The following is a 57,230-nucleotide window of genomic DNA, read 5'->3' as shown; positions in this document are numbered from 1 at the left end:
GACTTCCCGGGTGAAAGCCATTCACAATTATGAAGGGGAGATTGATCGGGCCTGGCCGGGGGATGCCATTACGCTGACCCTGGAAGACGAGGTGGATATTTCCCGGGGTGATCTGCTGGTACACGCCAACAGCAAGCCTGCCTTGGGCAACCGCTTTGCCGCCCACATTGTCTGGATGAATGAGCAAGCGCTGAAACCCGGCCGTGAATACGGCATTAAGATCGGCACGCGTGTGACCAACTGCTATGTCAACGAAGTGCTTGAAGAAATTGATGTAAATACCCTGGAGCGCTATCCGGAGACCGAAGGTGGCCTTGAGTTGAATGCCATTGGCCTGTGTGATGTGGAGCTTTCCGAGCCGGTCGTGGTTGAGGATTATCAGCATCATCCAGGAACTGGTAGCTTTATCCTGATTGATAAGCTGACCAATGTGACTGTGGCGGCGGGTATGGTGGAGCGGGCGCTGGGTGGCGCTGGAGCCGTGACTGAACGGGAATACACCGAAGCGGAGCGCAACCTGAATCGGTTTATTCGGGAGAATTATCCGGAGTGGGGTTGTAAGCCGGTTTGACCTGGCTGTCGGATTACGAGGCTTCGCCTCTAATCAGACCTGCAATCTGAATAGTAGCCACGGACACTCACGGACGCTCACGGACAAAAAATGACTGATTTTTGTATTGCGTCCGTGTGGGTCCGTGAGTGTCCGTGGCAAAAAATAAAGGATAAAAGTTTTGGCAAATAACATTGTCTGGCACGATCACAAAATCACCCGTGCGGAGCGTTCGGTTAATAAAAACCAAAAACCTTGCCTGCTTTGGTTCACTGGCCTGAGCGGTTCGGGCAAGTCCACCATTGCCAACGCGCTTGATGTCGCGCTGCATAAGCGTGGCTATCACACGTTTCTGCTGGATGGTGATAACGTTCGCCACGGTTTGTGCAAGGATCTGGGCTTTTCCGACGATGACCGGGAAGAAAACATTCGCCGCGTGGGTGAGGTTTGCAAGCTCTTTGCAGACGCTGGCCTGATCGTAATGAGTGCGTTCATTTCTCCGTTCACCAGTGACCGGCGCCTGGTTCGGAAGTTGTTCCCGGCGGGCGAGTTCATTGAAGTGTTCATGGATGCGCCGCTGGCTACCTGTGAAGAGCGTGACCCGAAGGGGCTTTATCAGAAGGCCCGTTCGGGCGAGATAAAGCACTTCACTGGGATCGACTCGCCTTACGAGGTGCCGGCACACCCTGAGATTCGGCTGGATACTTCCCGGCACTCGGTGGAGGAATGTGTTGATTCTCTCATTGCCTACCTGCTTGAGCGGGAACTGATCACCCACAAGGACTAACTCCGTGGAATGGCAAGGCATTGTGACCCTGGCAACACTGTTTTCGGTGTTGTCGGCGCTTGCACTTACCCGTATTTCTGCCGACCTGGTTCTGATGACGGCTTTAGCGTTCCTGTTGATTTCGGGGATCCTGGGGCCGGCTGAGGCTTTGGCGGGGTTTGGCAACCCGGGTGTGATAACCATTGCAACCCTGTATGTGGTGGCGGCAGGACTGAAGGAAACCGGGGCGGTGCAGTGGATTGCCCGCCGGTTACTGGGGCACCCGAAAACCGAGAAAGGCGCCCAGCTTCGAATGATCGCGCCCACGGGTGTTCTCAGCGCTTTTATGAATAACACCGCCGTGGTGGCCATGTTCATTCCTGCCATCCAGGATTGGGCTCAGCGCCTGGGTGTTCCCGCGTCCAAACTGCTGTTGCCTCTCAGTTATGCCGCTATTCTCGGGGGCACCTGCACCTTGATTGGCACCAGTACCAACCTGGTGGTGGACGGGATGCTTCAGACCCGGCTTGGTATCAATCTGGGATTGTTCGAGTTGGCCTGGGTGGGAGTACCACTGCTGATTGTGGGTGGTACGTTTCTTGTTCTGTTTGCCTCCCGGATATTGCCGGATCGCGGTGGTGTCACCGAAGAACTTGACCAGGTACGTGAATACGGGGTTGAGGTAGAGGTAATGGGCCCCGGGCCACTGGTGGGCAAGACCATCGCCCAAGCTGGCCTGAGGGCTTTGAGTTACGGATATCTCACCGAGATTGACCGCGGTGGCCGGCTGATTACTGCCGTAGAGCCGGACCGGACCCTCCAGGCCGGTGACCGGCTGTATTTTGTGGGAGCGCCCGAATGTGCCAGTGAGTTGCGCCGTATTCAGGGCCTGAAGCCGGCCAACGGCAGCGTGCATAAGCTCGAAGTGGAAAACCATCAGCGTTGTCTGGTTGAGGTGGTCCTCGGGCCGGAATTCCCGGCACTGAACAAGACGATTCGCGATAGTCGCTTCCGTACCCGGTTCAACGCTGTGATTTTGTCCTTGTCCCGCGAAGGCAAGCGGGTGCCGGGTAAGCTGGGGGATATTACCTTCCGTATGGGCGATACCCTGTTGCTGGAGGCCAGCCATCAGTTTGTGGAGCAGTACCGGTTTCGGCGGGACTTCCTGCTCGTCAGTGCGCTGAATGATTCCACACCGCCGGATTTCCGCAAGGCGCCGCGGGCGATGGGGATACTGGCGCTGATGGTGTTGGTGAGTGCCTCGGGGCTTTTGCAGATCATGGAAGCAGCATTCCTCGCAGCCGGAGCGATGATTGTCTCCGGCTGTATTACCGCCAGCCGGGCCCGGCGTAGTGTCGATTTGCCGGTGTTGGTAGTGATTGCCGCCTCTTTTGCATTGGGCAATGCGATGACAGAAACCGGCGCTGCTGTCTGGGTGGCAAACGGGTTGCTGGGGTTTGGCGGCCTGACACCTTGGGTGGCGTTGGCGTTGATTTATTTGCTCACCGCGGCGTTTACTGAGGTGATTACCAATAATGCCGCGGCGGTCTTGATGTTTCCCATCGCTCTGGCGGTTTCTGAGCAGTTGGGAGTGAGCTTTCTGCCGTTTGCGGTTGCCGTGATGTTTGCGGCGTCGGCTTCTTTTGTGACCCCGCTCGGTTATCAGACCAATCTTATGGTGTACGGCCCAGGGCGCTACCAGTTTTTAGACTATGTGCGAATAGGCTTGCCTCTGAGCGTTTTGGTTGGCGTAACTGCAATAATGTTAATCCCGATGGTATGGTCGTTCTGATAGGGAATAGCTTACTATTCCTATGTGCCAACACTGGTGAAGGACAGCCATGTTCGAAAAATTCCTGAATTTGCCCCGTTTTCACAAGCGCGTGATTTCCGTCGCAGCTGACTCTGTGGCCCTTTTCTTAGCACTCTATGCTGCGTTTTCTTTAAGACTGGACCAGCAACTCTGGGTGCCGACCCGTGAGCATATCGTTGTTTCCGGGCTGACGGTCATTTTTACGATTGCGGTTTTCATCAGGTTAGGTTTGTATCGTGCGGTGATTCGCTACCTGAGCGACCGGGCCTTTATAACGGTTTTTTCCGGGATCAGTGTTTCTGCTGTCACGCTGATACTGCTTGGCTATTGGCTTGAAGTGTTGGTGCCGCGCTCGGTTCCAGTAATATACGCTGCTCTGGCATTTATTTTTGTGAGCGGCACCCGAATGACAGTGCGGATGCTGGTGCACCGCCCCAGGTATTGTAACAAGCAGTTCGTGGCCATTGTCGGTGCTGGTGAAACCGGTTTGCAGCTGGCAAATGCGTTGGATCAGGGCACAGAGTATCACCCGTCGGTGTTCATTACGTTACTTAAAGGGAATCACCGGGCGCTGATTAATGGCATCCCTGTCTACGACATCAGTTACATCGAACGCGCCGTAAAAGAACATCGGATCAAAAGGCTTTTACTGGCACTGGACGCTGACTCCGGGATTGATCGCAAACGCCTCCTGAAAAAGCTGGAGCCTTTGGCAATTCCTGTCCAGACAGTTCCTACCATGTCCGAGTTAGTAGCCGGCCAAGCCCGAATCAATGATATCCGGGATCTCGAGATTGAAGACCTGCTGGGCCGTAATCCGGTCCAGCCAGATAACGCCCAGGTGGCCGCCAGTCTGTATGGCAAAGCTGTGATGGTCACTGGTGCCGGGGGATCCATCGGCTCGGAATTGTGTCGGCAGATCATTCTGCATCGCCCCTCCCGGTTGGTGTTGTTTGATCAGTCCGAGTTTTCCCTCTATGCCATTGAGCGGGAGCTCCAGGCTATCAACCATATTGAGGGGCTGAGGGTTGAGATTCTTCCATTGCTGGGAAGTGTTACCCATCGCAGGCGGTGCGAGGCTGCCATGCGCAGTTTTGCCATTGAAACGGTTTACCACGCTGCGGCTTATAAGCATGTACCGCTGGTAGAGCACAACCTGATCGAAGGTGTTCAGAATAATGTGTTCGGCACCTTCCATGTTGCGGAAGCGGCTATCGCGGCTGGCGTGAAGCGCTTCGTGCTGATTTCTACAGACAAAGCCGTACGCCCGACCAATGTGATGGGTGCAAGCAAACGCATGGCGGAGCTGGTGCTACAGGGCCTGGCCCAGAGACAGTCCGGGACCATTTTTTCGATGGTTAGGTTTGGTAATGTGCTGGGTTCCTCCGGCTCCGTAGTGCCGTTGTTCCGGGACCAGATCCGCGATGGCGGCCCGGTAACGGTGACCCACCCGGATATTATCCGTTACTTCATGACGATTCCTGAGGCCAGCCAGCTGGTGCTTCAGGCGGGCAGCATGGGCCAGGGCGGTGAAGTGTTTGTACTGGATATGGGGGAGCCGGTGAAGATTGCCGACTTGGCTCGCAAGATGATTCACCTGATGGGGTTGATGGAGAAAACCGACGAGCGGCCTGATGGAGATATCGAGATAGTCTTCTCCGGGCTACGGCCGGGTGAGAAGCTGTTTGAAGAGCTGTTGATAGGTGATGACCCTCAGGGCACGGCCCACCCGCGCATCATGATGGCCCGGGAGGTTTCCATGGCCTGGGATGAGGTGGAGCAGACCCTGAATCGATTGATGCGGGCCAGCCATGAGTTTGATTGTCTGGAAATACTGGAGATTTTGAAAACCGCACCTGCGGGGTTTGCTCCGAATAGTGGCGTCGCAGATCTGGTTTGGTGCAACGGCAATCAGGAGCGGTTAAGTGAGGCCTGGAAGGCGGGCAAGGTGCGAAGGTTGCCTTTGGGCTGATGTGTAATTTCAGGTTGTGAATTAATTCTGAATTGGTAGCGGGGGCCTGATGGCCTCCGTTTTTGTTATTCAACAGGGAATGTTGGCGATGATTGATATTTTGCACCATGGGGCTACTATTGGGGTTACTGGGTCTTGCCATGAGTTGACTCTTACTCCGGGGATGAAAAAGGGGTCTGACCCCGTGGGGTCAGACCCCTCCTTCACTTGTAAATTTGGGGTCAGATGAAAAGTTCATCTGACCCCATCCTCGTCAGTCACCGGTCACAGGAAATCTATCGGCGGCATCTGATTGTAACGCGCTTCCAGGTATGGCTTGAGCGTGGCGACACTGGTTATGGAGCGGGTAATCTGTCGCTCGTTGTCGATTATTTTGCGCAGCTTTGCGCAATATTGTTGCAGGTTTCGGGCTCTGGACTTCGGCTTTTTGTCGTAGAAGTGATCGTAGAGCAAGCCCCGGAGCGGGTCGGCGTATATTAGTGTTTCCTGCTGTTCCCGCAATTCCTGGGTGTGGGCTTTGAGGAGTGCAAGCAGGTCGTTATCAGTGTCTTCGGACAGCGACTCCAGCGGGGACTGCCCCATGTGCTCCTCGTAAAGGCTAAACAGCGTGAAGAGGTCGTTCTGCTCGCGCGCTTTAAGAAGCTGGCTCATCTGTTCATGCCGCTGCGCTTTCCGGCTTTCGTCCTGTTCACGATCCGGATGGAGCACTCTCGCAAGCTGGCGGAACAGGTTATTGATGGAAGACTTTTTCAGCAGTTGCCGCAGGCCGTTGGTGTCCGATTGTCTGGCCTGTTCGGCTTCCTCTTCTTCACGAATAAAATCTTCGAACAGCTGCTCCCAGTAGCCGGAATCGTCTGTCTCGGCATCCGGGCCGGCGCTTCTGTCGGGTTCTGCTTGCGGTTCCTGTTCAAAATCCGCAAATAAGTCCTCGAACATATCCTCCGTGGCTGTATCCTGGCGTGCCCGCTGGTGATGGCATTGGCCCGGTTTTGGCTTGTTCGTGGGTTGTTCGGGGGTAGGGGGCGGTTCCCCGGGTCCGAGCGATTGCTGAAGGCCTTCGAAAAAACTGCTGAGATCCAGCAGTTGAGCCTGGTCACAAAACGGGCTGTTGGTCACTTGTAGAATGTTCTGGTGTATCCATTCGAGCAGTTCGACTTTTTGCCACTGAGCGAGGGATTTGCGCGAGAGAAATCCGGCAAGATGTTTCGTTTGTTGAAGGATGGCATCCATCATTTCCGCTTCATCATGGCGGAGGGCGTCCATGCACTGTTGCATGAACGCTTCCAGCTCCTGTTCCAGCCGCTCGTTTTTCCGCTTGAGGTTGACGATGCGTTGCCATTCGCGCTGGAGTGGCTGTGCAGCTGTTTTCGCGGCTTTGGAGTTTTTGCGGGATTTCTGGGGTTTGATTCGGGACATGAAAGCGAACTGGTACGCTGAAAATCGGGTGAAGGTTAGGCCATGGATGCTACAGAAAATGACGTTTACTGTCACCACTGCCCACACTAGAATATCTCCATTTCAAGATCCACGGGAAGCTCTGCAAACAGGGAGGTTGTTGTCATGATTGAGGTTTTTCACCACGGCGCCACGTCTGGCGTAACCGGCTCCTGCCACGAATTGACTCTGACTCCGGGGATGAAAAAGGGGTCTGACCCCGTGGGGTCAGACCCCAACTTCACCGGCACCGATCCCGAACCCATGGGGTCAGACCCCAACTTCACCGGCTCAGGCTCCGCAGGCATCCTCATAGACTGCGGTCTGTTCCAGGGCGAGGACGAAGGGCGGGGTGCTTCTGCTTCGGATCTCGCCATTGATTTCCCCATCGACCATATCCGGGCGCTGGTGGTCACCCATGTACACATTGATCATGTGGGTCGCATTCCCTATCTGCTGGCAGCGGGTTTTGACGGGCCGATTATCTGCTCGGAGCCGTCGGCCATTATGTTGCCGGAGATTCTGGAAGATGCACTGAAGATCGGATTTACCCGGGACAGGCAGCTGATTGAGCGGGTTCTGGGGCTGATCCGTTCCCGGCTGGTGCCGGTTTCCTATCGCCAGTGGCATTCGGTATTTTCCGAGGATAATTGTTCACTGTCGGTACGGTTGCAGAGGGCAGGGCATATTCTGGGCTCGGCCTATGTGGAGTGCGATGCCCGTGTGGGGGATTCAGAAGAGCGCATTGTGTTCAGTGGCGATCTTGGCGCGCCCCATGCGCCGTTGCTTCCCGCGCCGGAGTCTCCGGAGCGGGCGGATCGGCTGGTGATTGAGAGCACCTATGGTGATAAGGACCATGAGGACAGGGCCACGCGGCGGCTTCGGCTCAAGGTAATTCTGGAGCGGGCGTTGGCGGATGGTGGTACCGTGCTGGTGCCGGCGTTCAGTATCGGGCGGACTCAGGAATTACTCTACGAAATTGAGAGTTTGATTCATGAGTTTGGGGACAGTGCTGTCGGTGCGGGCATGAAATTGGGGTCTGACCCCACGGGGTCAGACCCCTCCTTCACCTGGGACTCGCTGGAAATCATTATCGATTCGCCGCTCGCCGCAGAGTTCACGCGAATCTATCGAGACCTGAAGCCATTCTGGGACGCCGAAGCCACCGAACTGGTTCGCAAGGGCCGGCATCCGCTGTCCTTCGAACAGCTCACAGTAATCAATTCCCACGAAGACCACCTGAACGCAGTGGATTACCTGGCCCGGTCCCATCGCCCGTGTGTGGTTCTGGCGGGTTCAGGCATGTGTGCCGGTGGCCGTGTGGTGAATTACCTGAAGGCCATGCTTGGTGATAAACGCAATGATGTGTTGTTTGTGGGTTACCAGGCCGCCGGCACACCCGGGCGGGATATTCTGACCTTTGGTCCTCGGGGTGGCTGGGTTGAGCTGGATGGCGAGCGTTATGACATCCGGGCCCGCATTCATCAGGTTGGAGGCTATTCGGCCCATGCGGGGCAGAGTGACCTAGTCTGGTTTGTTCAGGGTATTCCTCAGGCTCCGAGGGAGATTCGGGTGGTGCATGGAGATCAGGAGGCAAAGGCGGCACTTCTGGCGAAGCTTGAAGAGTTGTTTCCTGAATCTAAGGTTCTGATTCCCGAGTAGCGAGATATTTATGCCAGTTATTTTCAGGTACCAAGGTTTCAGGTTCTTTTTTTATTCGAACGAAGGCAATCCACTGGAGCCTGCTCATGTTCACGTCCGATCTGCGGGCAAAGAAGCGAAGTTCTGGCTGTCTCCAGCTGTATCGCTAGCTCGCAATGATGGTTTTGATGCCCGTACGATTCGGGTATTGTTGGAAGTAACAGAACAAAACCGACAATGGTTTGAGGATGCATGGCATGACTACTTCGCCTGAAAAAGTCTGGTTTGATGAAGACAATCTTTGGGTCAATCTTTCGGACGGCCGCACAATTGGTGCTCCGTTGGCCTGGTTCCCACGTCTGCTGCACGCGGAACAAAAAGCCAGGGATGACTTTGAACTGAGTGTTCATGGTATTCACTGGGATTCGTTGGATGAGGATATCAGTATCCAGGGGTTGCTGGCTGGCCAAGGCGACCAAACCCACCCAAAACGTGATCACGCGGCCTGACATGGAAAAGATAAAGATTTTTGCCACTAAATCCACGAAAGAACACGAACAAAGACTGACTGATTAAAAGTCAGGGCTTCCTTGTCTTTCCCTTTCGTGTTCTTTCGTGGATTTAGTGGCAAAAATGTTCTTAAAAATAAGGATATAAGATGCTCAAGGAAAAAGAGCTTTGCTACCGTATTACCGGCTGTGTGTATGAGGTATACCGGCATCTGGGAGCAGGTTTTCTGGAGTCGGTCTACCAGAAGGCGTTGATTCAGGAGCTGCAGTTTGCCGGGTTGGCGGTGCAGTGTGAAGTGCCGGTGGTTATCCACTACAAAGGCGAGCCCATTGCCGAACACCGGGTCGATCTTTTGGTCGAGAACGCCGTCATCATCGAACTTAAAGCCCAGAAGCAAATGCCGATATCGGCGGAGCCGCAGTTAATCAACTACCTCAAAGCCACAGGGAAAGAGCTTGGTCTGTTGGTTAATTTTTCGTTTCCAAAGGCTGTGGTAAAGCGGGTGGTGTTATGACCAGGCCGGGTTTTTCATGGGAGGGCAGCCCCCTCCTTCACCAGGGATCTCTGGAAATTGTCGTCGATTCTTCTCTGGCGGCGGAATTCCCCCGGATATACCGGGATCTGAAGCCCTACTGGGACGCCATTGCCAGATATATATCGTGACCGGCACCTGCTAGAATTGTTTTTTCTGAAAAGCTGGCAGTTTTAATCGTTTTTTGGGCAGGATAATCATTTTGAGCACGATGGCGGGTGATGAAATTGGCTATGCCTGGTTGGCAGCACGTTACGACGTGCAGGCAATCCAGCCGCTGCCGCTGGAGAGCCGTATCGGGCGTAGGCGCCAAACCTACGACCAGGCCGGCCGCCGCCTGGAATACTACACAGAGGCGATGCGCCCGCAAGGCACGCTGGGCGCGCACCTGACCTTCGCTTTAAAACACGAAGGGGTGGCGCTGGAGTTTCTGGCAAGGTTGTTTGGGGCATTGCCCGCAGAGGCGCTTGCTGACTGGATACGCTCTGAACCTACCGGCCAGTATGCCCGGCGTGCTGGTTTTCTCTACGAATGGCTAACCGGCAATACCCTGGCAGTGGAGGGTGTCGGTGGCAACTATCGTGATGCCCTGGATCCCGAACTGTACGTTACGGCGGCCACTGAGGTGCGCCGTAACCGCCGCTGGCGGATTAATGACAACCTGCCGGGGACCCCTGAATTCTGCCCGCTTGTTCGTCGCACGACTTCATTGTTGGAGGCCCGCCAATACGGGATCGCCGACCAGCTTTCAGCGATGGAAGGTGAGTTCGGGCCGGATATCTTACGCCGTAGCGCGGTGTGGCTGACCATTAAAGAGAGCCGAGCCAGTTTCGCGATCGAGCACGAAGGGCAGCATCGGGATCGCATACGCCGTTTTGCCACCGCCATGGAGCAGTATTGTGGCCGGCTGGACTCTCCCCTTGATGAGCGCGCCCTGAGTGAATTTCAGTCGGCTATCTTGGGTACCACTACGATCCGGACGGGCCTGCGGCAATCTCCGGTTTTTGTTGGGAGCAGCTCAATCGATTACGGAGCGGTTGTGCATTACGTCTGCCCGCACTGGGATTGGTTGCCAGGCATGCTGGAAGGGTTACAGTGTTTTCTGGCGCGAACCGATCCGGGGGAGGCGTTAGTTCGCGCTGCCGTAGCAAGCTTCGGGTTTGTTTTTATTCATCCGCTGGCGGATGGCAATGGGCGAATCTCCCGTTTTCTGGTGAATGATACCCTCCGCCGCGACGGCGTGGTGCCGGAGCCCTTTATTTTGCCTGTGTCAGCGGCGATAACGTCCTCGGCGGTGAGGCGGGCCGAGTATGATCGGATTCTTGAGCGCTACTCCCGGCCATTGATGTCGGCTTACCGTGATGCGGTCGATTTCACCCACGAACGCGTGGCGTATGCAGATGGTATTGAATCAGACTTTGTTTTTAATGCCTATGACGAGGCGGCACCTGTCTGGCGCTATCCCGACTTGACCGAACAAGCAGAATATCTGTTCGCGATCGTTCGCCACACCCTGGAACACGAGATGCACCATCAGGCTGCCTTTCAGAGGGCCTGGTACCGTACACGCGAGGCGATCAAGGATTGGGTTGAAGGCCCTGATGAACACATCGATCGGATGATCCGGGCGATACGCCAGCATGGCCGGGTCAGTGGCAAATTGATGAAGGAATTTCCGGTGCTGGCCCAGGCCGGCATTGCATCTGAATTAGAGCAGGCTGTAGCCGAAGGTTTTGCTGATCTGCAGGATGGGCAGTAAGGTTATTTGCCAGGCGGCCAGGGAGAGGCTAGAAGCAGATGGCAAGTTACCGGCTCAGTAAAAGAGCTGATGAGGATTTTGAATCGATTTATTTGTTTGGGTTGCTGAGTTTTGGTCTGATTCAGGCAGGCGCTTATGCCTCCACGGGCTTTTCAATCAATGAACTTCAAGGACGAGGTCGAATGTATTTCAGAATAATCGGGCGGGTACGAAACCCCGAAACGTTTGCCCGAGGTACGGGCATTCGCGAGCTCCAGAGGCTCCAGAGGCTCCAGAGGGCTTATGGTCCCGGACGGTGGAGAAAGCGAAAAGGCGATGCCACAATAGAGTTGCCTGATTGAGCTGTTTTGGAGGCCGAAATTCATTGGTATGAAGCTTCTGGAATCGGCAAAAAGGAAATAAAGATCAAGCGAATTCTCGGGTAAACCTATGACTCATCATTTTGCAGTTTGTACCAACAACGAGGGCTTCGAAGCTTCCCTGGAACCGAGGAAGCTGTATCAGGTGGTTGAAGATGAGGCGGCCGCATCACACGGAATGATGCGCATAATTGATGAGTCTGGTGAAGACTATCTCTATCCAGCTCAGCTGTTCACTCGCCTTGAGCTTCCAGAAACCCTGGAAAAACAACTTTCAGACGTTGCCTGAACGTTTTTTGTTTGACGCGGCTCAGTGGAGGTAGGTTTTAGCATTGCACTCAGTCGCGAGACTTTCTTTTTACAGCTAGTTCACTGACAAGGATGTTGTCATGATTAAAATCAGCCACCACGGCGCTACTTCTGGCGTAACTGGCTCCTGCCATGAGTTGAGACTTAACTCATGGATGAAAAAGGGGTCTGACCCCGTGGGGTCAGACCCCAACTTCATTGACCCCGTGGGGTCAGCCCCCTTTTTCACTTGGATAATGTTGAGTAACCTGAAGTGCAGGTTTTGATTGCAAGCTAGGTTTATCCATGGAAGGAGATGGTTTTTTGTACTCAGAGCGTTTTGGTCGAGAAGTCAGAATTACGCGACATGCAATGCAGAGGATGCGTGCGCGGTCTATAACGGATCTTGAGCTGGCGTTAGTCATTGAGGAAGGGCAAACTCGTTATAAAGATGAGCAAAGATTATGGATTGCTCATTGATTTGAGGAACGCTCTGACAATTTGTTGTGTGTGCCGGTAGCTCTTGAAGACAAGCTGATAGTGAAAACGGCAATGCACCATTTTTCATGGGAGGGCTGAGAGCAATGCGGACAACCTATGATGAAGTAGATGATATTCTCACAATCCATCTCAGCGACAAAAAGATCGCGAAAGAAGTTTCGCAAGATTGGAATACCCACATAAGTTATGCGGACGATGGCTCAATCGTTGAAGTTATTGTGCTTGATGCGGAGAAAAACGGTGCTTGGCCATTGGTGAAGAACTGTGCGGCGTGATCCAAGATTTGCCTCTATCGTGGGCGAACGCTTTATTAAATGATGCTTCTGAAAGGGTATCGGACATTCCGGGAAAGGATTTTAAATGAAGAAAATTGCAGTCATTGGTCTTGGGTATGTGGGGCTGCCCCTGGCGGCCGCTTTTGGCGAAAAACGGGAAATCGTCGGTTTTGATATCAACAGTAAGCGCATTGCTGACCTTAAAGACGGTGTTGATTTTACCCGTGAGGTTTCCCGGGAAGAATTAGCCGTCTCATCCGGGTTGTCATTTACGGATAACCTTGAAGGCATTCGCGATTGCCAGATTTATATTGTGACGGTGCCAACACCGATTGATGAATTCAAAACGCCCGATTTAACGCCCTTGGTTAAAGCCAGTGAAACCGTGGGCCAGGTTTTGAAAAAGGGCGATATCGTGATTTATGAATCCACGGTATACCCGGGTGCAACCGAGGAAGTCTGCGTGCCGGTTCTGGAGAAAGTCTCCGGCCTGGTGTTCAACCAGGACTTTTACGCGGGTTACAGCCCCGAGCGTATTAATCCGGGTGATAAAGAACACCGGGTAGCCAGCATTATGAAAGTCACCTCCGGTTCTACTCCGGAGATTGCCAGTGAAGTGGATGCGCTTTATGCCGGCATTATTACCGCCGGCACCCATAAGGCCAGTTCCATCAAGGTGGCTGAGGCGGCAAAGGTTATCGAGAATACCCAGCGTGATCTGAATATCGCGCTGATGAATGAGCTTTCGATGATCTTCGCGCGGCTGAAGATTGATACCCATGAAGTGCTGGCAGCTGCCGCTACCAAGTGGAATTTCCTGCCCTTCAAACCCGGCCTGGTTGGCGGGCACTGTATTGGTGTGGACCCGTATTATCTCACCCATAAAGCCCAGGCCATCGGGTATCACCCGGAAATTATCCTCGCCGGGCGCCGGGTAAACGACAACATGGGCCCGTATGCAGCGGCCGAGCTTGTTAAAGCCATGATAAAAACCGGGCACACCGTTGCTTCTTCAAAGGTACTGGTGATGGGCCTGGCCTTTAAGGAGAATTGCCCGGATTTGCGAAACACCCGGGTTGTGGATGTTATCCGCGAGCTGGAGGATTTCGGTTGTGCCGTGGATGTGACGGATTGCTGGGCAGATAATGAGGAAGCCGTGCACGAATATGGTATTTCTCTGGTGGATGCCCCGAAAGCCGGTGCCTATGATGCGGTGTTTCTGGCCGTACCCCATCGCGAATACGCTGAAAAATCGTCGAAGGAGCTGCGGGCGTATTTGAAGGACGATGGGGTTTTGTTTGATCTGAAGGGTGTTTTGCCGTTGGGTGAAGCGGATTTGCGGTTGTAACACACTCTCCTACTTCCCCACCCACTCCCCGATTGCCCGCTGCACCAACGCTTCGGGCAAAAACTCCTGCTCCAGCCTGCCCCGTTCTGCTTCCAGGAGCGCGTTGTAGAGTTCGGCTTCGCCGGTTGTCAGGCCGGTGGGAGCAACGGATTCGGCGGGTTGGGGTTCTTCTACGGCGTTCTCTTTCGCGAACTGTTCGAAGACCGCCTGGTTCATTAGCAGTGGCGTAAGGTGGGGCTGGTGGTTTCTGGCGCGCGCGAGCATGGTCAGGCCCCAGGTATCCAGGTCGCCCCAGTAGGCGAGGTTTTTTTCGGCGAGCCAGCTGGCCTTTAGCCAGGACAGGTTCAGGCCGGAGCCGAGGACCGCAATGGTGCCGGGAGTGTGTGGCAACTGATGCAGGCAGCGTTCGTTCTCCACCAGCAACAGGTGTTGCCCCGGTAGCGGCGTCTTTTGCAGTTCGCTGGCCCGGACCCGGAACTGTGAAAAAGGCGTAAGGCCACCCTCCAGATCCGCGACCAGCAGCCAGTGATGGCCTTCATCCTCCGCACCCAGAAACGCTTCCAGGCCTGTTTCGCTGACCTGGCCATCGAACAGGATGTCCAGCATCCGCACGACCAGCTGGCGGTTGCGTTCGAAGAACTTGCTGTCGATACCCGCCAGGGGCAGCGCCCGCAGGGGCTTGCCGGCCGCACAGCCGGGGCTGAGTTGCCGGGCCAGTTTTCCGCACCGGATAACGTCGGTTTCAGGTTTATCCAGCACCAGGCTGCGCCTTCGGATAATCAATGAGTGAAAGCGCTCATCCAGCGCTGCGGCCAGGCGGCTGAGCCGTTGATATTCACGCCTTACTTCGCTGTTGCCGGTTGCCTGTATCCATTCGCTGGGCGATGCAAGCACCCAGGCAACGGGTATTTCCACGTTGTCGTTGGCGCTGCGGAACCGTACCTGTTGCCATTGTGTTTTTCCGACGGTGATTTCCCGCCAGCGCTGCAGATGCTGGCGAACGCTGCCGGGATTATCCCGGACAGTGCCGCCGGTGGGCTTGCTGATAGGGATTCGTAGCGGCCAGGTGTCGGCATTGAGCAGGCGCTGTTCCCGCAGGTCAGCGTTTTGCCATTGCCGGGCGAGGCGGCTGGCCAGTTCAGCCGGGGATTTCATGGGCTTTCCGGGCCATGCGTTCGGCGTGGGTTTCCAGTTCTTCCCAGCTCAGGGAGGTGAGGGTGGCCTGGAGTTCTTTACGGTGTACCAGGATCGCAGAACGAGTATGGGCTCGCAGCAATCGCATCTCCTTGTTGGGCGTAACGAACAGGGGGTGCAGGCCGAATTCGTTCAGGGCTGAGATAATCCGGCCTGCCACTGCATGAGAGCTTTTCGAGAAAGCTTCGTCCAGCACAATGGTGCCGAACAGAGGCAGGGTGGCACCGTCCGGGCACAGGGCGTAGCTGAGCGACGCGGTAAGGATGTAACTGGCGATGATTTCTTTCTCGCCGCCGCTGCCACCCTGGGAGCCGGTGCGGGTTTCGATTACCGTGCTGCTATCCCGGTCCAGTACCGATACTTCGAACTGCAACCGGTAGCGGGGGTCCAGTAACGCCCGGGCACCCACGGTGCGTTTGTTGTCGGCGGCATCCCTCAGCAGTCCCACCATGTTTTGCAGGGCGCGGAAATGGCTTTCGCCCTGGTCATCCTTCAGGGCGTCGGCGCGGAGCTGGCGCTGGGCCCGCTCCAGGGTGCGCAGGGACTCGTGGGTAACCCGGCGGGGTTCCAGCCGCAGGTATCGGCCAGGCTGGAAGTCCACCCGCCTCAGGGTGGCGTTCAGGTCCGCAATGCGTTCCTCAATGATGGCCACCTGGTTCTGGATATGGGCCAGCAGTTGGGTCACGCCCTGGTCCGAGGACTGGTTCAGGTAGTTCAGGAATCGCTCCAGCTTCTGGGGCAGGGCTTCTTCTTCCAGCACCCGCAGCCGCTCCAGGTATTCCGGGATGTCGCGAATATCGCTGCCGGTTTCCGCCAGGGCGCCGGTGTCGATGGAACGGGCTTTTTCCATCAGCTGGGTCAGGCTCAGTTCATAGCCCTGCACCCGTTTGTTCAGAAGGCGGATATCCTGTTCCAGCTGTTCCCGCTGGGCTCGTTCCAACTGGTCGAGATGGTCGTACTGGTCGGCTTTCGGCGGGGTGAAATGTTTATCCGCCAGGGCCTGCTGCTCAGCCGGCAGGCCGTCGCCGATCCTGTCCAGCAGGTCTTTGCATCGGTCGGTGGCCTGGCTTCGCTTGTCTTCCAGAAGGGCATGGCGGGTTCGTTCGTCAGACAACTCCTGCTGGGTCTGTTCCAGTTGCCTGTTGACCGTTTCATACTCTTGCCGTGCCTTTTCCAGGTCCGAATCCGGAGCGGTGAGGGATTGGAGGCGGGCCTGCAGGTCGTCCTGCGCGGCCTGGGCAGTGGGCAGGTCGATGGCATCAAAATCGATCTCTGAGAGCAGGGTGTATAGCTTGATCTGATCCCGGGTGTCGTTCAGGGCAGCTCGTGCCGTTTCAAGCTGCTGCTCAACCTGCCCGGCGGTCAGCCGGATTTCCGTCAGTTCGTCGCCCAGGGCTGCCAGCCTGTCCCGGTTGTTGAAACCGGTCATCCAGCCTTTGTCCAGCCGCTGGTTATCCCGCTTCTCGAAATAGCCCTTCTTGCCGGACATGAGGCCCTGCTTGGTCATGCCGTGGGGCGTCTGGCGCAGTGTTTCCGGCGAGTCGACGCAATGGCGGTCGATACCGGCCAGCAGCTGCTTCAGGGCTTCCCTGTGAGGGTGGTCCTTGAAGTTGAGTTTGCGGGTGAAACCATCTTCCAGGAACCGCGCCGGGGTCTGGGGTGCCTGGGCCTCCAATAACCGCACATGCAGCCGGTTCTCTCGGCTGTTGATTCGGTTCAGGGCCGTCTGCATGGCCGCGGGTGGCACCAGTAGCCGCAACCGGTGCCCGCCGATGGCGCGCTCGATGGCACCACGCCAGGTGCCTTCTTCCGGTTTGACCTCCACCAGTTCCGCCACAAAAGGCAGGCTGTCTTCCTCAAGGTTCAGTGCTTCGGCCAGCTCGCTGCGGAATTCCTGATACCGGCCATCGATGTTGGAGCCCGGCCTGGCCCGGATGCGGTCGATCTCCCCGGTGAGTTCGGTCAGGGTTTCGGCAAGCTTGCCTTGGTGGATCCGGAGGTCCAGGACTGTCTCGTCCTGTTCCTCCTCCAGCGCCGACAGTTCCCGGAGCTTTGTCGCGCCTTGTTGTTGGTTGGCGGCGAGGGCGCCCGCGGAGAGTGAGTCATCCAAACCGAGCTTGCGAGTCAGGGATTGATAATCGCTGGAGTCGCGGGCCCGCTCGTCCAGCCACCGCTGTTGCAGGCTGATCTGTTCCCGCAGCTGCTCGATGCTGGCACCACCTGCCTTCAGGTAGATGTCCTTGAGTGTGGTGGCTTTGCTGTTGAGGGCAGCCGCGGTGGTTTCCAGGGAATGGATGGTGCTCTGGCTTTCCCCGAGCTGTGTATCCAGGTTCAGGATACGGTTGCGCCACAGCTGGTAGCCCGCCTGGGCAAACCACACCGGCAAGTTATCCTTCAGGGTTTGCTGCTGGTCCAGCTCGGTGCGGGTGGCCTGGTGCTTCTCGTGGGTTTCGGCAATGGGCAATAGCGACTGGTGCTGTTTGCGGGCGGTCTCCAGTTCGCCGTGAATGGCTGCGAGGTCATCGAATTCGCTGGCCACTTCGGAGGCCCGGTCAAAGGCGGAGTGGTCTTCCAGCACCAGCTCCCGGAAAATGTCGTCGATGCTGTTGAGCTGCTTGAGGCCGGCGGCGCGGTTGAGCAGGGTGAAGGCATTTTCGCCCACCTCGAAGAACCGCCGTACCTGGGCGAGGTAGGCTTTCTTGCTGTCGTTGGCCTGCAGGCCGGGGTTGTCCCGGGCGTGCTGCTTGAGTTCCCGGGCGCCGCCCTCGTGGTGTATGGCCAGCCAGTCCTCCAGGCCCTGGTCGTCCCTTTCCGAGACCAGCCACAGGCGCTTGAGGTCACTGGTGGCGGAGCTGCTGCCATCCACCCAGAATAAGGCACCAAGGCGCAAGGCCTTGTTGCTATTGGAAAAGCGGGCGCAGACCGCGGTTACGGTCTTGCCCGGGCGAGCGATATGGCTGTTGTCCCCACTGTTGTTGCCTGCACCGGAGACGCCACGAATATAGGAGATCAGGTCCCGGTCGCTTTCATGACCGCCGGTGGAGGCGAGGTTGTAGCGGGGCTGGTGGGTGAGCAGGGTCATCAGGGCATCCACCAGGGTGGTCTTGCCACTGCCAGTGGGACCGATTATGGCGGTACCCCTGGGGTCGATTTCCGCGCAGTGCCGGCCACCGAACGGGCCCCAGTTATACAGGTCCAGGTGGGTCAGTATATACGCGGTGGGCGGGGTAACCTCGGTGGCAAACAGGTCGTTCCGGGGCAGGCTCATGACTCGCCTCCGTCCGTGTCAGCGGCCTGCCCGGCCAGCTTGCGGAAGTGGTGCAACAGGTTCTGCAGGTTTTCCGGGTTGGCCAGGTGAGTGATGATGGGGCGGATGACGACCTGATCGTTGGCATCAATGTCTGAGACGATACCGTGGTTTTTCAGATTCTCCATCAGGCTGCGCAGGCGTTTCTGGTCCCGGGTGTCGCTGCCGGTGTCACCCAGGTAGAGTTGCAGCTGCGGTATCAGTTCTTCCAGCTCCACGACAGCGTCGCCGGCACCCAGCCCGGCTTCCTGTTCATGGGCGATAAAGTGCTGCCGCAGGATGGCAATCAGCAGGGACTGTTCCATGTTCAGTCGCTGTCGGCGCACCAGGGGGTGGGACCATTCGTCGTCGTTTTCCTCGCCGTCCCGGAACAGTTGTTCGGATACCACCAGGAAGGCGAGGCCGCGGATGTCGTCCACCTTGAGGCGCAGATCCAGTGGCTCCAGAATCCGGTTGATGGCGGCAGTCTGACCGGTGGCTACCTGGTAAAGGCCGGGTTTGCGATCCGCCTCCAGCAGGCCGTATTTGAGCAGTTCCTGGGCGGTGGTTTTCAGGTTGGTGGCGGTGTACTGGTCAGTTTCCGCAGTCGGTGCCGGGGTGTCCTCGGCATGGGCCGGTGAGGGGGTACCCTGTTTCTGCGTGTCGCCTGTTTCCGGAGTGTCTGTCCGGCTGGTCAGGCGGTCAAAGTAGTCGGACATGCTGTGTTATAGCTCCCAGTCGATAGAGTGTGCGTCGTCCCTGGTGAGTGCCAGTTTCGGTACCTGGAAACGCAGTTTCTGGCCGTTGCTGTCGGTGATATCCACAGCTTCGCGGTCTTCGGAAATAGTCACCTCCGCCTCCCGGGCCATGGCCAGCCAAAGCGCGACCGTTTCCAGGTCGTGGGTAGGCGGCAGGTGGCTGGCCAGATCGGCAATGCTCATGGGCCGATCAGTCACCTTGAGCAGTTCTGCGGTTTGCTGGAACAGGGCCTCCCTGTCGAGCCCGTCGAAGGCACGCCAGAATTCCTCGTCCACCTCTTCGAGATTGACGTTCTGCTCCGCCAGTTCCAGGCCCCGGGCCTGTTCCTCGATGGCGGACTTGAATCTCAGCCGCTCCATCAGGGGCAGGCCGGAGGTTGCAACGGCCACCGGGGGCAGCGGTGTGTCACTCTTGCGGACCCGATGGCTGGACCAGTCAATCTGCAGTGCCGTATTGAGGATGCCGTTCAGTAGCTCACCCACCCGATGGTTTTCTGCCGCCAGCCCGGTCTTGAGGAAGCCCTTGACGTCCCGCTCACTGCGGGCCCGGGCCTTGATGACGGTGGCGGACTCTTGAATCAGACGAATAACCAGCCAGCGTAAATCGTCCTGTTGCTGACGGGAGAGGGCATGGCGGGTGGCCGGGTGGCGCAGAATGGTACGCAGCCGCTGTTTCATGTTGTCCAGCTCCGTGGACCGCCCCAGTTGTTCATGGAAGCCGTGGAAGACCTTGCCCTCGGAGGTTTCCAGCAGAGTGTCGTGGCCGTCGAGCAAGCGGTCGACAATCTCGCCACGGTGATGTTGTTCGCTGACGATAGACTGGCGCAGGCGTCGGTCGGCGTCGCGATAAGAGTCTTCCACGCGACGGAAGTCCGCCCGCAGGCTGATGGCCAGGTTGTAGACCTCACGAATGCCTTCGGCGGCCTCACCACCTTGCAGTACCTGGAAACGGCCGGCTTCCACTTCGGCCAGTTCGTGCTCCAGATCTTTGATCTTGCGACGAATGTGATCCGCGCGGCTGCGGGCATCGGGGTTCAGGCGGGTTTCCAGGTTTTCGATTTCCCGCTGAACGGTGGCCAGGCGGGATGCGGTGGAGGTCATGATGCGGTTATCAAGCCCCTCTGCAAAGGCCAGGGCCTTTTGCAGAGCGTCGGTGGCAATCAGCCGGCCGTTTCTTTCGATGATCAGGCCCCGGCGGATCCAGGACCGAAGCTCCCGCCGGGCATCGCCAGCCGGGTCGTCGGTGGACAGCTCCAGGTCGTCGCTGTTGGCATGCTGGAGCAGGATGTCCGTCAGCATCTGCTGGGCATCCTCAAAAAGGATTTCCTCCCGGTTCTGCTCCAGCAATGCATGCAGACAGCTCAGAACCAGTGGTCCCCGGGTAGCGGAAAGCAGTTTCCAGGCCGGGTGCTGGTGGCGTGCCACCAGGTAGGACTGGGTGCGCAGATGGGTGCTTTCATCCATGGTGGTACTTGGTGATGTCTGGGCCGATTGACTTCGCGTTGGTAGTGGCTGGTTCAGTTCTGCCTTCTACCATGGATACTCTATCCTGTAGCGGCCCGACAGGCCAGCCAGAAGCATCGGAAGGTTTCCCGGTTGATTTATAGTACGGCTTCCTGTTCTGCCACGATGAGCCGAGGCACTCTGTCTCGTACTAATGCCTGATTGCCAATGAGCCGTTCAATACTCGCGGGGGTACTGGCCTGTTTGAAAGGCAAGGGTGTTTTATTTGATTCGCAGAGTGTTTTTTCTTTGTATGAGGCTGTAAGCACACTATTTGTACAGGAAGCTTTTCAGAAGCTGCTGAAATTGATCTGGCTCATTGTTAAGGCTTTGTAAATAAATAATTTTGCCAGGATGCATTGTTTTGTTTACTATTGTTGTTGAATTTTGGTCAACCCCAATTTAGTTTTTAAACCCCCTGTTTGAATAAGGTTTTAATTCCATGGCAAAGATTAACGATTACTACCAGAAAAAACAGCTTATGGAAAAGCTTGCTTCAGAGTTGGAACAGCTTGAAAAAGACCAGGCACTGAAAGGTGAGCTGGAGTTTGAAGACAAGGTTCGTGATTTGATGAAGAAGCATGGCAAGTCACCGAAGGATGTACTTCAGATCCTTTCTGCAATTGATCCCTCTGTGGCCGGTGGTAAGGCCGATTCAACAGCTGGCAGTCGCCCGAAGCGCCCGGTGAAAACCTACAAGAACCCGCATACCGGTGAAGTGGTTAAAACCCGGGGTGGCAATCACAAGACCTTGAATGAATGGCGTCAGAAGCATGGTAAGGAAGCTGTGCAGAGCTGGCAGCAGGACTAACGGCGTAAATCGGGGTCAGATGAAAATGGGGTCAGATGAACTTTTCATCTGACCCCATTTTCATCTGACCCCAAACTTCACTCTTTCATTATCCGGACAATTTTATCGCTAAGGCAGCTTCGAACAAACCGGTTCATTGGCGCTTCTTCACCGGATTCGTAGAGCTCAAGCATTAACTCGTTAAACTCCAGCTGCCTTGACGCGGGTATATTAATCGCCGGATATCCGTTGTTCAGTAGATGGCCGTTCATCATGAATCGGCCCATCCGTTTGTTCGCATCGTAAAAAAACTGGCATCGGGCCATGGTCAGGAATATATGAATGGCCTGGTCGTAGATGTCGTTGATTTCATCCAGACTGTCTTTCATTTCATCGAATAGAGCCGGAAGCTTTTCCGCGGCCGGAGGTTCATAATCAGTGCCAGCTATGAGCACAGATCCTGAACGAAAGCACCCCCATTCCAGCGCCTCCTCTTTTGCAGCGATGGCATGCAGGCTTGTGGCACACTCTTTGGTCAGTTGGAACTGGCGTTCCCGGATCCTTTGAAACAGCGCTTTCCAGGTTTCACTCTGGTTGATGGCAATTTGCTGATCACTCAACTTGTGGCCGCCTACCGTAATGCCCTGCAGTAATGTTTGTATCTCCGGCAGCGTAAAGTTGAGGCCTTCCAGGCGCACGGCGTCATAGACAAAGACCGACACCTCTTTCTGCGCAATCATTAGTGCTCTACCCTGGTTAGGCGGCATTTGCCAGTAGGTGTCAGCAACTGCGGTCATATTGATTCCGGATCCGGTTTAAAGTGTGTGCGACATTATAGCAGCGAGGTAAGGCGAATTCGGGGTCAGATGAAAATGGGGTCAGATGAAAAGTTCATCTGACCCCATTTTCATCTGACCCCAATCCGTCTTCAGTCGGATATGCCGTACTTGGCCTTGAGCTGGCTTTTAAACTCGATCGAGCCGAGCGTTTTGCCGCTTTTTACCGTTTTTCGGATTTGATCTTTGAGAAAGTCGGGCATGGGTTTGGCAAACAGTTGGCGATACCGCCGTTGGCGTTCCGATTGGTCGTTGCCGAGAGCCTGGTAAAGCGGGTGGGGGCTGTGCATTCCGCTGGTTTTTCCGAGCGCATGGCACTGATAACTTGACCACCAGTAATCTTCTGGGTTGCTGACCATTCCTGCGCTGACCGGGTTCATCTCGATATAGCGCTGACAGCCAAGCAGGTAATTTTCTGAGTCAATCAGGCAGGATCGAAATCGTCCTTCCCAAAGGCCGCCGGTTCTGTCATGGCGACGGTTGAAGTAGCGCACGTAACGCCGGCCAATTGACTGCATATAGTCTGACAGACTTCTCTCTGTTGAAGGAGTTGCCAGCAGGTGTACATGGTTTGTCATCAGTACCCAGCCATGCAAGGCAACACCATGTTCTTCGGCATATTGCTCCATCAGACGACAGTAGAACGCAAAATCTACACGCCCTTTGAAGGTTGGCTGGCGGTTGTTTCCTCTTTGGATAACGTGTTGGGGAACGCCGGGAGGGCAGAATCTTGTTGTTCTGGGCATAACACCACATCCTTGTGATCGTTTGGTTGAGGCTGGAACCTTATCGTACGGCTGCCTTGTCTACCATGACGCAGCGCACGAACTCGGGGGTCAGATGAAAATGGGGTCAGATGAAAGTTCATCTGACCCCATTTTAAGACACCACTACCCGATTCCGTCCTCCTTCCTTGGCCACATATAAGGCCTCGTCCGCTTTTTGCATCCACTGCATATAGTTCTCGGGTTCATCCGTTAACTGGGCAATGCCAATGCTGATGGTATAGCGAATCGGCGCCACGCTGGTTTCGACCACGCTCTGTTCAATGTGTTCGCGAATCCGCTCGCAGATGATCCGTGCCCCTTCGGCGTCGGTTTCCGGCAGTATGATGCCGAATTCTTCGCCGCCGTATCGGCCGGCGCTGTCGGATTGGCGGATGTTGGCGCGGGTTATGCCCGCGGTGTGTCTGATTACTTCGTCGCCGGCCAGGTGGCCGTGGGTGTCGTTGACGGGTTTGAAGTGGTCTATGTCGAACATCACCAGGCTGGTGGTGTGGCCGTAGCGGCGGAAGCGCTCGAACTCGGCATCCACCAGGTTTTCCCAGGTGCCGCGGTTGAGCAGGCCGGTGAGGCGGTCGGTCATGCTGAGTTTGGCCAGTTGTTCGTTGGCGCGTTCCAGGGCGCGCTTGCTGCTGGCAACATCGGTAACGTCATACACCATCAGGCAGACTTTCTCGACTTGCCCGGTAACCCCGGAGAGGGGGCTGATGGTGAGGTTCTGGAACATGTACTCTTCGGTGCCGGTAATTGGCCGGGTGTTACGGAACCGGAACAGGTAGGGCCGCTGCTCCCAGGAGGTGAAGGCCCGGGTGTTCAGCAGGGCAACGGCGTCCACCTTGCGGGCGAGCCAGGCTTGGGGGATATCCGGGAATACGTCAAACAACACCTGGTTGCGGATTTTGCTGGCGGTGATGCCGCTGTGGTTCTCCATGAAGCCGTTCCAGGCCTGCACCCGGAAATCGAGATCCAGCACTACCAGGCCCACCTCCACGGATTCCAGCATGTCCACCAGCCAGTGAAAGGAGTTGGCTTCAAAGTCGTTAATGGCCATCGGTCAGTCCACCAGATATTGCAGGCGATCTTCGAGAAAAGGTACTGAATCGCCGGTGAGGAGGATCAGCATGTCGCATTCGATATCCCGGTCTTCCAGGGTGTAGCAGATTTCGATGCACAGCAGTTGTTCTTCCCGGGTGCTGTGGTGCTCCAGGAGTTCGGTGATCTGCCGGTGCTGGCCCAGTACAGTGGGGTGGCCCAGGCCGAGCTTCAGATCCAGCTGGTCGCCGATGCCTTTGAGGAAGGCTCCGAACAGGATGCTGGACATGTCCATCAACACTTCGATGTTGACGGCTTCGCCTTCAAGGTTTTCGTAGTGCAGCATCTCCGCCATTTCCCTGAAGCTGGCATCCGCAAACAACAGAAGTGCCTCTCCGGCAATGCCGGCCCCGGTAAAGCCCTGGCATACGGCGGAGTAAGTGTTGCTGTTGCTGACCGAGGAAATCGCCATGTGCAGTTCGGAATTGGCGAGGAAGGCCACCTTGGGAATGGGCTGCTTCACAAACACCTTCAGCAGGCGGGCCAGCAGATCGGAGGAGCGCCCCATGGCAACGTTGGAGATTTCCTGCAGATAGTCATTCAGGGAAACGGAAATCTCCGGGTTGGCGCTGCCTGTATTCTTCAGGGTGGCATCCTGCAGTGCGGCGTCTTCGAGGTCTCCGGGGCGGTAAACCCCGTAATCCACCAGTAGGCTGAGCAGGATGCCCGTCTCGGTGGGCTTTTTGATGAAATCGATGGCGCCGAGTTTTTTCACCCGCTCCCGGGCTTGGGGCTGGATATCGCCGGAAACCACGATGGTCATGACCGGCAGGTCTTCCTCGCGGACCTGTTCCAGCACCTGGTAACCGTCCATTTCCGGCATGTTCAGATCCAGGAACATCAGCTCTGCCTCATGCCGTCGTAATTTCTCAAGGGCTTCCACGCCGTCTTTTGCGTAACTGACATCCCCCCGCAACCCCTCCGGCAGGGCCCGGGCCATTTGTTTTCTGGCAAGGGCGGAGTCGTCGCAGATCAGTATGCGGGTGGTCATTGAGGAAGCCGTTGAGGGTTGATCATAAGGGGCGAAAGTATATCAGTAGTGGTTGTTATGTACACGTTTGCTACAGCGTTCGTAACCGTAGGTAAGGTGTTGTAAGCATATTAAACCAAAGGTTTTGTGACTGTATTCAAACTTGGCCGAGTATTACTGAATTGTAAACGGCGATTGTGAACCTGCTCACTCTATTGGCCGGTCTGCCTTGTTTATAGTGTGTCGTCGGCACATAAAATAATAATGGTTTTTCAGAGACGCAATTATATGAGACAGCAGGCGTATGGATACGCTGCCGTCACCCTGTTCTGCCTGGGTATTGCGCCCGTTGCCCAGGCCGAGCTGAAGCCCATTTCAGACGAAACAATGGGTGAGGTGACCGGGCAGGGCTTTATTCAGATTGAAAACATACCGGGAGATCCCCACCAGTTCACGCGGATGACGCTGAGCATGGACGTGGAAACCCGGATGAATGTGGACGATGTGAAAGCCGGTGAGATCGACGGCGGAGTGGACTTCGCGGCGCAGCACGTGGCCCTGGGGCACATTGCCCGTAATGACGGCGTTCAGTATAACGGTCGCGCCTACAATGCCGGTGACACGGTGCCTTTTGAAGCGTTCCAGCCCTACATCGAGCTGGCGGAAGATCCCGCCGAGGGCAGGCTCTCCGGATTCCGCATGGGGTTCGGGCAGGCGAGGGGATCTGTCTCTTCACTGACCAGCAGTTTCAGTGGCGATATCGGGCTTAAGCTTGTTGATGATAGCGGTACCGAATTTGACGCCACCTTATTCGACCAGAATTCTCAGGCCACCAACTATCGGGCCAGTTACATTGGTATAAACGATGGTTCGGCCGATTGCGCTCAGGGCATCAACTGTGCGCCGCTGACCCAATTGCAGTCGCTGTTTGTGGGCCAGGAAAGCGCGGATGGCACGACCGGCTTCACCAGCGACTTCTTTATCGGTTTCCAGCGAGAAGGTGTTGAGTGGCAAAGCCCGGATGGCACGAACGTAATCAATGCCGGCAAGGGCGTGTTTATCAATCTGCCCACGAGCATGAAGGTGGATATGAGCCAGCTGATCAATCAGGGCGTGCCGCGACTGCAGACCCACCGGGAGGATATGGGTACCCGGCTGTTCTAGATGCTAAACTCCCGCCAGTCCGAAATTTATTTGGCAGGAGTTTAGTCCCTTGATCCGCTCTTTTTACTGGCACGATTACGAAACCTTCGGTGTAGATCCGGTTCATGACAGGCCTTCCCAGTTTGCCGGTGTGCGGACGGATGCGGATCTGAACATCATCGAGGATCCGCTGGTGCTTTACTGCAAGCCGGCGGACGATTACCTGCCATCACCGGAAGCCTGCCTGATTACCGGTATTACCCCGCAAAAAGCGCTGGAAGACGGGCTCCCCGAGGCCCAGTTCATCGCCCGGATCAACGAAGCCTTCAGCCAGCCCGGAACCTGCGTGGTGGGCTACAACAGCCTGCGCTTCGACGACGAAGTCACCCGCCACACCCTGTACCGGAACCTGCGCGATCCCTACGCCCGTGAATGGCAGAATGGCAATTCCCGCTGGGACATCATCGATATGGTGCGGCTGACCTACGCCCTGCGCCCGGAAGGCATCAACTGGCCCCGCAAGGAAGACGGCAGCCCTAGTTTCAAACTCGAGGCGCTGACAGTCGCCAACGGGATCACCCATGAAGCCGCCCACGATGCCATGTCGGATGTGGAGGCGACCATTGCCGTTGCAAAGCTGATCAAGGAAAAGCAACCCAGGCTGTTTGATTTCGTGCTGCAGAACAAGGACAAGCACTCCGCCCGGGCCATGCTCGACACCGCCACCATGAAGCCGGTGTTCCACATATCCGCCAAGTACCCGGCGACCCGTGGATGCTGTGCCCTGGTTGCTCCGGTGGCAGACCACCCCACCAACAAGAACCTGGTGATTGTCTACGACCTGCGGGAAGACCCCAGCGAGCTGATCAACGCCACCCCTGAGCAGATTCGTGAGCGGGTGTTTACTTCCCGGGCGGGACTGGGGGAGGGCGTGAGCCGCTTTCCGCTGAAAGGCGTGCAGCTGAACAAATGCCCGGTGCTGGCGCCGGCGACCATGCTTTCCTCCCTTTCTCAGGCGCGGCTGGACGAACTGGAACTGGATGGCGAAACCCTGCGGGCCAATCTGGCCATGCTGCGCAAGGCGCCGGACCTTCCGCGCAGGATTGCCGAAGCCTTTGACCAGCCCCACGAAAGCGACCTCACCGACCCGGACGAACAGCTCTACGCCGGTGGCTTTATTAGCAAGACCGACCGGGAGAAGCTGAACCGGGTACTGGAGCAGCCGGTGGAAACGCTGGGGGAGCTAGAGGTCAGCTTTGAGGATGACCGCCTGCGGGAACTGCTGTTCCGTTACCGTGCAAGGAATTACCCGGGCACCTTGATGGGCGAAGAGCTCGAGCGTTGGGAGGCGTTCCGTAGTCAACGGTTGATGCATCCCAAGAAGGGCTGGCGATCTTTCGAGGCCTACGCCCGGGAATTACAGCGCCTGGCGGCGGATCCGGAATTGACGCCGGAGAAGCGGCAGGTGCTGGAGGACCTGCATTTGTACGGGGAGTCTTTGATTCCGTACATCTGAAAATGGGGTCAGATGAACTTTCATCTGACCCCATTTTTATTTTTCGAAAAGCACGGTGATGTCATCGGCAGTCAGCGCCGAGGCAAAGCTGTCGGGTTTTCCATAGAGGCCATCGGCCAGCTGGCTCTTGCGGGCCTGCAGGGCGTGAATGCGCTCCTCTACCGTTCCTTTGCTGATAAGGCGATACACGAATACCGGTTTGTCCTGGCCGATTCGCCAGGCGCGGTCGGTGGCTTGTTGCTCTACGGCGGGATTCCACCAGGGGTCGTAATGAATCACGCAGTCGGCGGCGGTGAGGTTGAGGCCGGTGCCGCCGGCTTTCAGGCTGATCAGGAAAACCGGACTGTCTCCGTTCTGGAAGCTTTTAACGGGGGTGGCACGGTCCCGGGTCTGGCCGGTGAGTTTTTCGTAACGGATGCCGGCAGACTCCAGCGCTGTTTCTATCAGCGCGAGCATGCTGGTGAACTGGGAGAACAGAATGATCCGCCGGCCCTCTTCCAGTAATTCGCTGATCATCTCCAGCAGGTAATCCATCTTGGCGGAACCGGCGTTACTTTCGCTGCTCAGCAGGGCCGGGTGGCAGCAGATCTGGCGGAGCTTGAGCAGGGCATCGAGAATTTCGATCTGGCTGCGGGCAGCACCTTTGCTGGCCAGGAGCTGGCGAATGCGTTTGTCCATGCTGGCGCGCACGGTTTCATAGAGGTCCTGCTGTTCCCGGTTCAGTTCCACGTGGCGGATGATTTCTGTTTTCCGGGGCAGTTCCGGTGTTACCTGGTCTTTGGTGCGCCTTAGCATGAACGGGCGCACGCGGCGGCTGAGTTCGGCCTGGCGGCTGGCGTCACCGTTTTCTTCGATGGGCTTGCGGTAGTAATCACGGAACGTCTTCTGGTCGCTCAGATACCCTGGCAGGATCAGATCAAACAGGGCCCAGAGCTCGCCCAGGTGGTTTTCCATGGGGGTGCCGGTGAGGGCGATCCGGTTTTCCGCCGGCAGTTTGCGAGTGGCTTTGGCCAGAGCGGTAGCAGGATTCTTGAGGTATTGGGCTTCGTCAAAGAAGGCCAGGCTGTAGGTTTGCGCCTTGTGCTGTTCGATATCCCGGGGTAGCAGTGGATAGCTGGTAATCACCAGGTCGGCCCCGGGAATCTGTTCGAACAGTGGTTTGCGGCGGCTGCCGTGGACGATCAGAAGTTTCAGCTCCGGTGCGAACTTTTCCGCTTCCGATTGCCAGTTTGCAATCAGGGTTGTTGGGCAGACTACCAGGGCAGGCGCTTTCAGCCGGCCGGCAGACTTCTCAACCTGAATGCACGCCAGGGTTTGCAGGGTTTTACCCAGGCCCATGTCGTCCGCCAGTATGCCCCCAAGGCCAAACTCCCGCAGAAACTGCAGCCAGTTCAGGCCATCCTGCTGGTAATGGCGTAGCCGGGCATTGAGTTCGCTGGGCGGCAGTACGTGTTCCAGGGCCTGGAAACTGGTCAGTTTTCTGCCCAGCGCCTTGAGTTCTTCACTGCTGTCCCACTCGGCCCGGGTGCTGCCCATGATTTGCGCGGCGTCGAGCCGGGGGAGTCTGAATTTGCCGTTGGTTTCTTGTCCAAACAGGCTCAGGAGTGTTTGCACCAGCGGTTTGATCCGCTCGGAGGGGATTCGAATCAGGGTTTCGCCATTGTGCAGCCAGAGGGTCTCCGGCAGATCACCGGCACTCTCCTGATTGCCTTCGATGTGACCGGGAAGATAGGCCAGAGCCTGGTGCAACAGGGGAATCAGGTCAATTTTGGTGCCGTTGAAGTTTATGCCCAGCTCAACCTCAAACCAGCCCTGCGCGTCGTCCGGGCGCAAGCTGCCCTGCAACTGGTCTGCCTCCACCACTGGCAGATTGAAGCTCTCATCCATTTCAATCTGCCAGCCCTCGGCATGGAGCTGTGGCAGCTGATAGGCGATGAAATCGAGCCAGGCTTCCCGGGTTGGCAGGGTAAAATCCAGCAAGGTGGAACCGGGTAACTGGTTCAGGGCATGCTCGCCCGGTTGATCGGCAAGGATGCTGGCGAACTGGAAGCCGGGCAGGCCGTGGTGCAGGAAGCCGGCCTCCTGGTCTTCATCGCGGATGATCAGTACCGGGCCTTCCGGTGCCTGCCGGAGGAGCCGGGGCTCCTGCTCGGCATAGGCAACCTGGTAGCCCCGGTAGTTAAACTGCAGGCGCGCAAGCAGTGTGGGCGTGTGCGCGCCGGGCGACGGATCATCCACGCTGTATAGTTGCAAAATGGGCTGCGGGTCGGCTTTGATCATTTCCGGCACCCTGAACGACTCGGGAAGCGGGGCGCGGGCTTGCTCCAGTAACGGTGTCAGATCCGGCAGGGCTTCCTGCAGCTGTTCTTCGGTTAAAGGCGGGCATTGCTCCAGCAGATCGCTGACTTCTGGCGAGAGGGCGCTGTGAACCGGCCCGATGCAGTGCGTTTCGGAATCCAGATACAGCGGCGGGTTGGTGTTGAGCACCGCAACCTGCGGTGGTAGCTCCCATGGCACCAGTTGCCAGTGCTGGTCGCCGGGCAATTGCTGCCACTCATAACCGGTCTCGATGGCATCCCCGGGCTGCAGTGGTGGATTGCTGACGGACTCAAGGAACAGGCGCCCGGTTTTCATGGCCGCTTCCAGAAAATAGGCGCCGGTCGTTCCTTCCAGCAGGGGCTCGGAGCGATAGGATGTGGGGGCGGCCTCCAGCCAGGTAAGCGGCGCGATATCGCTGTCCTGCAGGTATTTGGGGCGATCATATTCCAGTGTGGTCCGGCCCCAGACCGTGCTGACGGAACCCTTGGAGTAACCACCGGATTTACGGGGCCGGACCTTCCGAACCGAAACCGAAAGGCGCTTCAGGCTGGTGTACGCAGTGACGATGTACACCAAACACTCGGGACTGGCGGGCTTCGGGGCCGGATCCGCGGCAGAAGCAAGCCGCGCCAGCCAGGTTTCCGCCGTGTGTTCCGTTGCCGTGTTCCGGTGGCCTTCCGCCTTCTGCGCATCCCCCTGCGGCTGCTCGTAATTGGCCTGCAGGATAACCGCCGCGGCATGTTTACATTGAAAACCCACGGGGCAGCTGCAGTAGGTATCGATCCTGTAGGGCATGTAACGATCAAACCGTACCTCAGTACGGTAGATCTGGAACTGGCTGCCAATAACCTTAGCCCGCAACACCTGAATGCTCATGCCTTCGATATCGAGAGTCAGGCCCTGTACCCGGCTATCGGCAAAATAGCGCTTGCCCCGCTGCAGGGTGTTGGTGTCGAAAATCCTGGTGAGGGTGTGGTTGTCGATCAGCATAGTTTCCCGCGGTAGTGCCAGAATCAGGAGGGGCTACGCTAACCGAAAGTTGTGTGCGGCTCAATGCCCGGATTGGTGAAAGGCCGGCCGTAGTGCTGCGACGGCCGGCCTGCCCCTTCATCTTCTGCGCTGGAAATAAACACTCAGATTTTGCCCCATCAGGCTCTGCACCTCACTCCCCAGTGCCTCCGCCTGAATCTGCTTCTGAACCGGGCCGGTTGCCAGGCTGTGGCCGTCGATATCCCGGGCCTTGACCAGCTTCCATTCCACTTCGTTGCTGACCATCGCCATCAGTTCTTTCAGTTGGGCCGTATCCTGGGGCCGGAACCATCTGTCCCGGCAACCGCCGAGGCTGTAGAAGCCGGCATCGGACGTCAGTTCCTGCCAGGTTGCATCCTTCCGGTTGGCCAAAACCATCCGGCGAAGCTGGCGCAGGGCCTGGCGGGTGGGCTGGAGTTGGTGCTCGGCGACCAGTTTGCGCATCTGTTTGTCACCATTGGTTTGCTCGGCAACGGCCGTGTGCATGTGAACAACGGCGCCGGAGCCAGTGGCTTCGTTCACCAGTGCCGCGAGGGACAGCTTGGTCATGGCCGGTGAGGGCAGGCGGCCCACTTCAATCCAGTGCACCTGATGGCCATCGGCCACGAAACGCTGGGCAATGGACCAGGGCCAGAACACGATGTTGTCCATACCCATCTCGTTGGCCATGCGTGTGGCTTTGGCGATGTTGGCCAGAGATTCATCCACCGCGATCACTTCCACATCGTCCAGGTAACTGGCCAGTTCCATGGCGCGCTGGCCGGACTGGGCGCCGCAGACCATGATGCGAAGAGTGGCAGGCAGGTTGTCGATGCGCCGCCCCAGCTCCGTTGCCATCAGGGTTTTCAGGCTGCTTTCTGTGCGGCAGGCCAGCTGTGACCAGGCAGGCCATGCCTGGGGCACATCGGTTTTATCCAGGCAGAGTTCCTCGGCTTTCTCATCGAAGTTCTGCTTGATCGCCTCTTCTTCGGCCCGGTCGTAATAGCTGGCGGCCAGAACTGGCTGCAATGCCAGAGGCCAGTCCATGAGGTTCCACTGGCCAAGTTGTACCGCGAACGGCTGGTGGAAGAGAGCGCCGTACATGGTGCTGATCATCAGGGAGCCGATCAGCGTATCCTGTTCGTCGCCAAGGGCGAACTGGGCCTGGATGCTGTCATTGATGGCGGCAACCAGCCGTTCTTCATCGTCTTCAACTGCCAGGGCATAGCCGGTTCTGTCGGCGTATTGAGCGATGGCCAGTGTCAGGCGCTGCAGCTCGTCCCGAAGTTCAACGGTTTGCGCCACTTCGGCAATGATCGCCCGACGCAGCAGGGTAACCAGCTCTTCCACCGCAGGATTGGGCATCAGGGTTTTCCGGAGGGCGAGGATCAGCAGTTCATCCTCACTGGCGGCTTCCAGGAGAATCTGCGCGTCCGGGTTATCCAGATCGTATTGCTGATGAATGATCGCGCCGACAAACCGGCCAAGTTCCTGGTGCGGCAAGCCCTCCCGCTGGAGCAGGGCAATGGCATCCAGCGCGAGGGCTGAATCGGCTTTGTTCACTTCCAGATGCTGGGCACAGGTCAGCATACCGCTGTACACAGACTCCCACTCGGCCCCGGTTTCCAGAAGCTTTCGGTAATGCAGGTAGGCCACATCAAACTGCCCCTGCAAGCGTTTGGAGTGGGCAACGCCACAGAAAGCGGCGGCGGATTGCCGGTCGCAGTCCAGGGCTTGCAGGAAATACTGCTCCGCCAGCGCCGGGCGTTCGGTTTTCAGGGCCCAGTAACCCAGGTTGCAATACTGCTGTGCCTGCCCCGGCTGATGATCCAGGCTGGCGTTGAACAGGGTATGGGCTTTCTCAAGCTGCCCGTCGTCCATCTCCACCCGCCCAAGCAGGCCCAGAGCGCCGGCGTTCTCCGGCTCAAGAGCCAGCGCCTCGTTCAGATATCCCCGGCATTCCTGCCGCGTCTTCAGCCGCTGGATATGGCTGAGCCCGTTGCTGTTGGACTCCCCGTAGGCAAGGTTGGCCTGCAGAAGCAGACGGGCAACCTGGGCCTGTTGGGATTGGGATACCTGGACTTGATGCTTGGCTTGCATGGGACACCTCGTGATAACAGCCGCAATCCGGAGCGGCAAAGGTCTGCAGTTTTTTGACGGTTTGCCGTGCTTTGGGGGAGGTGGTGCGAAAGGTGTGCCAGTTTGGGAGGCGGCGTATGAATGGGGTCAGGCCCCAAGACCGTGTGGCTGTTATCTTCTGAAGCCTGAGAGTAGAATGGGTTCAGAACAGTTAAGTGAGGTAGTTATGTACGCCATTGAATTTGAAGCCGATATTACCGGCAAGTATCTGGAGTTGAAGGAGTGGCAGAGCCTTCTTAACAAGCATGCGCGGGTAATTATTCTTGTGGATGAAGTTCCACAAGCACATACGGCAAGTGATGATCTCACAGAATTCCGGACCTTGCAGGCAACGCGAGAGAAGAAACCTGAAATAGCCAAGGACATGGCGGTTGAGTCCATGGAGGACGATATTAACAATGACGTTTTTTGATACCAATGTGCTGGTCTACGCCATCATCAATCAGGACTCTGATAAGCAAAAGCTCGCCGAGAAATTGATTGAAGACGCCATACTCAAGCAGCAATTCGCCATTTCACCGTTGGTACTGACCGAGATGGTTTTTGTTTTGGCAAAGCTCGGACAGCTTCCCGCTCAAAAAGATCTGTTGCTCTATTTTCAAAAGTTCTCTACACCCGCGATTGAGAAGGTTGATGTTGCCGGGGCCATGAAAATGGCGTTGGAGCTCGGCTTGGGTAAAAGCATAAATGATCTTGTTCACCTTATTCATGCAGAACGCAGCGGCTGCGAAAAGCTCCTGACTTTTGACAAAGGATTTTCACGGTTTGTTAGTCAGTCCAACATGGAGCTTGTCGTGCTGTAGCTTTTTGCAATTGGGTCAGACCCGAAAACATTTACCGCGGCCAAATGTCCTGGTGTCTGGCCCAAAATATCGGAGCCCTTATGCCCCAGCCAACCAACAAAGCTTACCAACTCAAAGTATCACTTCTCGGCGCCCAGCCGCCGATCTGGCGCCGGTTGCTGATTGCGCCGGACACCACGTTTCAGGATCTTCACCGGATTATCCAGTTGGCGATGGGCTGGCAGGCCTGTCATCTGCATATGTTTCAGGCGGGTGATGACCGGTTGATTGGTGATCCGGCGGAGGATTTCGATGGCATGCTGAATTTTCAGGATGAAACCATGGTGGCAGTGTCTGCTGTGCTCAACAAGGAGGGGCAGGCTCTGACGTATGACTATGATTTCGGCGACAGCTGGGAGCATGAGGTACGGCTTGAAAAGGTCCTGCCCGGCGATCAGGGTGAGCCGTTGCCCCGCTGCATAAAAGCCGTGCGCCAGTGCCCGCCAGAGGATGTCGGTGGCTTGCCCGGATTCTACGACTTTCTGGAAGCCATGGAAGATGCCGCTCACCCGGAGCATGTGGCAGTGCGCGAATGGATCGGTGGCGAATGGTTCGAGCCGGAGTTTGTGGATCTTGATGACATCAACCAGGCGCTCGCCGAGCGGGATGCCCTGTTTTCCGAAACCGAATCCGAACCCGATATCCCGCCGGCCAGAGACTTCTTCGGCCTTAGCCCCAGCCAGGTTCATGAGTTACTGCAGAACCCACTGAATTGCCCCTCTGTGTTCAAGCCGCTGATCAATGCCGAAGCCGTAAACCGCGAACTCGACACCGCGCCGGTCATCCGGATGACGAAAGTTCTGGTTGAGGCCATGAAAGGCAAGGGCATCCGCCTCACCGGCAAAGGCAACCTGCCTCTCAAACAGGTCAAGGCCATGATTGAGGCCGGTGGAGAAGAGATTGTGGCACCGATGGCGAGATATTCTCCGATTCGCTCCGAGGAGCACGTTCTGGCCGTGATTCTCACCCGCGTGTTGCTGGAAATTGCCGGCTACACCAAAAAGCAGAAAGGCGTGCTCTCCCTCAAGAAAACTGCCGAAACCAGGCTGGAGAAAAAAGGCTGGTTGATGGTCTACAGGGATCTGCTCTCAACGGCGTTCACGCGGCTCAGCTGGGCGTCCATGGACCACTACGATGGCCTGGATGAAATACAGTACACCGCACCATTCTGCTTCTGGCTTCTGTCCGAGAAAGGCGAGCAGTGGCGCCCGGTGGACGACTACCTGGAGGACATGCTCAAGGCCTTTCCCCGGCTGCCACTTGCCGCCTACCCGGTGGTCTACATGAGCGATGAGGAGCAGGCACGGTCTGCGCTGCGCTCGAGAATGTTGACGCTGTACCAGCTTCTTGGCCTGATCGAGCTGGATCCGGAGCATGCAAGGTTGCGGGATGAGGGTGAGCAGAGGATGCGGCGGACGGGGTTGTTTGAGGGGCTGTTTGTTAGAATTTAATTCCGGGCGCGGCCATAGGAGGTGGCGTCAATTGGAGTGGCTCCAGAGGGTGGGTTAGACTATTAAGTCAATTGGAGCGAGGGAGTGGGCGTTAATGGCTAATTCCGAATTGCCAGATATCCTGACAGAGCGATCAGGCGAGGTGAATCATCTGTGCCGCAAGCACAATGTGAACGCCCTTTTCGTCTTCGGATCCGCTGTTACCGGCCGTTTTTCCGAATCAAGCGACCTGGATTTTCTGGTTACTTTTAACCCGGAGCTGTCCGCTATAGCCGTGGCCGAATCCTACTTCGGGCTAAAGGAAGAGCTTGAGGCTCTGTTTTGCCGGCCAGTCGACCTCGTGAGCACGGCCTCGTTGACCAACCCCTATTTTCGCGATTCGGTAATGGAAGAAAGGCAGTCGCTCTATGCAGCGTGAAGCACTGAAATATGTGTACGACATAAAAGTTGCGGCTGAGAAAATTCAGCGATTCGTTGCCGGTAAATCGCAGTCAGAGTATTTGGAAGATGAAATGCTGCAGTCGGCAGTGGAAAGGCAGTTTGAAATAATTGGCGAGGCGATCGGGAAGTTGCATAAAGTGGATGCTGCACTTGCTGATTCCATAACTGATTGCCGGAAAATGATTGCGTTTAGAAATGTGCTTATCCACGGCTATGCGACAGTGGACCCAGTAATAGTCTGGGGTGTCGTTGAATCGAACCTTGGCGGTCTCGCAAGAGAAGTCGGCCTAATTCTGGATTTGTAATTCTGCGATTCCGTGTTGATGCAGGCCTTGTCAAACTTTGCCATAATCTCGCCAATGGAGGGCTTGATCATGGCAACAATGAATATATCCCTGCCCGATGCGATGAAAACCTGGGCAGAACAACAGGCGGAATCCGGTAGATATTCCAATACCAGCGATTATGTTCGTGATCTGATCCGCAAAGATCAGGACCGACGACACAAAATCGACCAGTTACAAGCTCTCGTTTCAGCGGGAATCGCCAGTGGAGAAGGGGCTCGTTCAATGGATGAACTCAGAGCTGCAGCAAAGCATTTAGCCGGGGATGGAGAGGCCGGTGAATTACATTCTCAGCAGGAAGGCTGAAGAAGATATTGTCTCTATCTACCTCCATGGATTGGAAAACTGCAAAGTAATGGACTCTTTCAGCATATTCATTGTGAGAGTGCGCCACGAACGTGAAGACTGGCTATAAATTCAGGTCAGACCCAAAAACCAAAACGGCCGGGTTTTTAGCCCGGCCCTTTTTTGGTTTCACTGTTCAGGTTTAGCCCTGCAGCAACTGCAGAACCTGCTGTGGCCTTGCGTTGGCCTGGGCCAGAACGGACAGGCCGGCCTGCTGGAGGACCTGAGTACGGGCCAGCTCGGCGGATTCTGCCGCGAAGTCCGCGTCGCGGATTCGGCTGTTGGAGGCCGAGAGGTTTTCGGAGGTGGTTGCCAGGTTTGCGATGGTTGATTCGAAGCGGTTTTGGACGGCGCCGAGTTCGGCGCGGAAGCCGTTGATGCTATCGATGGCGTAGTCCACCGAAATCATTGCCAACTCTGCGCCCTCAGGCGTTGAGATGTCTACAGTGTTCATGTTTTTCGTATCATCTTCTATCGTGGCAGTCACCTGATCGTTCGAGTCTTCAGTGCCATCGAAAACGCCGTCCGCATTGAGGTCGCCCCTGATGCTGATGTCAAAGGCTTCTCCGAATTGGGAGGAGAAGATTATATCGTCATTCTGAGAGTCCAGGTTTGCCTGAATACCTGTGTCCACTGTTTTTGCGTTTATTTGACTGACAATGTCATTGAGTGAAGCCATATCTTCAAGCCGGAATACCTCACCGTTTATTTCGACCTCGAAATCGTAGGTTTGCCCGCTTTCAAATGCTTCCTGGAGAGAGGTTCCCTGCAGACCCTGAATTTCCAGCTCTTGGTTAAAGTTTCTGGCCGGAATTCCGCCATCGTCGAAGGTGGCAGAAGCGACAGCAAGAGTTCCTGTTCCCCCTAAGGTCAGTATGAGGTCGTTTGAACCATCAACTGATGCGGTGAGATTGCCGTATCCGGCATCTGCAAGCTGCTCGTCGACAGCCGCAATAAAGCTGGCTTGGTCAGTTACGCCGGTCAAGTCAAATTCAACGGTCTCACTTGGCGAGCCTAATGTAATAGAGCCCGTCGCATTACCAGATCCAAAAATATAATTGGCAACGCTACCTATCGTTAGAGCGGCAGTGCCCGTGGTGTCGAGTGTGGCACCGGTAGTATTGTTGGCTGAAGTCGCCGTAACAGAGTCACTAGCGAGCTCAACGGTCGCATCAATTGGGTTCTCTCGATCGCTGGAGAACACCAATTGATCGCCCTCCGCTGCGACCGAAAGGCCTGATATCGCATCCAGGTCTTCTTGTGCGGTAATTGAGGGTGTGGCTGTCGACGGATCTTGCAAGATTCCATCGAGGCTGGAGGCAAGACCTGCTAAGTTGTTATAGGTGCCTGCCAAGTCAATATTCACGCCGTTCAGTGTAACCGAGCCAGTGATATCAAGAGAGCCATCGGCGAAGTTAAACCCGGATGCGTTCGTCTTGGTTAAGCCTGACTCTGGGTCAGATACCACTGTCAGGCCCAAACGTTCAGTTTGTTTTACAACTGCACCGATTTGACTTCCTCTGGAATCCAGCCCACTGACTGCGATTGTTTCGCCAGTGTTTGCGCCAACTTGAAATGTTTGTGTTGCAAAGGTTCCGTCGAGAACCTTCAGGCCGTTAAAAGAGGTTTGAGAAGCGATTCGATTAATCTCTGCAACTCGCTGTTGCACTTCTTGGTTCAGTGCCTTCCGGTCTGAGGTGCTGTTTGTAGCGTTGGCGGATTGAACAGCCAGTTCCCGGATTCGCTGAAGGTTGTTCGTAATCTCATCCATTGCTCCTTCAGCGGTTTGGGCCAGCGAAATGCCGTCGTTGGCATTCCGCTGGGCCATATTCAAGCCGGTGATTTGTGACTGGAAGCGCTCGGAAATTGCGAGGCCGGCGGCATCATCTTTTGCAGAGTTAATGCGTAGTCCTGATGAAAGACGCTCAAGAGCGACGTTGGCCTGCCCCTGCGAGGCATTCAAATTACGCTGGGCATTCAGCGACGCAATGTTGGTGTTAATAACCTGAGGCATATCAATTCTCCCTGCTCAGAGATGCCGGAAACACGCTGCAAAAGAATTGGGCAGTATGCCGGCGAAAATTCGTTAAATTGCCGTTTGCAGGAATGAAAGCGAAGGGCGTGCCAGTTTCTTTTTTTGTTTCTTAAGATTTTGAAAATAAAGAATACTTTTCTTTTCTTTAGGGCAGGGTCTGGGCGAGTTGCCGGGTTTTCGTCGGCGTAGCGAGGAAGAAGATTGCCGCTTTTGTGAGCGATTAAGGGGAGGGTTCGACTATTTCTGCTGAAAAAACCGTTTTTATAAAAGCCAGTAAAATCAATGTCCTGGTACTTTCTCTTTGCTATTTAACATTCCTTTACAAAATCCTGGCAAGTTTTTCTAAAGGAAGAACAGTTGGCGCCGTTAAGTAAAGCAACAGGGCGGCGCTCCCAAACCAAAAAACGGGCGCCAGACCTTTTCCATGAAAGAACGACATAAGTCAAAGGAGAAGCATTATGGCTCTCGGTATTAACACTAACGTTGCTTCATTGTCTGCTCAGAATCAGCTAGGCAACAGTCAAAAATTGAATGACCAAGCGTTGGAGCGTCTGTCTTCCGGCTTGAGAATCAACTCCGCTAAAGATGACGCGGCCGGTTTGGCAATTTCTACGCGATTTCAGTCGCAGATTTCCGGCTTGGGAGTTGCCCAGCGTAATGCCAACGACGGCATCTCGCTGGCGCAAACAGCTGAAGGTGCTCTCGATCAAATTACCAACAACTTGCAGCGGATTCGTGACCTGTCTGTTCAGTCTGCTAACGCGACCAACTCCGATTCTGACCGTGCCGCGCTTCAGGCAGAAGTCGAACAGTTGACTGCCGAGGTTGATCGAGTAGCGAGTGAAACTGACTTCAACGGTATTAAGTTGCTAGATGGTTCGTTCAAATCTCAAGCGTTTCAAGTGGGTGCGAACGTCGGGCAGACAATTAGTATTGAACAGATTGCAAGCGCGAAGAGTTCTGCTCTGGGTCAGTATCGTGGCTTTGAAAGTACTCAAGCCATTAACAATGCAGATGATGCAGCATCAACCAAAGTCGTCACTGTTGGTACTAATACTGTTCAGCTCGGTAGTGTGGCGGACGACGCCAAAGAATTGGCTGCAGCTTTCAACGACGCTGGTATTGACGGTCTCACTGCCACAGCTGGTGAAACAAAGGTGGCTGGGCAGGCTGTCTCGGTGGATGCTACGGCAGTAGGAAATGATACTCTCAACATCAACGGTACCGATATCACGATTGCTAACGCACGAGATGGTGATACAAACGTTGCCAACGCGTTAGAGGCAATTAACGCGCAATCTTCAGTGACGGGTGTTCGCGCGGTCGATACAGGAAGCGGTGTAGACTTGGTGGCAGATGATGGTCGCAACATTACCGCGACATTCACTTCAGGCGCAACCGCCTCAACTGTGTCGGATTATGGCATCACCGCGGCAGGGACAGCAGTGGGTGGATCGCTTGAACTCAGCTACAAAGCTCCTGACAATGTTAGCGGCGATCTTGCCTTTACCACTGGCTTTGACGGTACTGATTTCGCTGCTCCTCTGACTATTGCGGCGACTGGGACTGCACTGGGAGCAGTCGATATCTCTAACGAGGCAGGTGCCAACGCAGCAATTCGTTCCGCCGATGCGGCATTGGCAACAATAAACTCTACTCGGGCAGATTTGGGTGCGATTCAAAACCGGTTTGAGTCTACAATTTCTAACATTGCCTCAGCGTCGGAGAACCTGAGCGCGTCCAATAGCCGTATCCTGGACGCCGACTTCGCCGCGGAAACAGCGAAGCTCTCCAAGTCCCAGGTACTGCAGCAGGCTGGTATCTCCGTACTGGCGCAGGCCAACGCCCGTCCGCAGCAGGTTCTGTCCCTCCTGCAGTAAGGGGCTAGCGGTAACGGCCGGAACCTTCGGGTTCCGGCTTGACGCCGTTTGAGGATAGCGAGGTGAGCTATGAATGACGTTAACCTGAACAGCCCGGATCTGAAGCTGGTTCGTACCAGTGAGCAAGCACCGGCTCGGGCAATTTCGTCATCTCAGGCCGAAGGCAGGAATGCCTCCGACCTTGCTGTTTCGTCTGCCGCTGCCAGTCAGGTTCAGAGCCCCCAGGCAACTTCAGAGGCGTCGAAAGCTGAGAAGCTTCAGGCGCGCAATGAGGCCCAGCGTGAGGAACTGGACGAGGCGGTCAGTCAACTGAACGATTTTGTTCAGAACGTGCAGCGGGATCTGCAGTTTGAGGTGGATAATGAGCTCGGGCAGACCGTAGTAAGGGTGGTCGATCAGCAAACCCGGGAAGTGATTCGCCAGATTCCGGACGAAGTGGCATTGAGGTTGGCAGAAAACTTGCAGCAGGATGAGCCGCTGACGTTGTTTAACATCAAGGTGTGAGGGCTTGCCGCTTTTGCGCTGATATGGACGACGGTATTTCAGCACCGCCTTACCTTTTAGGGTTTGGCGGTGTTTTCGTTTTGGGTGCGAGTTTGAAAATGGGGTCAGAAGAAGGCTTTCTTCTGACCCCGGGCCACTCCTTCTGACCCCGAATGGCGCCGATTGTTACGCGGTGTTACAAATCGGCGTGAGAAAAAGGCAAAGTTTTGCCGCCTTTTGCCGATAAACTGGTCAGTATCGAGTTTCGCCCCCTTGAGGAGGCATGAGCATGGCAAACATATCATCGTTGGGTCTTGGTTCAGGCGTTCTGAATTCGGATCTGGTTGATCAACTGGTGCAGGCAGAGCGCGCGCCTACCGAAAACCGGCTGACTCAAAAAACGGAACAGACCCAGGCTCTGATTTCCGCCTATGGAAAGCTGCGTAGCGCCGTTACCGAATTGCGTTTGCCCATGCGCCAGCTCAGTGCCCCGGACAATCTCAAGGCCTTTTCGGCGAATTCCTCCAATGAAGACATTGCCGTGTCCGTGGATAGCACCAAGGCTAGCCGGGGCACCTACAGCGTGGAGGTGACCAGCCTTGCCGGTGCGCAGGCGCTGGCTTCCCGTGATGTGTTTGCCGACCGCGATGCAACCAGCGTCGGGCAGGGGGCGATGACTCTGAATGTTGGCGACAAAACCACGAACATCACCATTGATAGCAGCAACGACACGCTTCAGGGGCTGGCGAATGCCATCAATGATGCCGACGCCGGCGTGTCGGCGGGTGTGATTGATACCGGCAACGGTTTCCAACTGGTTCTTTCCGCGGATGAGACTGGTACCGCCAATGCCGTCAGTATTTCTGTATCGGGTGACACGGTTGGAACCGATACCGATAACCTGGGGTTGTCGCGCTTTGCCTTCAATACCGGAATGGATGTGGATTCCGGTCTGCGCGAAACCATTGCCGCTTCAGATGCGGTTATGGAAATCAACGGTGTTGAGGTTACCCGCTCCACCAATAGCTTTGAGAACGTGATTGATGGGTTGACGTTTGATATTGCCGCCACAGGCTCTTCCATTATCAAGGTTCAGCAGGATTTCGGTGCGGTTGCGGACCGGGTTCAGGGCTTTGTTGACAAATTCAACGGCCTCCAATCCACGATCGATAGTCTTGCCGGTTTTAATTCCGAGGCGGGCGTGGGCAGTCTGCTTACGGGCGATAGCACCGTGCGGACGATTCAGAACCAGTTGCGCCAGGTGTTGACCCGCGTTGTGCCGGGTCTGGAAAACTCCAGCGTTCGCAGTCTGGCGGATGTGGGCATTACCACCAACTTTGAGACTGGTGGCCTTGAGTTTGACCGGGCGAAATTTGAGGAGCAGCTCAAGAATAATCCGGATGATGTTACCGCTCTGTTTGCAGAGCAGGGGCGCACGACAGACAGCCAGGTCGAGTTTGTGCGCAGCGGATTGAACACTGAGCCCGGCCAGTACGATATCAATATTACTCAGGCAGCGACGCAGGGCTCGCTATCGGGGGCGGCCTTTGCGGCGCCGGTTACCATCGGCGCCGGCAATGACGAGCTGACGTTTCAGGTCAATGGCGAAACGTCAGTGAGTGTGCAGCTTACCCAGCAAACGTACAATTCAGCCCAAGAGCTTGCGGATGAGATCCAGGCTCAGTTGAATTCTAACAACGCCTTGAATGCGTCGGGCTCCGGGGTCCAGGTTGGCGTTGGTAGTGGCGGTGAGCTGACATTTACGTCTTCAGACTACGGCAGTGAGTCGAATGTGAGCATAGCTTCGGCTGAGGACGGATCTGCTTACGGATTGTCCGTTGCCACCGGCACGACGGGTGTTGATGTGGCTGGCACTATTGATGGCCGGACTGCCGAGGGCGATGGGCAGGTCCTGTTCCTTGGGAACGGCAACGGCGGTGCTTCCGGACTGCAGGTCCGTATACTTGGAGATCAGACTGGCAGTCGAGGTTCCATTACCTTTGTTGAAGGTGTGGCCGAGCGTACGGTTGATCTGGTAACAAGTTTCGTTGGTGCGGATGGTGCGATTGAATCCCGCACGGAGAGTCTGAACCGGGACCTGGAGCAGATTCAGCAAAACCAGGCACGTCTTGAAGAGCGAATCGCGGCTTATCGTGAACGGTTGGTCAGCCAGTTCACCGCTGCTGATTCATTGATTTCCCAGCTCAACAGCACCCAGGATTACGTAACTCAGCAACTCGCGGCGCTTGCGCCCCAAAACAACCGGAACAACAACTGACCGGCCCGGTCCGGTTAGCGAACAAAGAGGTCTAGCATGAACGGTTTACAGGCATACCAGCGAGTAAACACCCAAACCAGCATCACCGATGCGGATCCGCACAAGCTTATCCAGCTGCTTTATAACGGAGCTCTGGAGCGCATCAACATGGCGAAGGCCCGCATGCAGGCGAAGGATTATGAAGGCAAGGGTAAGCTGATCACCAAGGCCATCGAGATTATCGGTGGCCTGCGCAGCTTCCTGGATTTCGAGCAGGGCGGTGACCTCGCGGCCCGGCTCGAAGGGCTTTATGACTACATGGAGCGAACGCTGTTCCAGGCCAATGCCAAGAATGACGTGGCCAAGCTGGATGAGGTGGCTAACCTGCTGCGGTCAATCAAGGAAGGCTGGGATGGCATTCGCGAAGAAGCGATGGGGCAGCAGCAAGCTGTCTGAGTGAAGTCGGGGTCATGAAGACGGGGTCAGATGAACGCTTTCATCTGACCCCTGGTTTGCGTGTACGCTGCTACGTTAGTCAATAGCCATTCCCGCTGCAGTTCCGTACAATGTGCGCCTTATTTCGATCGAGAAATTGGGGTATACCTTGGGGTAAGGCTAAAATTGGGGTCAGATGAAGGCTTTCATCTGACCCCGTCTTCACTCTCACTCCGGATATCCCTCAGTTTCCATCCATTCTGTTCAGTCTGGAGCAAGGGCATGTCTGATATCAAAAAGGTGGTGCTGGCCTATTCCGGTGGCCTGGATACTTCCGTCATCGTTCGGTGGTTGCAGGATACCTATAACTGTGAGGTGGTGACCTTCACCGCCGACATCGGTCAGGGCGAGGAAGTGGAGCCGGCGCGGGCGAAAGCCGAGGCGTTGGGCGTTAAGGAAATCTACATCGAGGACCTGCGCGAGGAGTTTGTGCGCGACTATGTGTTCCCGATGTTCCGCGCGAACACCGTCTACGAAGGTGAGTACCTGCTGGGTACGTCCATTGCCCGCCCGCTGATTGCCAAGCGCCTGATCGACATTGCCAACGAAACCGGCGCCGATGCGATTTCTCACGGTGCCACCGGCAAAGGCAACGACCAGGTGCGCTTCGAGCTGGGTGCCTATGCCCTGAAGCCGGGTGTGAAGGTGATCGCTCCCTGGCGCGAGTGGGATCTGAATTCCCGCGAGAAGCTGCTGGCCTACTGCGACGAGCGCAATATCCCGGTGGAGAAGAAGAAGGGCAAGTCGCCTTACTCCATGGATGCCAACCTGCTTCACATCTCCTACGAAGGCATCAACCTGGAAGACCCCTGGGCGGAAGCCGAGGAAGACATGTGGCGCTGGAGTGTGTCTCCGGAAGCCGCTCCGGATACGCCGACTTACGTTGAGCTGACCTATAGGAAGGGTGATATTGTTGCCATCGACGGCCATGAGATGAAGGCGCATGAGGTGCTGGAAACCCTGAACAAGGTTGCCGGCGCGAATGGTATTGGTCGCCTGGATATTGTCGAGAACCGCTACGTGGGCATGAAGTCCCGCGGCTGCTACGAGACCCCGGGCGGCACCATCATGCTGCGTGCCCACCGTGCCATTGAGTCCATCACCCTGGACCGCGAAGTGGCGCACCTGAAAGACAGCATCATGCCGCGCTATGCGGAGGTGATCTATAACGGTTACTGGTGGTCACCGGAGCGCGAGGCTCTGCAGGCCCTGATCGATCAGACCCAGGATTATGTAAACGGCACGGTTCGACTGAAGCTCTACAAGGGCAATGTGGACGTGGTTGGCCGCAAGTCTGAGGATTCCCTGTTTGACGAGAAGATTGCCACCTTCGAGGAAGATCAGGGGGCGTATGATCAAAAGGATGCGGAAGGCTTTATCAAGCTGAATGCACTTCGCCTGCGGATTGCTGCAGGGAAAGGCCGCAAGCTTTAGAGCGTGAACTTGGGGTCAGATGAAAATGGGGTCAGATGACTTTTCATCTGACCCCATTTTCATCTGACCCCGTTTTCATCCACAATCCGGCGTTTTTGGTTATACTCTTCGACAAAATACCAACAACGATTTAAGTCACCATGCCCCCTCTCGGAACCGCTTCCGTCTCTGCCCTACGCCAATATGTTCGCTACGCCGATGCCAAAGGCATTGATACCTCCAACCTTTTCAGCAAAGCGGGCCTTGAGCTGAACATTCTCGATACCGGTGACGGTCGCCTGAACGGCGAGCAGTTTCAAACCTTTATCCGCCTGCTTGCCGAAACAACGGGTAATCCTGTCCTGGGCCTGGAAACCGGTGATTACGTGCAGCCGGGCTCCTATAGCGTGCTTGGTTATATAACGATGAGTTGTGCGACGCTTGGAGAGGCTGTCACTCGAATTGCACCCTATGAAAAGTTGGTGGGAGATATGGGCACCACGGGGCTGCGGATGAATGGTGATGAAGTGTCTCTGGTGTGGACCTGCAACTTTACGGATCCGCTGGTATGGCCCCAGGTAGTGGACAATGTGTTTGCCTCATGGATCAACTATGCCCGTTGGCTGGCGGATAACCGGAAGGCTTCGCCACTGCGGGTACAGCTTCGGCGTTCCTCCCCGGGGAGCGATTACGAGAAGGCCTATGCAGAGCGTTGGCAGTGCCCGGTGGAGTTTAGTGCCGAAGAGGACTGCGTTATCCTGCACCAGAGTCTTCTGTCCACACGCCTGCGCCAGCCAGACCCGCTGTTGCGCAAGACCCTGGAAACTCATGCGTTATCACAGTTGGCCCTGCTGGATTCTGATACGGATCTGACCAGCCGGGTAAAACAGAGTATTCAGAAACAACTTGCGGACGGGGTCACCCGGCAGGATATGATTGCTGAAGATCTGGGTATGACCAGCCGCACCCTGCAACGCAAGCTGGGCCAGGAGGGGGTGTCCTACCAGAAGCTGTTGGATGAAGTCCGCCAGCAGATGGCTGAAGACTACCTGCGAAACACCGAAATGAGTATTCCCGATATCGCCTTCCGGCTGGGGTACAGCGAGACGACATCCTTCCACCGCAAGTTCAAGGCGGTGATGGGTCAGACTCCGGGGGATTTTCGTAAAAACTGAATTTGGATGGCAAGCTAAGGAGAGCAAAAATGCCAGTAATCTCGATGTTCTATGGCATTCTGATAAGAATGTACCTGTTGGATAATAATCATCACAATCTTCCACACATTCATGCTCGGTACGCAGAGTTTGAAGCATCGGTGAGTCTGCATGATGGAGAGTTACTCGCCGGTACCCTACCGAGAAAACAGCTCCGTCTCGTTCAGGCATGGATTGAGCTTCACAGGGAAGAATTGCTGGTAGACTGGGATTTGGCTGTTCATGGGGAGCTACCCTTCAGGGTTGCTCCGCTCTAGGAGGTGCGGATGTATTGGGATATCAAGAGTGTTGAGGCGCTAGATGACTATAAGCTGAAGGTAGTACGTATTGATGGCCTGGAAGGCGTTCTGGATATGTCGCCTTACCTTGAAAAAGGCATTTTTCATGAGTTGAAAGATACGGATTATTTTCGGCAGGTCGGTATCAGCTATGGTGCGATTACTTGGCCCAATGGTCAGGATATTGCGCCGGAGACGGTGGAGCAGGAGTTAAAGCGGTCAGCGTTATTGAAAGTTTCCGAAGGGTAATGGGTGTCAGGCTTATAATAAAAAGGCCAGCTAAAAAGCTGGCCCAAAAAACAAGGAAAGAACGAAAGTGCCTGAAAAATTCGTTAATCCGGTGGATCTCATTCCCCATTTGGCGGCGGAGGTACTGCACGGCTCCTCCGCCATGGGGGATACTGCTTGAATCCACAATTGCAGAATAGGTCTTCCGCTTCTGCCTGTCTGTTTGTGAAGTGTGTATCAGTGTTACCGACTGTGAAGAGGGGTCAGATGAAAATGGGGTCAGATGAACTTTCATCTGACCCCATTTTCATCTGACCCCAATTTCAGGCTATGCCGTTGCATCGAGCTCTGGCGCCGTTTCGGTAAACCGCCGGGTATCATAGGCATCCACCAATCCCTGCACTGCGGCCCGCTCCATATCCTGTATCGAGGGCGTGCCGTTCTGGGCGTTTGCCTTGCACAGCACCATGCCTGCCTCCACGGAAATATAACCGGCAGTGGTTTTCAGGGCTTTGTGGTTGATGCCGTCGAACACGCGCCGGAAGGCGGTGGTGGTGCAGTGATCACTGTTCGGGAAATACGCAATGATGGCGAACTGGTTGTCGCCCACGCGGCAAAGGGCGTCGATGGGGCGGATCAGGGTGCTTAGCCTGCGTGCGATACCGATGGCGAGTTCGCCCATGACCGTGGGCGGGTGCTTGCGTTTCAGCTCCTGCCAGTTCCGGATGCCGCAGAGCACGTAGGCGGAACAGCCGCCCCGGGATTCGGCGTGGCGGAGCATCCTGGTCAGCCGCTCGCGGCCGTATTTGGTGTTGCACAGGCCGGTTTCCAGGTCGATGATGTTGGTGGATTCCAGCTCCCGGTTGTTCTCGATCAGCAGCGAGTTGGCCCGCAGCAGGGTGTTCTGCCGGTCTGCCATTCGATCTGCCGCAAAGATGCGGGGGATCAGCTGTTTGGTCATGTCGGACTTGTAGATGAAGTCATCCACGCCCCGGTCAAAGGCTTCCGAGAGTGCTTCCACGCTTTCCCGGGCCGTGAGCAGGATCACGTAGGTGTAATGGTTGTTCTGTTCGTCCTGCTGGCGGACCTGATCGGTCAGTTCCAGGCCATCCATCTCAGGCATCAGCCAGTCGGCGATCAGCACGCTCACCGGTCGCTGTTCGATCAGTTGAAGGGCTTCCGGTGCATTGTTGACGATGCGCACGTCGCGATATCCGGCCTTTCGCAGGGTGCGTCCTACCACCATACTGCTGAATTTCGCGTCGTCTACTACGAGGATGGGAAGGTCCAGATTTGGCATTGTTATCTACTTTTTACCAGTCCATTGTCAGGTGCGGTATAAGCTGCAGGTTGGTATGATCCCCTGCAAATCAAACGGGCGCAGAATGCGAACCCGGGGTCAGATGAACGCTTTCATCTGACCCCACTTTCAGCTTTTCCTCAGTATACCCGCTCAGCGTAACGGAGAATAACGACCATGCCGTCTTTTGACATTGTTTCAGAAATTGATATGCACGAAGTCACCAATGCGGTGGACCAGGCCAGGAAGGATCTGGCCACCCGCTGGGACTTCAAGAACGTGGAAGCGAGTATCGAGCTCGATGACAAGGGCATCACTATTAGCGCCGAGCAGGAATTTCAGTTGGAACAGTTGATGGATATGCTGCGCATGGCCTTTGCCAAACGCAAAATCGACGCCCGCGCCCTGGCGGAAGATGGCGACAGCAAGTCCGGCAAGCTGGTAAAACAGCATTTGCTGCTGAAGCAGGGCATTGAAACCGATATGGCGAAGAAGATCGTGAAGATGATCAAGGACGCCAAGCTGAAAGTGCAGGCCAGTATCCAGGGGGACAAGGTTCGGGTAACTGGCAAGAAGCGGGACGATCTGCAAACCGCCATTGCCATGCTCCGCGAAGCCGAGCTGGATATCCCGCTGCAGTTCAACAATTTCCGCGACTGATCCGGAGGCTTCACCATCGTAACCGGCACCCGCCTGACCCTGATCCGGGACACGCTCTACACCTATACCCGCTGGCAGGTGATTGCCTTGCTGTTCCTGGGATTTTCCGCCGGGTTGCCGTTTTTGCTGGTGTTTTCCACCCTTAACGCCCGGCTGGCGGATGTGGGGGTGGAAACGGCCACCATTGGCTTCTTCAGTTGGCTTGGCATTACCTACTCCATCAAGGTGTTCTGGGCGCCGGTGGTGGATCGCCTGAAGCTGCCGTTGCTGGACAGACTGCTGGGCAAACGCCGGAGCTGGATTATTTTCGCCCAGGTGGGTATTGCCGCGGGCCTCTACCTGATGGCTCATGTGGATGCCACCGCGGCACCGGAAATGATGGCCCTGTACGGGCTGCTGGTCGCGTTTTCCTCCGCCACCCAGGATGTGGCCATTGATGCCTACCGCATCGAGATTGCCGGCGAGCGTCTCCAGGCCGCTCTGGCGGCCACCTATATTTTTGGCTATCGGCTGGCCTTGCTGGTGGCCGGTGCCGGCGCCCTGTACCTGGCCGAGTTCTGGTCCTGGCAGGTGTCCTATGAGGTGATGGCGGCTCTGGTGGGCGTTGGAGTGCTCACGGTTCTGATTGTGCGCGAACCCCGGGTGAACCACTTTGCCGCAGCCCAGGACATTGCTCACAAGATCGAGCAGGAGGCCAGCAAGCGGACTCATCTCAATCCCCGGCTGGCGCGACTTGTCGGCTGGTTCTATGCCGCCGTTGCCGGTCCGTTCCTGGATTTCTTCCGCCGCTATAAAGAGCTTTCCATCGCGATTTTGCTGATGGTGGCGGTGTACCGGATTGCGGACATCGCCATGGGGGTGATGGCCAATCCCTTCTACCTGGACTTCATGGGCTTTAGCAAAACCGAGGTAGCGGACGTTACCAAGATTTTCGGTTTCTTCATGACCATCGCGGGTTCACTGCTGGGGGGGGTGATGGTGGTTCGCTACGGTGTGCGGCGTATTCTGCTGCTGGGCGCAATCCTGACCGCCGCAACCAACCTTTTGTTTGTTCTGCTGGCCCAGTACCCACCCAATCTCATTACGCTTGCGGCGGTGGTCAGTGCCGATAACCTGAGCGGCGGTATTGCCAATGTGGCGCTGATTGCCTGGCTTTCGAGCATGACCAGCGCCTCGTTTACGGCAACTCAGTACGCGTTGTTCAGCTCGTTGATGACGTTACCGGGCAAGTTTCTCGGTGGTTTCTCCGGCATTGTGGTCGCCGGGTTTGGCTATGCGGAGTTCTTCCTGGTCTCTGCGGTTATGGGTGTGCCAGCGGTTCTTCTGGCAATGTTTATGATTCGCCAGGGAAAGCGGCTGGACGCTTTGGCGCCTCGGAATAAAGAGGGGTCAGATGAAAATGGGGTCAGATGAACTTTCATCTGACCCCATTTTCATCTGACCCCGAGTTCAATGAGATCGTGGGATGTCTGAACCGACTAAAGATCAAAAGATCTGGCAAGTGGTATTGGCCGTTCCCAGGGGGAAGGTGGTCAGTTATGGCCAGGTAGCAGAGATGGCCGGGCTTGGTCGGCAGGCGCGGTACATCGGAAGGGCGTTGGGTAAGTTGCCAGAGGGGCATTCGGTGCCCTGGTATCGGGTGATTCGCAGTAACGGCCAGATTGCTTTTCCCGTGGGTTCAGAGAAATACCAGGAGCAGGTAAGCCGGCTTGAAGCTGAGGGTGTAGAAGTCACTCACGGGCGGGTTTCGATGTCGCGGTTTCGGTGGCAATGAGAGTATGGAGGTGATCCAGCACGTCGGCTTTTGCCCCGGCAGGTGCTCGTGAAAGCCGTTCTTCGATATAGCGCTGAACCTTGTCAATTGCCTTCAGGCACTGTTCGTATAATTCCCGCGTTCTGGCCGAGCTCAAGTCACATACCTGAATGCCAAACCGCTCTAAATGCTTTCTTGGCCACCATTTTTTGCTGCCCATAAGGGTAAGGGCCGAGATGTCCTGCCTGATGTAGGCCGTGGTGCAAACGACATCGTAGGCCGGGGCCAGTCTGATGGCATCAATGCTTTCGTAAACCAGGCCAAAGTTCTTCAGGTGGGCGTCGCCATTCTGCAGGATGTTGTTCAGGACGATCATCTTGAAAAACTGCTCCAGGGAGGCGGCTTTGTTTTCCGCGCTCACAAAGGTCTTAATGGTTTTGGCAATCTGCTCGTAGCTGCCGGTGTACTTTTCCTCCCGCTGTTTTGCCTGAAGCACGCACATGTCTTCAAAGCCCAGAGCCACACCGCTGTCTTTCAGATCGAACCGCTTCATGATGAACAGGGATTCGTCATCCGAGAGGTAGAATTCAGGGACGGGAATGCCGGCATTCTGGCAGGCTAGCATGCAGCAGTATTCATTGAGGGCCAGCTCCGGATAATCCGGGCCCCAGGCTTTAACAATGTAGTCTTCAAGGTGAAGCGTCGCCTTGTTTTCCAGTGTCGCGAGGACCTTGGGCTGCACACCGCTCAGTGCAGAGCGAAGCGCAAAACGCGACACCAGTTCCTCGAACAGATCGGGGTTGCCAGAGTGCAAGAGCGTGTCGAGGCTCAGTGATCTCTCTCCGGGGTGATCATCAGGGTTGAATTCGATTCGGCCACGTATGTTTGGCGCGAGCAGTCGAAGAAGCCCGAAGTCGTCGGTATCCGTGAGTTTGGCAAACTGCTTTTTGATAACGGCGAGCAGGTAGCCCTCTGGCAGGTGCATCTCGAAAACAGGGTGCAGCTGTGGATGGGTATAATCTTTCTTTCGCACCGGCATGGTCAGCGAGACGAACGCGTCCGGACGGGCTTGTCCGGAATAGCTGAACACGTATTCGCCAGATTCCCGGAAAAGTCTCCCGGCAGGTCGCTGATGTACATGAACGTCGAGTTCATCGCTCATCACGCAGCTCCTCTAGTGTCGGGAACGGAGACTTGTCCCGGATAGCCAGTTCCTTTCCCAGGTAGTCCAGGATTTTCATAACCTTGCGGATGCCAATATCGCCGGACCGGCCGTTTTCCAGGGCATTGACGGTGGCGCGGGAGATGCCCAGGTGGTCTGCCAGCTTCTGCTGGGAGACTCCTTGTTGCCGCCGGTGCAGGGCGATGTCGTGTCCGAGAGTTTGGAAATCCATTTTGGGCTCTGCGTGGCTAAAATAATTTACATCATTGGTTATTTTTGGTGATTTGTAAAGTATTTTAGCTTAATGCCAGCTCGTCCCTGATCTGGCATTACTTCCGGTGAGTTGCGGTTGATTACAGCCGCAAAGCCCCATCCACTTCAATTATCCGCCCGGAGACATAGTCATTCTCAAAGATAAACGCCGCCGCCGAGGCGATTTCTTCCGGCTGGCCCATACGCTTGAGCGGAATGCCGGCGATCATTTTTTCCAGGACTTCCGGTTTCATGGAGGCGGTCATTTCGGTTTCGATAAAGCCCGGAGCTATGCCTGCACAGCGGATGCCGTGGCGGGCGAGTTCCCTGGCCCAGACCGGAACCAGGGCGGAGACGCCGGCTTTGGCGGCGGAGTAGTTGCTCTGGCCCATGTTGCCGGCGCGGGAGATGGAGGCAATGTTGATGATCACACCCTGGTCGCCGTTCTTGATCATCCGGGTGGCGGCTTCGCGGCCGCAGAGGAAGACGCCGGTGAGGTTGACGTCGATCACGGCCTGCCACTGGGACAGTTCCATGCGCCGCTCAACTTTGCACTCTTTGGCTTTGACCATCAGGCAGTCGCGGAGGATGCCGGCGTTGTTGATCAGACCATTGAGGTGGCCGAAGTCTTTGATGATGGCTTCGAAGGTTTTCTCGACGTCTTCTTCTTTCGCCACGTTGCAAATGTAGCTTTTTGCCTCTGAACCGGCGGCTTTGCAGGCGGCGACGGCTTCGTCCAGTTTTTCCGGCATCAGGTCGATCAACGCGACTTTTGTGCCTTTGGAGGCAAGGTGTTCAGCCATGGCACGGCCCAGACCCTGGCCGCCACCGGTAATCGCAATCACGGAATCTTGAAGTTTCATGTTTTGCCCTAACTAAATTGAATGAGGTTCAGCAGTTTCTGTGTGCCTGTATCTCTACGCAAACCAGAGACAAAAGTTTTTTAAGTGTGCGGCCCGCACCTTGCCACGTGCGCGTCATCGGGTAAGAGGCTTGTGGAATGTTGGAGGCCATGGATGGCCGGAAACAAGCGTACATGGACGTACTCGCAGCGGTTCCACAAGCCTCTTACCCGGTGACGCGCTAACTCACAATGCCGGACCGCATTCTCATTTTGAGGGCTGCGAGTATACCAGACCTTCTGAAATTCCTGTTCAGACCCTGAGGTCCCGATGTCTGTGTTTCTTTTCTTATTCATTATCATGCCGATTGCCGAGATGGCGGTATTGATCAAAGTGGGCGGCATGATTGGTGTACTGAACACCGTGGGGCTGGTGTTGCTGACGGCAGTTATTGGCGCCTGGCTTTTGCGCCAGCAGGGACTGGCAACACTGTTGAAGGCCAACCAGCGTCTGAACAGTGGTGAACTACCCGCCAGGGAGGTTGCCGAAGGTCTGATTCTGGCTGTTGGTGGTGCCTTGCTGCTTACGCCGGGGTTCATCACCGATACCGTCGGCTTTTTGTGCCTGATCCCGGGAACCCGTCACTGGCTGGCGGCCCAGGCGCTGAAGCGGATGGTGGTGGCTGGCCGGAGCCGGAGTTTCCATTTCCGTTCCGGAGGTGGTTCGAATCCCTTCGGGCAGGATCCGTTTGGTGGCCGGGAAAACCCGTTCGGGCAGCAAAGTCCGTTTGATCGGGACGGCAACGGCGACATTATCGAAGGCGAGTACCAGGATGAGACGGAATCCGATCGCGACCGGATCGAAAAAAAGTGAAAAATTTTTCTCTCGGGGTGTTGAAAACCCCTACCTGCTACCCCACATAGGAACCACAAGTTCGCTGCGGGCTTATAACCTCTGAAAAACAGGTGGTTAGCAGCCGGGCAATTTGTCGGATTATGCTTCGCTAATCCGACCTACAACAGCAAATGTCATTGCCACATCAATCTGACTATTGGAGAAACCGAGCAATGAAAATTCGTCCGCTACACGATCGTGTTGTCGTGCGCCGTAAGGAAGAAGAAGAGAAAACTGCAGGTGGCATCGTGCTGCCAGGCAACGCCAAGGAAAAGCCGTCCCAGGGTGAGGTAATTGCCGTGGGCAATGGCCGTATCCTCGATAACGGTGAGACCCGTGCACTGGCGGTCAAGGTGGGTGACACCGTGGTTTTCGGTCAATACGCCGGTAATACCGTAAAGGTTGACGGTGAAGAGCTCCTGATTATGAGCGAGAACGACATCTACGGCGTGCTTGAGTGATCGCATAAGCGACCGGCACGAACTCTCATTATTCCGACTGACTCAACAACTTCGGTTTAACGAACAGGAATAGAAGACATGGCAGCAAAAGACGTTAAATTCGGTGATAGCGCTCGTAAGCGCATGGTCGCAGGCGTCAACGTTCTGGCAGACGCGGTTAAGGTGACCCTCGGCCCGAAAGGCCGTAACGTGGTTCTGGAAAAATCCTTTGGCTCGCCAACCATCACCAAAGATGGTGTTTCCGTAGCCAAGGAAATCGAGCTGAAAGACAAGTTCGAGAACATGGGTGCGCAGATGGTCAAGGAAGTTGCTTCCCAGACCAATGACACTGCAGGCGACGGCACCACTACCGCGACCGTTCTGGCCCAATCCATTGTCAACGAGGGTGTTAAGGCCGTTACTGCCGGCATGAACCCGATGGATCTGAAGCGTGGTATCGACAAGGCCACTGCCCAAGCCGTGAAGGCTATCCGTGAGATGGCCAAGCCGTGCGACGACAACCGCAACATTGCCCAGGTAGGCACTATCTCTGCCAACGGCGACGAGGCCATCGGCAAGATCATCGCTGATGCCATGGAGCGTGTTGGTAAGGAAGGCGTGATCACTGTCGAGGAAGGCCGTGGCCTGGAAGATGAGCTGGACGTGGTTGAAGGCATGCAGTTCGACCGTGGTTTCCTGTCTCCGTACTTCATCAACAACCAGGACAACATGTCTGCCGAGCTGGATGACCCGTACATCCTGCTGGTCGACAAGAAGATCTCCAACATCCGCGAATTGCTGCCGGTGCTGGAATCTGTAGCGAAAGCTGGCAAGCCGCTGATGATCATCGCTGAAGACATCGAAGGCGAAGCGCTGGCAACTCTGGTTGTGAACAACATGCGTGGCATCGTGAAGGTGTCAGCTGTGAAGGCGCCCGGCTTCGGTGATCGCCGCAAGGAAATGCTGCAGGACATCGCGATCCTGACTGGTGGTACTGTGATTTCCGAGGAAGTAGGTCTGTCTCTGGAGAACACCTCTCTGGACGACCTGGGCACTGCCAGGCGCGTCAACATTACCAAGGAAAACACCACGGTAATTGGCGGTGCCGGTGGCCAGGCGGATATCGAAGCCCGCGTTGAGCAGATCCGCCGGCAGATCGAAGACAGCTCTTCCGATTACGACAAGGAAAAGCTGCAGGAGCGGGTTGCCAAGCTGGCGGGCGGTGTTGCCGTCATCAAGGTGGGCGCCGGTTCCGAAGTGGAAATGAAAGAGAAGAAAGCCCGCGTTGAGGATGCGCTGCACTCTACCCGCGCTGCGGTCGAAGAGGGCATCGTGCCTGGTGGCGGTGTAACCCTGATCCGTGCCATCGCGGCGCTGGACAAGGTGGATGCCCTCAACGAAGAGCAGAAAGCCGGTGTGAACATCCTGCGCCGTGCCATGGAAGCGCCGCTGCGCCAGATCGTGTACAACGCAGGTGGCGAGTCTTCTGTTGTGGTTGCCAAGGTTCGCGAAGGCGAAGGTGCCTTTGGCTACAACGCGGCTACCGAAGCGTACGGCGACATGCTGGAAATGGGTATCCTGGATCCTGCCAAGGTGACCCGTTCCGCGCTGCAGGCTGCGGCTTCCGTTGCGTCCCTGATCATCACCACCGAGGCGATGATTGCAGACCAGCCGGAAGACGAGAAAGCCGGTGGTATGCCGGACATGGGTGGCATGGGCGGAATGGGAGGCATGGGCGGCATGATGTAATGCCGGCCTGATCCTGGCCCCTTAAAAACCCCGCGCTGGTTCACACTGGCGCGGGGTTTTTGTTTTTTTGTCATGAACTTGCGCCATGCCTTTGCTAGACTCGGCTTCCGGTCCATTTTCTGTGTGTAGCTGAATGAGTGACGCTGAACCAACGTCTTTTCTCCGCCCCGGCAAGGTGTTTTTGCTTCTGTTGCTGGGCACTCTGGTTTATCTGTTGTCACTGGTGTTTCTGGTACCCGCCGGCTGGGTCTGGCAGCAGGTGTCTGCCCAGGTGCCACTGCCGGCCCAGGTGCAGGTCCGGCAGGTGGCCGGCAGGCTCTGGGATGGCGAGGCGGGCGTGATCGTGGCGGGTTTTCCGCTGCGTGTGGACTGGCACCTGAGCCTGCCCTCCGTTACCCGCCTGGAACTGCCGCTGCGGGTTTCCGTGGAATCGTCACAATCCTCGCTGGACGGTGATGTTACGATCAGATGGCCGGCCAGCGCCCGGGTGAACGCGCGCGGGCAGGTGGCGGTTGCTGAATTTGAGGAGCTTATCCGCCAGAGTGGCGGTGCAATGATTGAGGGTGCGGTGACCATTGACCGTCTTGAAATGGCGTGGGCGGACAACCGGATTACCCGGGCTGAAGGCCTCGGGCGCTGGGGTGGCGGGCTGGTTACCTGGCCCATGGGCGATCAGCGAGGCCAGGCTGAATTCCCGCCGATGCAGGCGACACTGGATACGGTCGATAACAGCCGCGGTGGTGTGGCCCTGACCGTCGCCGAGCAGGGTGGAGAAGGCCCGGCGGCGGATGCAACGATATTCTGGAACGGGATGATGGAGCTGCGTGTCTACAAACGCATGGTGGATCTGGCCGGCCAGCCGTGGCCGGACTCCGCCAGCCCGGGGGACGTCGTGTTCCGGGTGCGGCAGCCGCTTATCCCGGGGGCACGATAGTATGGCCCTGCTGAGTGCCCAGGCCCAGAGCCGAATTTCGCGGGCTGTCGCGAACCTGCTGCTGGTGGCGTTGGTGCTCTACCTGGGGGTAGCCATGGCCCGGGTTACCTGGCTGGTTGCCTGGGACGACAGGCCGGTTCCCCGTGCGCCGGTATCGGACGGCGCAGGTAATCTGGCAACGGGCGGTCCCATGACAGGGTCCATGGCCATCTACGATTTCTTCGGTCGCTCAGGGCGGGCAGTGGAGGTCGCTGAGGCCGTTCGCCGTTCGGCACCGGAGACCCGTCTGAGACTTCGGCTCGAAGGCGTTCTGGTTGGTGCGCCAGGCATGGCGCGTAGCGCCTTGACGGGCGCTGTTCCGGTACAGGTGGTGCTGGCCGGATGACTTGGGGGTGCAAGTCCCCTGTGGGCCCGGTAAGGGGAACCACTAGCCGGACGGCAAGGGTGTCCATCG

53 protein-coding genes (1 of these 53 running past the window's edge) are annotated in these 57,230 nt (G+C 56.2%); 37 read left to right on the top strand and 16 right to left on the bottom strand.

Annotation, left to right across the window (positions count from 1 at the left end):
• The 4 genes from cysN to AC13C0_RS12680 form a co-directional block, all read left to right on the top strand.
• A protein-coding gene (cysN, locus tag AC13C0_RS12695) for a sulfate adenylyltransferase subunit CysN (RefSeq protein WP_341582292.1) crosses the window boundary here: on the top strand, positions 1–571 show its final stretch. 842 nt of this gene lie to the left of the window's left edge; only the last 571 of its 1,413 coding nucleotides appear in the window; its start codon lies beyond the left edge, outside the window; the stop codon is at positions 569–571.
• Between the two features lie 160 nt (positions 572–731).
• Complete coding sequence (cysC, locus tag AC13C0_RS12690; protein ID WP_341582291.1) at positions 732–1,337, top strand: adenylyl-sulfate kinase; 606 nt, start codon at positions 732–734, stop codon at positions 1,335–1,337.
• 4 nt (positions 1,338–1,341) lie between these two features.
• Complete coding sequence (locus tag AC13C0_RS12685) at positions 1,342–3,108, top strand: SLC13 family permease (protein WP_482954489.1); 1,767 nt, start codon at positions 1,342–1,344, stop codon at positions 3,106–3,108.
• 49 nt (positions 3,109–3,157) lie between these two features.
• Complete coding sequence (locus AC13C0_RS12680) at positions 3,158–5,101, top strand: polysaccharide biosynthesis protein (RefSeq protein ID WP_341582289.1); 1,944 nt, start codon at positions 3,158–3,160, stop codon at positions 5,099–5,101.
• A 264-nt stretch (positions 5,102–5,365) separates the two neighbouring features.
• On the opposite strand, the gene AC13C0_RS12675 is transcribed toward AC13C0_RS12680, so the two are convergent.
• Complete coding sequence (locus AC13C0_RS12675; RefSeq protein ID WP_482954488.1) at positions 5,366–6,517, bottom strand: hypothetical protein; 1,152 nt, start codon at positions 6,515–6,517, stop codon at positions 5,366–5,368.
• A gap of 144 nt (positions 6,518–6,661) precedes the next feature.
• On the opposite strand from AC13C0_RS12675, the gene AC13C0_RS12670 reads away from it, so the two are divergent.
• From AC13C0_RS12670 to tviB, 8 genes are all read left to right on the top strand, one after another.
• On the top strand, positions 6,662–8,197 hold the full coding sequence (locus tag AC13C0_RS12670) for an MBL fold metallo-hydrolase RNA specificity domain-containing protein (RefSeq protein WP_482954487.1): 1,536 nt from the start codon (positions 6,662–6,664) through the stop codon (positions 8,195–8,197).
• Between the two features lie 10 nt (positions 8,198–8,207).
• A complete protein-coding gene (locus AC13C0_RS12665) occupies positions 8,208–8,450 on the top strand; it encodes a DUF4160 domain-containing protein (protein WP_482954486.1) in 243 nt (80 codons plus the stop codon).
• Positions 8,434–8,685, top strand: a complete 252-nt coding sequence (locus AC13C0_RS12660) for a DUF2442 domain-containing protein (RefSeq protein WP_482954485.1) — start codon at positions 8,434–8,436, stop codon at positions 8,683–8,685. Before AC13C0_RS12665 ends, AC13C0_RS12660 begins: the two co-directional genes overlap by 17 nt.
• A 149-nt stretch (positions 8,686–8,834) precedes the next feature.
• Positions 8,835–9,200: a GxxExxY protein gene (locus tag AC13C0_RS12655; protein WP_273073124.1), complete on the top strand. Its 366-nt coding sequence runs from the start codon at positions 8,835–8,837 to the stop codon at positions 9,198–9,200.
• A 202-nt stretch (positions 9,201–9,402) separates the two neighbouring features.
• On the top strand, positions 9,403–10,977 hold the full coding sequence (locus AC13C0_RS12650; RefSeq protein WP_482954484.1) for a Fic family protein: 1,575 nt from the start codon (positions 9,403–9,405) through the stop codon (positions 10,975–10,977).
• Positions 10,978–11,406: 429 nt separating this feature from the next.
• Entirely contained in the window at positions 11,407–11,625 is a 219-nt protein-coding gene (locus AC13C0_RS12645) for a hypothetical protein (RefSeq protein WP_099616838.1), read from the top strand.
• 583 nt (positions 11,626–12,208) lie between these two features.
• Complete coding sequence (locus AC13C0_RS12640) at positions 12,209–12,400, top strand: DUF2283 domain-containing protein (protein ID WP_482954483.1); 192 nt, start codon at positions 12,209–12,211, stop codon at positions 12,398–12,400.
• A gap of 85 nt (positions 12,401–12,485) precedes the next feature.
• Complete coding sequence (gene tviB / locus AC13C0_RS12635; RefSeq protein ID WP_341582284.1) at positions 12,486–13,748, top strand: Vi polysaccharide biosynthesis UDP-N-acetylglucosamine C-6 dehydrogenase TviB; 1,263 nt, start codon at positions 12,486–12,488, stop codon at positions 13,746–13,748.
• 9 nt (positions 13,749–13,757) lie between these two features.
• Here tviB and AC13C0_RS12630 read toward each other — a convergent pair whose 3' ends face one another.
• The 4 genes from AC13C0_RS12630 to AC13C0_RS12615 are packed head-to-tail and all read right to left on the bottom strand — an operon-like array spanning position 13,758 to position 20,450.
• On the bottom strand, positions 13,758–14,903 hold the full coding sequence (locus AC13C0_RS12630) for a Wadjet anti-phage system protein JetD domain-containing protein (protein ID WP_339754419.1): 1,146 nt from the start codon (positions 14,901–14,903) through the stop codon (positions 13,758–13,760).
• The gene (locus AC13C0_RS12625; RefSeq protein WP_482954482.1) at positions 14,887–18,210 is read right to left on the bottom strand and encodes an ATP-binding protein; all 3,324 of its coding nucleotides are present in this window, start codon (positions 18,208–18,210) and stop codon (positions 14,887–14,889) included. Before AC13C0_RS12625 ends, AC13C0_RS12630 begins: the two co-directional genes overlap by 17 nt.
• Positions 18,207–18,947, bottom strand: a complete 741-nt coding sequence (locus tag AC13C0_RS12620; protein WP_303285411.1) for a DUF4194 domain-containing protein — start codon at positions 18,945–18,947, stop codon at positions 18,207–18,209. The genes AC13C0_RS12625 and AC13C0_RS12620 overlap by 4 nt, the downstream gene beginning before the upstream one ends.
• A gap of 6 nt (positions 18,948–18,953) precedes the next feature.
• Positions 18,954–20,450: a DUF3375 domain-containing protein gene (locus tag AC13C0_RS12615; protein ID WP_341582282.1), complete on the bottom strand. Its 1,497-nt coding sequence runs from the start codon at positions 20,448–20,450 to the stop codon at positions 18,954–18,956.
• Positions 20,451–20,931: 481 nt separating this feature from the next.
• Between AC13C0_RS12615 and AC13C0_RS12610 the strand changes: the two genes are divergently transcribed.
• Complete coding sequence (locus AC13C0_RS12610) at positions 20,932–21,300, top strand: histone-like nucleoid-structuring protein, MvaT/MvaU family (RefSeq protein WP_303285409.1); 369 nt, start codon at positions 20,932–20,934, stop codon at positions 21,298–21,300.
• Positions 21,301–21,377: 77 nt separating this feature from the next.
• Here AC13C0_RS12610 and AC13C0_RS12605 read toward each other — a convergent pair whose 3' ends face one another.
• From AC13C0_RS12605 to AC13C0_RS12590, 4 genes are all read right to left on the bottom strand, one after another.
• Positions 21,378–22,076, bottom strand: coding sequence for a Fic family protein (locus AC13C0_RS12605; protein ID WP_303285408.1), 699 nt, complete (start codon positions 22,074–22,076; stop codon positions 21,378–21,380).
• A gap of 131 nt (positions 22,077–22,207) precedes the next feature.
• On the bottom strand, positions 22,208–22,861 hold the full coding sequence (locus AC13C0_RS12600; protein WP_341582281.1) for a transposase: 654 nt from the start codon (positions 22,859–22,861) through the stop codon (positions 22,208–22,210).
• A gap of 133 nt (positions 22,862–22,994) precedes the next feature.
• The gene (locus tag AC13C0_RS12595) at positions 22,995–23,948 is read right to left on the bottom strand and encodes a GGDEF domain-containing protein (protein ID WP_341582280.1); all 954 of its coding nucleotides are present in this window, start codon (positions 23,946–23,948) and stop codon (positions 22,995–22,997) included.
• A 3-nt stretch (positions 23,949–23,951) separates the two neighbouring features.
• Positions 23,952–24,980: a response regulator gene (locus tag AC13C0_RS12590; protein ID WP_341582279.1), complete on the bottom strand. Its 1,029-nt coding sequence runs from the start codon at positions 24,978–24,980 to the stop codon at positions 23,952–23,954.
• Between the two features lie 267 nt (positions 24,981–25,247).
• Here AC13C0_RS12590 and AC13C0_RS12585 point away from each other — a divergent pair, with 267 nt between their 5' ends.
• Positions 25,248–26,123, top strand: a complete 876-nt coding sequence (locus AC13C0_RS12585) for a hypothetical protein (protein WP_341582278.1) — start codon at positions 25,248–25,250, stop codon at positions 26,121–26,123.
• Between the two features lie 49 nt (positions 26,124–26,172).
• Positions 26,173–27,618: an exodeoxyribonuclease I gene (gene sbcB / locus AC13C0_RS12580; RefSeq protein WP_341582277.1), complete on the top strand. Its 1,446-nt coding sequence runs from the start codon at positions 26,173–26,175 to the stop codon at positions 27,616–27,618.
• Between the two features lie 36 nt (positions 27,619–27,654).
• Here the strand turns inward: sbcB and AC13C0_RS12575 are convergent, their stop codons facing one another.
• Positions 27,655–30,927, bottom strand: a complete 3,273-nt coding sequence (locus tag AC13C0_RS12575) for a DEAD/DEAH box helicase (RefSeq protein ID WP_341582276.1) — start codon at positions 30,925–30,927, stop codon at positions 27,655–27,657.
• Positions 30,928–31,044: 117 nt separating this feature from the next.
• Positions 31,045–33,045 (bottom strand): tetratricopeptide repeat protein, encoded by a 2,001-nt coding sequence (locus tag AC13C0_RS12570; RefSeq protein WP_341582275.1) that lies wholly within the window; start codon positions 33,043–33,045, stop codon positions 31,045–31,047.
• Positions 33,046–33,250: 205 nt separating this feature from the next.
• Between AC13C0_RS12570 and AC13C0_RS12565 the strand changes: the two genes are divergently transcribed.
• The 6 genes from AC13C0_RS12565 (at position 33,251) to AC13C0_RS12540 (ending at position 36,468) form a co-directional block, all read left to right on the top strand.
• Positions 33,251–33,496: a hypothetical protein gene (locus AC13C0_RS12565; protein WP_162893689.1), complete on the top strand. Its 246-nt coding sequence runs from the start codon at positions 33,251–33,253 to the stop codon at positions 33,494–33,496.
• Positions 33,483–33,887, top strand: a complete 405-nt coding sequence (locus AC13C0_RS12560; RefSeq protein WP_117617671.1) for a type II toxin-antitoxin system VapC family toxin — start codon at positions 33,483–33,485, stop codon at positions 33,885–33,887. Before AC13C0_RS12565 ends, AC13C0_RS12560 begins: the two co-directional genes overlap by 14 nt.
• A gap of 80 nt (positions 33,888–33,967) precedes the next feature.
• Positions 33,968–35,377 (top strand): plasmid pRiA4b ORF-3 family protein, encoded by a 1,410-nt coding sequence (locus tag AC13C0_RS12555; protein ID WP_341582274.1) that lies wholly within the window; start codon positions 33,968–33,970, stop codon positions 35,375–35,377.
• A 94-nt stretch (positions 35,378–35,471) separates the two neighbouring features.
• Positions 35,472–35,795 (top strand): nucleotidyltransferase family protein, encoded by a 324-nt coding sequence (locus AC13C0_RS12550; RefSeq protein ID WP_341582273.1) that lies wholly within the window; start codon positions 35,472–35,474, stop codon positions 35,793–35,795.
• A complete protein-coding gene (locus AC13C0_RS12545) occupies positions 35,785–36,123 on the top strand; it encodes a HepT-like ribonuclease domain-containing protein (RefSeq protein ID WP_341582272.1) in 339 nt (112 codons plus the stop codon). Before AC13C0_RS12550 ends, AC13C0_RS12545 begins: the two co-directional genes overlap by 11 nt.
• A 69-nt stretch (positions 36,124–36,192) precedes the next feature.
• Positions 36,193–36,468, top strand: a complete 276-nt coding sequence (locus AC13C0_RS12540; RefSeq protein ID WP_341582271.1) for a type II toxin-antitoxin system ParD family antitoxin — start codon at positions 36,193–36,195, stop codon at positions 36,466–36,468.
• Positions 36,469–36,649: 181 nt separating this feature from the next.
• Here the strand turns inward: AC13C0_RS12540 and AC13C0_RS12535 are convergent, their stop codons facing one another.
• Positions 36,650–38,521: a flagellin N-terminal helical domain-containing protein gene (locus AC13C0_RS12535; RefSeq protein ID WP_482954481.1), complete on the bottom strand. Its 1,872-nt coding sequence runs from the start codon at positions 38,519–38,521 to the stop codon at positions 36,650–36,652.
• Between the two features lie 479 nt (positions 38,522–39,000).
• On the opposite strand from AC13C0_RS12535, the gene AC13C0_RS12530 reads away from it, so the two are divergent.
• The 8 genes from AC13C0_RS12530 to AC13C0_RS12495 all read left to right on the top strand — a co-directional run bounded on the left by AC13C0_RS12530 (position 39,001) and on the right by AC13C0_RS12495 (position 46,811).
• Entirely contained in the window at positions 39,001–40,422 is a 1,422-nt protein-coding gene (locus tag AC13C0_RS12530; protein WP_482954480.1) for a flagellin N-terminal helical domain-containing protein, read from the top strand.
• Positions 40,423–40,491: 69 nt separating this feature from the next.
• Positions 40,492–40,926, top strand: a complete 435-nt coding sequence (locus tag AC13C0_RS12525; RefSeq protein WP_482954479.1) for a flagellar protein FlaG — start codon at positions 40,492–40,494, stop codon at positions 40,924–40,926.
• 268 nt (positions 40,927–41,194) lie between these two features.
• Positions 41,195–43,183: a flagellar filament capping protein FliD gene (fliD, locus tag AC13C0_RS12520; RefSeq protein WP_482954478.1), complete on the top strand. Its 1,989-nt coding sequence runs from the start codon at positions 41,195–41,197 to the stop codon at positions 43,181–43,183.
• Positions 43,184–43,219: 36 nt separating this feature from the next.
• Positions 43,220–43,618: a flagellar export chaperone FliS gene (fliS, locus tag AC13C0_RS12515; protein ID WP_482954477.1), complete on the top strand. Its 399-nt coding sequence runs from the start codon at positions 43,220–43,222 to the stop codon at positions 43,616–43,618.
• 261 nt (positions 43,619–43,879) lie between these two features.
• Positions 43,880–45,091, top strand: a complete 1,212-nt coding sequence (locus AC13C0_RS12510) for an argininosuccinate synthase (protein WP_117617664.1) — start codon at positions 43,880–43,882, stop codon at positions 45,089–45,091.
• Positions 45,092–45,231: 140 nt separating this feature from the next.
• Positions 45,232–46,245, top strand: a complete 1,014-nt coding sequence (locus AC13C0_RS12505; protein WP_405420564.1) for an AraC family transcriptional regulator — start codon at positions 45,232–45,234, stop codon at positions 46,243–46,245.
• Positions 46,246–46,274: 29 nt separating this feature from the next.
• A complete protein-coding gene (locus tag AC13C0_RS12500) occupies positions 46,275–46,541 on the top strand; it encodes a DUF4160 domain-containing protein (protein ID WP_053112549.1) in 267 nt (88 codons plus the stop codon).
• 9 nt (positions 46,542–46,550) lie between these two features.
• Positions 46,551–46,811, top strand: a complete 261-nt coding sequence (locus tag AC13C0_RS12495; RefSeq protein ID WP_405420561.1) for a DUF2442 domain-containing protein — start codon at positions 46,551–46,553, stop codon at positions 46,809–46,811.
• 307 nt (positions 46,812–47,118) lie between these two features.
• Here AC13C0_RS12495 and AC13C0_RS12490 read toward each other — a convergent pair whose 3' ends face one another.
• Entirely contained in the window at positions 47,119–48,090 is a 972-nt protein-coding gene (locus AC13C0_RS12490) for a response regulator (RefSeq protein ID WP_482954476.1), read from the bottom strand.
• A gap of 177 nt (positions 48,091–48,267) precedes the next feature.
• Here AC13C0_RS12490 and AC13C0_RS12485 point away from each other — a divergent pair, with 177 nt between their 5' ends.
• From AC13C0_RS12485 to AC13C0_RS12475, 3 genes are all read left to right on the top strand, one after another.
• A complete protein-coding gene (locus AC13C0_RS12485) occupies positions 48,268–48,750 on the top strand; it encodes a YajQ family cyclic di-GMP-binding protein (RefSeq protein WP_482954475.1) in 483 nt (160 codons plus the stop codon).
• Between the two features lie 78 nt (positions 48,751–48,828).
• A complete protein-coding gene (locus AC13C0_RS12480) occupies positions 48,829–50,163 on the top strand; it encodes an AmpG family muropeptide MFS transporter (protein ID WP_482954474.1) in 1,335 nt (444 codons plus the stop codon).
• 52 nt (positions 50,164–50,215) lie between these two features.
• Positions 50,216–50,524, top strand: a complete 309-nt coding sequence (locus AC13C0_RS12475; protein WP_482954473.1) for an MGMT family protein — start codon at positions 50,216–50,218, stop codon at positions 50,522–50,524.
• Here AC13C0_RS12475 and AC13C0_RS12470 read toward each other — a convergent pair.
• From AC13C0_RS12470 to AC13C0_RS12460, 3 genes are all read right to left on the bottom strand, one after another.
• Complete coding sequence (locus tag AC13C0_RS12470; protein WP_303285373.1) at positions 50,481–51,665, bottom strand: type II toxin-antitoxin system HipA family toxin; 1,185 nt, start codon at positions 51,663–51,665, stop codon at positions 50,481–50,483. The genes AC13C0_RS12475 and AC13C0_RS12470 overlap by 44 nt on opposite strands.
• Positions 51,655–51,897: a helix-turn-helix transcriptional regulator gene (locus tag AC13C0_RS12465; RefSeq protein WP_303285372.1), complete on the bottom strand. Its 243-nt coding sequence runs from the start codon at positions 51,895–51,897 to the stop codon at positions 51,655–51,657. The genes AC13C0_RS12470 and AC13C0_RS12465 overlap by 11 nt, the downstream gene beginning before the upstream one ends.
• 121 nt (positions 51,898–52,018) lie before the next feature.
• Entirely contained in the window at positions 52,019–52,780 is a 762-nt protein-coding gene (locus tag AC13C0_RS12460) for an SDR family oxidoreductase (RefSeq protein ID WP_341582237.1), read from the bottom strand.
• A gap of 309 nt (positions 52,781–53,089) precedes the next feature.
• Between AC13C0_RS12460 and AC13C0_RS12455 the strand changes: the two genes are divergently transcribed.
• From AC13C0_RS12455 to AC13C0_RS12435, 5 genes are all read left to right on the top strand, one after another.
• A complete protein-coding gene (locus tag AC13C0_RS12455; protein ID WP_482954472.1) occupies positions 53,090–53,632 on the top strand; it encodes an FxsA family protein in 543 nt (180 codons plus the stop codon).
• A gap of 194 nt (positions 53,633–53,826) precedes the next feature.
• Positions 53,827–54,114: a co-chaperone GroES gene (gene groES, locus AC13C0_RS12450; RefSeq protein ID WP_011785505.1), complete on the top strand. Its 288-nt coding sequence runs from the start codon at positions 53,827–53,829 to the stop codon at positions 54,112–54,114.
• A 78-nt stretch (positions 54,115–54,192) separates the two neighbouring features.
• Positions 54,193–55,842: a chaperonin GroEL gene (gene groL, locus AC13C0_RS12445; protein WP_117617653.1), complete on the top strand. Its 1,650-nt coding sequence runs from the start codon at positions 54,193–54,195 to the stop codon at positions 55,840–55,842.
• A gap of 133 nt (positions 55,843–55,975) precedes the next feature.
• Positions 55,976–56,776, top strand: coding sequence for a type II secretion system protein N (gspN, locus tag AC13C0_RS12440; protein WP_482954471.1), 801 nt, complete (start codon positions 55,976–55,978; stop codon positions 56,774–56,776).
• A 1-nt stretch (position 56,777) separates the two neighbouring features.
• Positions 56,778–57,161 carry a type II secretion system protein N gene (locus AC13C0_RS12435; protein WP_482954470.1) on the top strand — a complete coding sequence of 128 codons (384 nt, stop codon included), beginning with the start codon at positions 56,778–56,780 and terminating at the stop codon, positions 57,159–57,161.
• Positions 57,162–57,230 lie beyond the last annotated feature (69 nt).

The organism is Marinobacter sp. B-21, from assembly GCF_056857895.1.
This window is presented reverse-complemented; position numbering and strand designations above follow the sequence as displayed.

Coding starts and splice junctions, on each gene's coding strand:
- AC13C0_RS12665 (WP_482954486.1), top strand. CDS start 8,208: ATGCCAGTTATTTTCAGGTACCAAGGTTTCAGGTTCTTTTTTTATTCG.
- AC13C0_RS12590 (WP_341582279.1), bottom strand. CDS start 24,980: ATGACCACCCGCATACTGATCTGCGACGACTCCGCCCTTGCCAGAAAA.
- AC13C0_RS12530 (WP_482954480.1), top strand. CDS start 39,001: ATGGCTCTCGGTATTAACACTAACGTTGCTTCATTGTCTGCTCAGAAT.
- AC13C0_RS12570 (WP_341582275.1), bottom strand. CDS start 33,045: ATGCAAGCCAAGCATCAAGTCCAGGTATCCCAATCCCAACAGGCCCAG.
- tviB (WP_341582284.1), top strand. CDS start 12,486: ATGAAGAAAATTGCAGTCATTGGTCTTGGGTATGTGGGGCTGCCCCTG.
- AC13C0_RS12470 (WP_303285373.1), bottom strand. CDS start 51,665: ATGAGCGATGAACTCGACGTTCATGTACATCAGCGACCTGCCGGGAGA.
- AC13C0_RS12550 (WP_341582273.1), top strand. CDS start 35,472: ATGGCTAATTCCGAATTGCCAGATATCCTGACAGAGCGATCAGGCGAG.
- AC13C0_RS12535 (WP_482954481.1), bottom strand. CDS start 38,521: ATGCCTCAGGTTATTAACACCAACATTGCGTCGCTGAATGCCCAGCGT.
- AC13C0_RS12585 (WP_341582278.1), top strand. CDS start 25,248: ATGAGACAGCAGGCGTATGGATACGCTGCCGTCACCCTGTTCTGCCTG.
- AC13C0_RS12640 (WP_482954483.1), top strand. CDS start 12,209: ATGCGGACAACCTATGATGAAGTAGATGATATTCTCACAATCCATCTC.
- AC13C0_RS12435 (WP_482954470.1), top strand. CDS start 56,778: ATGGCCCTGCTGAGTGCCCAGGCCCAGAGCCGAATTTCGCGGGCTGTC.
- AC13C0_RS12485 (WP_482954475.1), top strand. CDS start 48,268: ATGCCGTCTTTTGACATTGTTTCAGAAATTGATATGCACGAAGTCACC.
- groL (WP_117617653.1), top strand. CDS start 54,193: ATGGCAGCAAAAGACGTTAAATTCGGTGATAGCGCTCGTAAGCGCATG.
- AC13C0_RS12565 (WP_162893689.1), top strand. CDS start 33,251: ATGTACGCCATTGAATTTGAAGCCGATATTACCGGCAAGTATCTGGAG.
- AC13C0_RS12610 (WP_303285409.1), top strand. CDS start 20,932: ATGGCAAAGATTAACGATTACTACCAGAAAAAACAGCTTATGGAAAAG.
- AC13C0_RS12505 (WP_405420564.1), top strand. CDS start 45,232: ATGCCCCCTCTCGGAACCGCTTCCGTCTCTGCCCTACGCCAATATGTT.
- AC13C0_RS12560 (WP_117617671.1), top strand. CDS start 33,483: ATGACGTTTTTTGATACCAATGTGCTGGTCTACGCCATCATCAATCAG.
- gspN (WP_482954471.1), top strand. CDS start 55,976: ATGAGTGACGCTGAACCAACGTCTTTTCTCCGCCCCGGCAAGGTGTTT.
- AC13C0_RS12655 (WP_273073124.1), top strand. CDS start 8,835: ATGCTCAAGGAAAAAGAGCTTTGCTACCGTATTACCGGCTGTGTGTAT.
- AC13C0_RS12680 (WP_341582289.1), top strand. CDS start 3,158: ATGTTCGAAAAATTCCTGAATTTGCCCCGTTTTCACAAGCGCGTGATT.
- AC13C0_RS12465 (WP_303285372.1), bottom strand. CDS start 51,897: ATGGATTTCCAAACTCTCGGACACGACATCGCCCTGCACCGGCGGCAA.
- AC13C0_RS12500 (WP_053112549.1), top strand. CDS start 46,275: ATGCCAGTAATCTCGATGTTCTATGGCATTCTGATAAGAATGTACCTG.
- AC13C0_RS12600 (WP_341582281.1), bottom strand. CDS start 22,861: ATGCCCAGAACAACAAGATTCTGCCCTCCCGGCGTTCCCCAACACGTT.
- AC13C0_RS12475 (WP_482954473.1), top strand. CDS start 50,216: ATGTCTGAACCGACTAAAGATCAAAAGATCTGGCAAGTGGTATTGGCC.
- AC13C0_RS12675 (WP_482954488.1), bottom strand. CDS start 6,517: ATGTCCCGAATCAAACCCCAGAAATCCCGCAAAAACTCCAAAGCCGCG.
- AC13C0_RS12595 (WP_341582280.1), bottom strand. CDS start 23,948: ATGGCCATTAACGACTTTGAAGCCAACTCCTTTCACTGGCTGGTGGAC.
- AC13C0_RS12615 (WP_341582282.1), bottom strand. CDS start 20,450: ATGGATGAAAGCACCCATCTGCGCACCCAGTCCTACCTGGTGGCACGC.
- AC13C0_RS12510 (WP_117617664.1), top strand. CDS start 43,880: ATGTCTGATATCAAAAAGGTGGTGCTGGCCTATTCCGGTGGCCTGGAT.
- AC13C0_RS12455 (WP_482954472.1), top strand. CDS start 53,090: ATGTCTGTGTTTCTTTTCTTATTCATTATCATGCCGATTGCCGAGATG.
- AC13C0_RS12625 (WP_482954482.1), bottom strand. CDS start 18,210: ATGAGCCTGCCCCGGAACGACCTGTTTGCCACCGAGGTTACCCCGCCC.
- AC13C0_RS12460 (WP_341582237.1), bottom strand. CDS start 52,780: ATGAAACTTCAAGATTCCGTGATTGCGATTACCGGTGGCGGCCAGGGT.
- AC13C0_RS12545 (WP_341582272.1), top strand. CDS start 35,785: ATGCAGCGTGAAGCACTGAAATATGTGTACGACATAAAAGTTGCGGCT.
- AC13C0_RS12670 (WP_482954487.1), top strand. CDS start 6,662: ATGATTGAGGTTTTTCACCACGGCGCCACGTCTGGCGTAACCGGCTCC.
- AC13C0_RS12555 (WP_341582274.1), top strand. CDS start 33,968: ATGCCCCAGCCAACCAACAAAGCTTACCAACTCAAAGTATCACTTCTC.
- groES (WP_011785505.1), top strand. CDS start 53,827: ATGAAAATTCGTCCGCTACACGATCGTGTTGTCGTGCGCCGTAAGGAA.
- AC13C0_RS12490 (WP_482954476.1), bottom strand. CDS start 48,090: ATGCCAAATCTGGACCTTCCCATCCTCGTAGTAGACGACGCGAAATTC.
- fliS (WP_482954477.1), top strand. CDS start 43,220: ATGAACGGTTTACAGGCATACCAGCGAGTAAACACCCAAACCAGCATC.
- AC13C0_RS12540 (WP_341582271.1), top strand. CDS start 36,193: ATGGCAACAATGAATATATCCCTGCCCGATGCGATGAAAACCTGGGCA.
- AC13C0_RS12525 (WP_482954479.1), top strand. CDS start 40,492: ATGAATGACGTTAACCTGAACAGCCCGGATCTGAAGCTGGTTCGTACC.
- AC13C0_RS12575 (WP_341582276.1), bottom strand. CDS start 30,927: ATGCTGATCGACAACCACACCCTCACCAGGATTTTCGACACCAACACC.
- AC13C0_RS12630 (WP_339754419.1), bottom strand. CDS start 14,903: ATGAAATCCCCGGCTGAACTGGCCAGCCGCCTCGCCCGGCAATGGCAA.
- AC13C0_RS12660 (WP_482954485.1), top strand. CDS start 8,434: ATGACTACTTCGCCTGAAAAAGTCTGGTTTGATGAAGACAATCTTTGG.
- AC13C0_RS12620 (WP_303285411.1), bottom strand. CDS start 18,947: ATGTCCGACTACTTTGACCGCCTGACCAGCCGGACAGACACTCCGGAA.
- AC13C0_RS12495 (WP_405420561.1), top strand. CDS start 46,551: ATGTATTGGGATATCAAGAGTGTTGAGGCGCTAGATGACTATAAGCTG.
- fliD (WP_482954478.1), top strand. CDS start 41,195: ATGGCAAACATATCATCGTTGGGTCTTGGTTCAGGCGTTCTGAATTCG.
- AC13C0_RS12645 (WP_099616838.1), top strand. CDS start 11,407: ATGACTCATCATTTTGCAGTTTGTACCAACAACGAGGGCTTCGAAGCT.
- AC13C0_RS12605 (WP_303285408.1), bottom strand. CDS start 22,076: ATGACCGCAGTTGCTGACACCTACTGGCAAATGCCGCCTAACCAGGGT.